The organism is Micromonospora sp. NPDC047756 (genome assembly GCF_055587245.1).
This window is the reverse complement of the sequence record NZ_JBVJGQ010000006.1, coordinates 126455-182989: the sequence shown is the minus strand read 5'-3', so window position 1 is coordinate 182989 and position 56535 is coordinate 126455. Positions and strand designations below refer to the sequence as shown.

At 70.6% G+C, this 56535-nt stretch carries 56 protein-coding genes (2 of these 56 only partly in view); 25 read left to right on the top strand and 31 right to left on the bottom strand.

Annotated features, from left to right (window positions below; genetic code table 11):
• Window positions 1–975, top strand: the 3' portion of a protein-coding gene (locus ACZ6NZ_RS20845; RefSeq protein ID WP_465859645.1) for a glycosyltransferase family 2 protein. It extends 54 nt beyond the left edge of the window; 975 of the gene's 1029 nt are visible here — the last part of the coding sequence; its start codon lies beyond the left edge, outside the window; the stop codon is at window positions 973–975.
• 51 nt (window positions 976–1026) lie between these two features.
• On the opposite strand, the gene prcA is transcribed toward ACZ6NZ_RS20845, so the two are convergent.
• The 7 genes from prcA to ACZ6NZ_RS20810 all read right to left on the bottom strand — a co-directional run bounded on the left by prcA (window position 1027) and on the right by ACZ6NZ_RS20810 (window position 8203).
• A complete protein-coding gene (gene prcA / locus ACZ6NZ_RS20840; RefSeq protein ID WP_465859643.1) occupies window positions 1027–1866 on the bottom strand; it encodes a proteasome subunit alpha in 840 nt (279 codons plus the stop codon).
• Between the two features lie 58 nt (window positions 1867–1924).
• The gene (prcB, locus tag ACZ6NZ_RS20835) at window positions 1925–2764 is read right to left on the bottom strand and encodes a proteasome subunit beta (RefSeq protein ID WP_238660971.1); all 840 of its coding nucleotides are present in this window, start codon (window positions 2762–2764) and stop codon (window positions 1925–1927) included.
• Window positions 2683–2973: an endonuclease VII domain-containing protein gene (locus ACZ6NZ_RS20830; protein WP_244220615.1), complete on the bottom strand. Its 291-nt coding sequence runs from the start codon at window positions 2971–2973 to the stop codon at window positions 2683–2685. The genes prcB and ACZ6NZ_RS20830 overlap by 82 nt, the downstream gene beginning before the upstream one ends.
• Before the next feature lie 386 nt (window positions 2974–3359).
• Window positions 3360–3575 carry a ubiquitin-like protein Pup gene (locus tag ACZ6NZ_RS20825; protein WP_030332902.1) on the bottom strand — a complete coding sequence of 72 codons (216 nt, stop codon included), beginning with the start codon at window positions 3573–3575 and terminating at the stop codon, window positions 3360–3362.
• 107 nt (window positions 3576–3682) lie between these two features.
• Window positions 3683–4909: an acyltransferase family protein gene (locus ACZ6NZ_RS20820; protein WP_465859640.1), complete on the bottom strand. Its 1227-nt coding sequence runs from the start codon at window positions 4907–4909 to the stop codon at window positions 3683–3685.
• A gap of 113 nt (window positions 4910–5022) precedes the next feature.
• Complete coding sequence (gene dop, locus ACZ6NZ_RS20815; RefSeq protein WP_366611276.1) at window positions 5023–6540, bottom strand: depupylase/deamidase Dop; 1518 nt, start codon at window positions 6538–6540, stop codon at window positions 5023–5025.
• A 37-nt stretch (window positions 6541–6577) separates the two neighbouring features.
• Window positions 6578–8203, bottom strand: a complete 1626-nt coding sequence (locus ACZ6NZ_RS20810) for a DUF2142 domain-containing protein (RefSeq protein ID WP_465859638.1) — start codon at window positions 8201–8203, stop codon at window positions 6578–6580.
• Between the two features lie 102 nt (window positions 8204–8305).
• Here ACZ6NZ_RS20810 and ACZ6NZ_RS20805 point away from each other — a divergent pair, with 102 nt between their 5' ends.
• Window positions 8306–8710: a GtrA family protein gene (locus ACZ6NZ_RS20805; RefSeq protein WP_355007942.1), complete on the top strand. Its 405-nt coding sequence runs from the start codon at window positions 8306–8308 to the stop codon at window positions 8708–8710.
• A 64-nt stretch (window positions 8711–8774) separates the two neighbouring features.
• Here the strand turns inward: ACZ6NZ_RS20805 and arc are convergent, their stop codons facing one another.
• Complete coding sequence (gene arc / locus ACZ6NZ_RS20800; protein WP_366611274.1) at window positions 8775–10559, bottom strand: proteasome ATPase; 1785 nt, start codon at window positions 10557–10559, stop codon at window positions 8775–8777.
• A gap of 178 nt (window positions 10560–10737) precedes the next feature.
• Here arc and ACZ6NZ_RS20795 point away from each other — a divergent pair, with 178 nt between their 5' ends.
• Complete coding sequence (locus ACZ6NZ_RS20795) at window positions 10738–11031, top strand: ferredoxin (protein WP_091408893.1); 294 nt, start codon at window positions 10738–10740, stop codon at window positions 11029–11031.
• A gap of 49 nt (window positions 11032–11080) precedes the next feature.
• On the opposite strand, the gene ACZ6NZ_RS20790 is transcribed toward ACZ6NZ_RS20795, so the two are convergent.
• The 3 genes from ACZ6NZ_RS20790 to ACZ6NZ_RS20780 are packed head-to-tail and all read right to left on the bottom strand — an operon-like array spanning window position 11081 to window position 13789.
• On the bottom strand, window positions 11081–11653 hold the full coding sequence (locus ACZ6NZ_RS20790) for a hypothetical protein (RefSeq protein ID WP_366611273.1): 573 nt from the start codon (window positions 11651–11653) through the stop codon (window positions 11081–11083).
• Window positions 11654–11699: 46 nt separating this feature from the next.
• The gene (locus ACZ6NZ_RS20785; RefSeq protein ID WP_465859635.1) at window positions 11700–12701 is read right to left on the bottom strand and encodes a tRNA (adenine-N1)-methyltransferase; all 1002 of its coding nucleotides are present in this window, start codon (window positions 12699–12701) and stop codon (window positions 11700–11702) included.
• Window positions 12698–13789 carry a site-2 protease family protein gene (locus ACZ6NZ_RS20780; protein WP_465860109.1) on the bottom strand — a complete coding sequence of 364 codons (1092 nt, stop codon included), beginning with the start codon at window positions 13787–13789 and terminating at the stop codon, window positions 12698–12700. Before ACZ6NZ_RS20780 ends, ACZ6NZ_RS20785 begins: the two co-directional genes overlap by 4 nt.
• 140 nt (window positions 13790–13929) lie before the next feature.
• Between ACZ6NZ_RS20780 and ACZ6NZ_RS20775 the strand changes: the two genes are divergently transcribed.
• The 4 genes from ACZ6NZ_RS20775 (at window position 13930) to ACZ6NZ_RS20760 (ending at window position 19414) form a co-directional block, all read left to right on the top strand.
• Window positions 13930–14847, top strand: a complete 918-nt coding sequence (locus tag ACZ6NZ_RS20775; RefSeq protein WP_465859633.1) for a RecB family exonuclease — start codon at window positions 13930–13932, stop codon at window positions 14845–14847.
• Window positions 14848–15053: 206 nt separating this feature from the next.
• Window positions 15054–15740 carry a response regulator transcription factor gene (locus ACZ6NZ_RS20770; RefSeq protein ID WP_366611269.1) on the top strand — a complete coding sequence of 229 codons (687 nt, stop codon included), beginning with the start codon at window positions 15054–15056 and terminating at the stop codon, window positions 15738–15740.
• A gap of 351 nt (window positions 15741–16091) precedes the next feature.
• Window positions 16092–16859 carry an ABC transporter ATP-binding protein gene (locus ACZ6NZ_RS20765; RefSeq protein ID WP_465859631.1) on the top strand — a complete coding sequence of 256 codons (768 nt, stop codon included), beginning with the start codon at window positions 16092–16094 and terminating at the stop codon, window positions 16857–16859.
• Entirely contained in the window at window positions 16859–19414 is a 2556-nt protein-coding gene (locus ACZ6NZ_RS20760; RefSeq protein ID WP_366611267.1) for an ABC transporter permease, read from the top strand. The genes ACZ6NZ_RS20765 and ACZ6NZ_RS20760 overlap by 1 nt, the downstream gene beginning before the upstream one ends.
• Window positions 19415–19466: 52 nt before the next feature.
• Here ACZ6NZ_RS20760 and ACZ6NZ_RS20755 read toward each other — a convergent pair whose 3' ends face one another.
• Complete coding sequence (locus ACZ6NZ_RS20755) at window positions 19467–20117, bottom strand: HAD family hydrolase (protein WP_465860108.1); 651 nt, start codon at window positions 20115–20117, stop codon at window positions 19467–19469.
• A gap of 121 nt (window positions 20118–20238) precedes the next feature.
• Complete coding sequence (locus ACZ6NZ_RS20750) at window positions 20239–20982, bottom strand: neutral zinc metallopeptidase (protein WP_465859629.1); 744 nt, start codon at window positions 20980–20982, stop codon at window positions 20239–20241.
• A gap of 249 nt (window positions 20983–21231) precedes the next feature.
• Between ACZ6NZ_RS20750 and ACZ6NZ_RS20745 the strand changes: the two genes are divergently transcribed.
• A complete protein-coding gene (locus ACZ6NZ_RS20745; protein WP_465859627.1) occupies window positions 21232–21597 on the top strand; it encodes a hypothetical protein in 366 nt (121 codons plus the stop codon).
• 6 nt (window positions 21598–21603) lie between these two features.
• On the opposite strand, the gene ACZ6NZ_RS20740 is transcribed toward ACZ6NZ_RS20745, so the two are convergent.
• Window positions 21604–21807 carry a hypothetical protein gene (locus tag ACZ6NZ_RS20740; protein WP_465859626.1) on the bottom strand — a complete coding sequence of 68 codons (204 nt, stop codon included), beginning with the start codon at window positions 21805–21807 and terminating at the stop codon, window positions 21604–21606.
• A 201-nt stretch (window positions 21808–22008) separates the two neighbouring features.
• On the opposite strand from ACZ6NZ_RS20740, the gene ACZ6NZ_RS20735 reads away from it, so the two are divergent.
• The gene (locus tag ACZ6NZ_RS20735) at window positions 22009–22401 is read left to right on the top strand and encodes a YciI family protein (RefSeq protein ID WP_366611328.1); all 393 of its coding nucleotides are present in this window, start codon (window positions 22009–22011) and stop codon (window positions 22399–22401) included.
• A gap of 3 nt (window positions 22402–22404) precedes the next feature.
• Entirely contained in the window at window positions 22405–23661 is a 1257-nt protein-coding gene (locus ACZ6NZ_RS20730) for an RNA polymerase sigma factor (RefSeq protein ID WP_465859624.1), read from the top strand.
• Window positions 23662–23748: 87 nt separating this feature from the next.
• On the opposite strand, the gene ACZ6NZ_RS20725 is transcribed toward ACZ6NZ_RS20730, so the two are convergent.
• The gene (locus ACZ6NZ_RS20725; protein ID WP_112673580.1) at window positions 23749–24849 is read right to left on the bottom strand and encodes a calcium:cation antiporter; all 1101 of its coding nucleotides are present in this window, start codon (window positions 24847–24849) and stop codon (window positions 23749–23751) included.
• 112 nt (window positions 24850–24961) lie between these two features.
• On the opposite strand from ACZ6NZ_RS20725, the gene ACZ6NZ_RS20720 reads away from it, so the two are divergent.
• Together ACZ6NZ_RS20720 and ACZ6NZ_RS20715 are read left to right on the top strand one after the other, a co-directional pair.
• Window positions 24962–25324 (top strand): metalloregulator ArsR/SmtB family transcription factor, encoded by a 363-nt coding sequence (locus tag ACZ6NZ_RS20720; RefSeq protein ID WP_357186605.1) that lies wholly within the window; start codon window positions 24962–24964, stop codon window positions 25322–25324.
• Window positions 25321–25824 carry an SRPBCC family protein gene (locus ACZ6NZ_RS20715; protein ID WP_465859621.1) on the top strand — a complete coding sequence of 168 codons (504 nt, stop codon included), beginning with the start codon at window positions 25321–25323 and terminating at the stop codon, window positions 25822–25824. Before ACZ6NZ_RS20720 ends, ACZ6NZ_RS20715 begins: the two co-directional genes overlap by 4 nt.
• Here the strand turns inward: ACZ6NZ_RS20715 and mug are convergent.
• Window positions 25821–26342 (bottom strand): G/U mismatch-specific DNA glycosylase, encoded by a 522-nt coding sequence (gene mug / locus ACZ6NZ_RS20710; protein WP_465859619.1) that lies wholly within the window; start codon window positions 26340–26342, stop codon window positions 25821–25823. The genes ACZ6NZ_RS20715 and mug overlap by 4 nt on opposite strands.
• A gap of 111 nt (window positions 26343–26453) precedes the next feature.
• Between mug and ACZ6NZ_RS20705 the strand changes: the two genes are divergently transcribed.
• The 4 genes from ACZ6NZ_RS20705 to ACZ6NZ_RS20690 all read left to right on the top strand — a co-directional run bounded on the left by ACZ6NZ_RS20705 (window position 26454) and on the right by ACZ6NZ_RS20690 (window position 32629).
• Window positions 26454–27197: an SAM-dependent methyltransferase gene (locus ACZ6NZ_RS20705; RefSeq protein WP_465859618.1), complete on the top strand. Its 744-nt coding sequence runs from the start codon at window positions 26454–26456 to the stop codon at window positions 27195–27197.
• Between the two features lie 37 nt (window positions 27198–27234).
• On the top strand, window positions 27235–28053 hold the full coding sequence (locus ACZ6NZ_RS20700; RefSeq protein ID WP_465859616.1) for a lysostaphin resistance A-like protein: 819 nt from the start codon (window positions 27235–27237) through the stop codon (window positions 28051–28053).
• Window positions 28054–28516: 463 nt separating this feature from the next.
• A complete protein-coding gene (locus ACZ6NZ_RS20695) occupies window positions 28517–29704 on the top strand; it encodes a ThuA domain-containing protein (protein WP_465859615.1) in 1188 nt (395 codons plus the stop codon).
• 87 nt (window positions 29705–29791) lie between these two features.
• Window positions 29792–32629, top strand: a complete 2838-nt coding sequence (locus tag ACZ6NZ_RS20690) for a PQQ-dependent sugar dehydrogenase (RefSeq protein WP_465859614.1) — start codon at window positions 29792–29794, stop codon at window positions 32627–32629.
• Window positions 32630–32681: 52 nt separating this feature from the next.
• Here the strand turns inward: ACZ6NZ_RS20690 and ACZ6NZ_RS20685 are convergent, their stop codons facing one another.
• A complete protein-coding gene (locus tag ACZ6NZ_RS20685) occupies window positions 32682–33449 on the bottom strand; it encodes a helix-turn-helix domain-containing protein (RefSeq protein ID WP_465859613.1) in 768 nt (255 codons plus the stop codon).
• A gap of 79 nt (window positions 33450–33528) precedes the next feature.
• Here ACZ6NZ_RS20685 and ACZ6NZ_RS20680 point away from each other — a divergent pair, with 79 nt between their 5' ends.
• Window positions 33529–33915 (top strand): nuclear transport factor 2 family protein, encoded by a 387-nt coding sequence (locus ACZ6NZ_RS20680; protein ID WP_465859612.1) that lies wholly within the window; start codon window positions 33529–33531, stop codon window positions 33913–33915.
• Here ACZ6NZ_RS20680 and ACZ6NZ_RS20675 read toward each other — a convergent pair.
• A complete protein-coding gene (locus tag ACZ6NZ_RS20675; RefSeq protein ID WP_465859611.1) occupies window positions 33912–34856 on the bottom strand; it encodes an acyltransferase domain-containing protein in 945 nt (314 codons plus the stop codon). The genes ACZ6NZ_RS20680 and ACZ6NZ_RS20675 overlap by 4 nt on opposite strands.
• A gap of 29 nt (window positions 34857–34885) precedes the next feature.
• On the bottom strand, window positions 34886–35470 hold the full coding sequence (locus tag ACZ6NZ_RS20670) for a hypothetical protein (RefSeq protein WP_465859610.1): 585 nt from the start codon (window positions 35468–35470) through the stop codon (window positions 34886–34888).
• Between the two features lie 171 nt (window positions 35471–35641).
• Here ACZ6NZ_RS20670 and ACZ6NZ_RS20665 point away from each other — a divergent pair, with 171 nt between their 5' ends.
• Together ACZ6NZ_RS20665 and ACZ6NZ_RS20660 are read left to right on the top strand one after the other, a co-directional pair.
• A complete protein-coding gene (locus ACZ6NZ_RS20665) occupies window positions 35642–36670 on the top strand; it encodes a trypsin-like serine peptidase (RefSeq protein WP_465859609.1) in 1029 nt (342 codons plus the stop codon).
• A gap of 58 nt (window positions 36671–36728) precedes the next feature.
• Window positions 36729–37646: an NAD-dependent epimerase/dehydratase family protein gene (locus ACZ6NZ_RS20660; protein ID WP_465859608.1), complete on the top strand. Its 918-nt coding sequence runs from the start codon at window positions 36729–36731 to the stop codon at window positions 37644–37646.
• Here ACZ6NZ_RS20660 and ACZ6NZ_RS20655 read toward each other — a convergent pair.
• Entirely contained in the window at window positions 37614–38555 is a 942-nt protein-coding gene (locus tag ACZ6NZ_RS20655) for a LysR family transcriptional regulator (protein WP_465859607.1), read from the bottom strand. The two genes, ACZ6NZ_RS20660 and ACZ6NZ_RS20655, sit on opposite strands and share 33 nt — an antisense overlap.
• A gap of 132 nt (window positions 38556–38687) precedes the next feature.
• Here ACZ6NZ_RS20655 and ACZ6NZ_RS20650 point away from each other — a divergent pair, with 132 nt between their 5' ends.
• On the top strand, window positions 38688–39407 hold the full coding sequence (locus ACZ6NZ_RS20650; RefSeq protein WP_465859606.1) for an SDR family oxidoreductase: 720 nt from the start codon (window positions 38688–38690) through the stop codon (window positions 39405–39407).
• 14 nt (window positions 39408–39421) lie between these two features.
• Here the strand turns inward: ACZ6NZ_RS20650 and ACZ6NZ_RS20645 are convergent, their stop codons facing one another.
• Entirely contained in the window at window positions 39422–39862 is a 441-nt protein-coding gene (locus ACZ6NZ_RS20645; protein ID WP_465859605.1) for a VOC family protein, read from the bottom strand.
• A gap of 138 nt (window positions 39863–40000) precedes the next feature.
• On the opposite strand from ACZ6NZ_RS20645, the gene ACZ6NZ_RS20640 reads away from it, so the two are divergent.
• Window positions 40001–40897 carry an aminoglycoside phosphotransferase family protein gene (locus ACZ6NZ_RS20640; RefSeq protein WP_465859603.1) on the top strand — a complete coding sequence of 299 codons (897 nt, stop codon included), beginning with the start codon at window positions 40001–40003 and terminating at the stop codon, window positions 40895–40897.
• 5 nt (window positions 40898–40902) lie between these two features.
• Here the strand turns inward: ACZ6NZ_RS20640 and ACZ6NZ_RS20635 are convergent, their stop codons facing one another.
• The 4 genes from ACZ6NZ_RS20635 to metH all read right to left on the bottom strand — a co-directional run bounded on the left by ACZ6NZ_RS20635 (window position 40903) and on the right by metH (window position 46498).
• Window positions 40903–41655, bottom strand: a complete 753-nt coding sequence (locus ACZ6NZ_RS20635; RefSeq protein ID WP_465859602.1) for an MBL fold metallo-hydrolase — start codon at window positions 41653–41655, stop codon at window positions 40903–40905.
• A 136-nt stretch (window positions 41656–41791) separates the two neighbouring features.
• Window positions 41792–42136: a zinc finger domain-containing protein gene (locus ACZ6NZ_RS20630; protein ID WP_465859601.1), complete on the bottom strand. Its 345-nt coding sequence runs from the start codon at window positions 42134–42136 to the stop codon at window positions 41792–41794.
• A gap of 292 nt (window positions 42137–42428) precedes the next feature.
• Window positions 42429–42773 carry a hypothetical protein gene (locus ACZ6NZ_RS20625; RefSeq protein WP_465859600.1) on the bottom strand — a complete coding sequence of 115 codons (345 nt, stop codon included), beginning with the start codon at window positions 42771–42773 and terminating at the stop codon, window positions 42429–42431.
• 224 nt (window positions 42774–42997) lie between these two features.
• Window positions 42998–46498 (bottom strand): methionine synthase, encoded by a 3501-nt coding sequence (gene metH / locus ACZ6NZ_RS20620; protein ID WP_465860107.1) that lies wholly within the window; start codon window positions 46496–46498, stop codon window positions 42998–43000.
• A gap of 276 nt (window positions 46499–46774) precedes the next feature.
• On the opposite strand from metH, the gene ACZ6NZ_RS20615 reads away from it, so the two are divergent.
• The 3 genes from ACZ6NZ_RS20615 to ACZ6NZ_RS20605 all read left to right on the top strand — a co-directional run bounded on the left by ACZ6NZ_RS20615 (window position 46775) and on the right by ACZ6NZ_RS20605 (window position 50110).
• Entirely contained in the window at window positions 46775–47644 is an 870-nt protein-coding gene (locus ACZ6NZ_RS20615; protein ID WP_030332815.1) for a PAC2 family protein, read from the top strand.
• Window positions 47645–47787: 143 nt separating this feature from the next.
• A complete protein-coding gene (locus tag ACZ6NZ_RS20610) occupies window positions 47788–48579 on the top strand; it encodes a GntR family transcriptional regulator (RefSeq protein WP_465859599.1) in 792 nt (263 codons plus the stop codon).
• A 325-nt stretch (window positions 48580–48904) separates the two neighbouring features.
• Entirely contained in the window at window positions 48905–50110 is a 1206-nt protein-coding gene (locus tag ACZ6NZ_RS20605; protein WP_465859598.1) for an alpha/beta hydrolase family protein, read from the top strand.
• A 189-nt stretch (window positions 50111–50299) separates the two neighbouring features.
• Here the strand turns inward: ACZ6NZ_RS20605 and mshC are convergent, their stop codons facing one another.
• From mshC to ACZ6NZ_RS20575, 6 genes are all read right to left on the bottom strand, one after another.
• Window positions 50300–51538, bottom strand: a complete 1239-nt coding sequence (gene mshC, locus ACZ6NZ_RS20600; protein ID WP_465859597.1) for a cysteine--1-D-myo-inosityl 2-amino-2-deoxy-alpha-D-glucopyranoside ligase — start codon at window positions 51536–51538, stop codon at window positions 50300–50302.
• Between the two features lie 66 nt (window positions 51539–51604).
• Window positions 51605–52423: an SCO1664 family protein gene (locus tag ACZ6NZ_RS20595; RefSeq protein ID WP_465859595.1), complete on the bottom strand. Its 819-nt coding sequence runs from the start codon at window positions 52421–52423 to the stop codon at window positions 51605–51607.
• Window positions 52420–53004, bottom strand: a complete 585-nt coding sequence (locus ACZ6NZ_RS20590; RefSeq protein ID WP_465859593.1) for a DUF3090 domain-containing protein — start codon at window positions 53002–53004, stop codon at window positions 52420–52422. The genes ACZ6NZ_RS20595 and ACZ6NZ_RS20590 overlap by 4 nt, the downstream gene beginning before the upstream one ends.
• 157 nt (window positions 53005–53161) lie before the next feature.
• Entirely contained in the window at window positions 53162–53875 is a 714-nt protein-coding gene (locus ACZ6NZ_RS20585) for an MSMEG_4193 family putative phosphomutase (RefSeq protein WP_465859592.1), read from the bottom strand.
• A gap of 297 nt (window positions 53876–54172) precedes the next feature.
• Window positions 54173–55009: an undecaprenyl-diphosphate phosphatase gene (locus tag ACZ6NZ_RS20580; protein WP_366611222.1), complete on the bottom strand. Its 837-nt coding sequence runs from the start codon at window positions 55007–55009 to the stop codon at window positions 54173–54175.
• Window positions 55006–56058 carry an LLM class F420-dependent oxidoreductase gene (locus ACZ6NZ_RS20575; RefSeq protein ID WP_465859590.1) on the bottom strand — a complete coding sequence of 351 codons (1053 nt, stop codon included), beginning with the start codon at window positions 56056–56058 and terminating at the stop codon, window positions 55006–55008. Before ACZ6NZ_RS20575 ends, ACZ6NZ_RS20580 begins: the two co-directional genes overlap by 4 nt.
• 186 nt (window positions 56059–56244) lie before the next feature.
• Here ACZ6NZ_RS20575 and ACZ6NZ_RS20570 point away from each other — a divergent pair, with 186 nt between their 5' ends.
• Window positions 56245–56535 carry the start of an aldo/keto reductase gene (locus tag ACZ6NZ_RS20570; RefSeq protein WP_112587412.1) on the top strand. The gene runs 681 nt beyond the window's last position, so 291 of the gene's 972 nt are visible here — the first part of the coding sequence; it begins with the start codon at window positions 56245–56247; its stop codon lies beyond the right edge, outside the window.

Below are 56535 nucleotides of genomic sequence, written 5' to 3'. Positions count from 1 at the left end.
CTCGTCGACGCCGCCCAGGCGGTGCTGGCCAGCACCGACGTCGAGATCGACCTCATCGTCGTCGACAACGGCTGCACCGGCGACGGCATCGACATCGTCAAGGGCCTCCCCGGGGTACGGGTGATCCGACCGGAGGAGAACACCGGCTACTCCGGCGGCTGCCGCGTCGGCGCCGCCGAAGCCACCGGTGACTGGCTCGCGTTCGTCAACTCCGATGCCGTCGTCGCACCCGACGCCCTGGTCAAGACCACCGCCGTAGCCGCCGAAGCGGGCGTAGGCGCGGCCATGGCATCCATCCGGCTGGCCGACACCCCCGAGCTGATCAACACCAGCGGCAACCCGCTGCACTTCACCGGCCTCTCCTGGGCCGGCGGCAACGGCGAACCGGCCAGCAACCACGCCGTACGGCGGGCCGTACCCTCCCTCAGCGGCTGCTGCTTCGTGATCAGCCGACAGCTCTGGCGCGAACTCGACGGCTTCGCCGCCGAATACTTCGCCTACCACGAGGACACCGAACTCAGCCTGCGACTGTGGCAGCGCGGACTACGACTGGAGTACGTGCCGGACGCCGTCGTGCGCCACCACTACGAGTTCTCCCGCAACACCCTGAAGCTCTACCTGGTCGAGCGGAACCGACTGGTCACCCTGCTGACCGCCTACGAGGCGCGGACACTCGTGGTGCTGGCCCCGGCGCTGCTGCTCACCGAGGCCGCCATGCTCACCGCCTCGATCGCCGGCGGCTGGTCCCGGCAGAAGCTGCGGGGATGGGGCTGGTTGTGGCGCAACCGCGACTGGGTTCGCGGCCGTCGACGGCAGCTACAGGCTGAACGCCGGGTGCCGGACGGGGCCATCGCGACGCTGATGACCGGTCGGGTCACGCCCTCCGGTGTGCCCACCACACCCGGCCTGGGAGCGTTCAACGCCATCGCCGGCGGTTACTGGGCCCTGGCCCGGCCCCTGCTGCGCCGAGAATGACCTCTGGTGCCGGGCCCCGGAACACGGGGCCCGGCACCAGCAGGCAGAACCCTAGCGCTCGCCGCCCTCCGCGGGCCGGTCCTCCAGATCCGCGGAACCGGCCGACGACGTCGGCTTGTGCCCCTCCGTGGTCGGCACGACCGGCTCAGCGGGACCGCCCGCCGCGTCCGCCGCCTGCCTCTCGGCCGCCGCGTCCCCGTCCAACAGAGCCGTCAGCGCGGCACCGGTGATCCGCCGGAACGTCCGTCCGATCCGCTGACGGTCCAGGACCGCCACCTCGAGCTGGTTCGCGGCGATCGTCCGGGCGGCACCACCCTCACCACCGGCGCTGCTCAACGCCTGCACCGCCACCCGGACCGCCTCGGCCAGGGACATGTCCGCCCGATGCTGCGACTTCAACACACCGGTGATCGCCTCGGCCTGACCACCCATGGCCATCCGCCCCGGCTCGTCGTTCACCGAACCGTCATAGGTCAGCCGGTACAACTCGTCCGCCTCCGGGGTGGCACCGACCTCCGCCACGCAGATCTCCACCTCGAACGGCTTCGACTGCTCGGTGAAGATGGCCCCCAGGGTCTGCGCGAACGCGTTGGCCAGGGCCCGACCAGTGACGTCACGCCGGTCGTAGCTGAGCCCGTTCAGGTCGGCCATCCGCACTCCGGCGCGGCGCAGGTTCTCGAACTCGTTGTACCGGCCGACCGCGGCGAACCCGATCCTGTCGTAGATCTCGCTGACCTTGTGCAGCGCGCTGGAGAGGTTCTCCGCGACGAAGAGGACCCCGCCGGAGTAGCTCAGGACCACCGCGCTGCGACCCCGAGCGATGCCCTTGCGGGCCAACTCGGAGCGGTCGCGCATGATCTGTTCGGGGGAGGCGTAGAACTGCATGGCCACGTCGGCGGTTCTCCTTACGGCGCTGTGCTGACGACTGCTGACTGATCAGGTGCGGGTCTCAACCGCCCGGGTTCTCCATCCGGCCGGCGACCACACCCTCGGCGATTGCCGCCGTCTCGGGGTCGGTCAACCGGCGGGTGCCCTCGGCGGTCGCGGTCATCACCACGGGGTAGATCCGGCGGGTCAGATCCGGCCCACCGGTCGCGGTGTCGTCGTCCGCGGCGTCGTAGAGCGCCTCGACCGCCAGCCGCGTCGCGTCCTCGACGGACAACCCGGCCCGGAACCGCTTCTTCAACGCGGACTTCGCGAACAGCGACCCGGACCCGATCGCGTCGTAGCCGGTCTCCTCGTACGGGCCACCGGTCACGTCGAAGCTGAAGATCCGACCGGCTCGCGCCGGGTCGGCGGCAGCCAGGTCGAACCCGGCGAAGAGCGGCACCACGGCCAACCCCTGCATTGCCGCCCCCAGATTGCCCCGGATCATCGAGGCCAGCCGGTTCGCCTTACCGTCCAACGAGAGCATCGCGCCCTCGATCTTCTCGTAGTGCTCCAGCTCCACCTGGAACAGTCGCATCAGCTCGATGCCGATGCCGGCGGTGCCCGCGATGCCGACCAGCGAGTACGCGTCGGCGGGGTGCACCTTCTCGATGTCGCGCTGGGCGATCAGGTTGCCCATGGTGGCCCGTCGGTCGCCCGCCATCACCACACCCTCGGCCGCCGCGATGGCCACGATGGTGGTCGCGTGCGGCGCCAGGTCGGCGGCCATGCCCGGCGGCAACGGTCGCCGACCGGGCAGCATCTCGGGGGCCACCCGACTCAGAAACGTCGTGAAGGAGGACGTCCCCGCGTTGGTGAACACATCTGGAAGACGCCCGGATGGATCAAAGCCCGCTGCCACGTGGTTCCTCTCAGGTACGTGATCGCCCTGGCCAGCCTCATGGGACTGTCACGGAACTGGCCAAGACCACCGTTGCAGTTGAAGCAGAGTATCCCGCGCACCCATCCGGTGCGATGATCGTGGTCCAGATGTTGCGGGTCGGCGCCGCCACAGATCGCGCAGACCCCGCCCTGCTCGGCCAGGAGCTCCTGAAACTCCTTCTCACCCACGCCGTATCGGCGCCGCAGGTGGTACTCGCGCGTCCCGCCGTAGAGCCGCTGCGCGGTCTCCTTGCCACGGGCATTATGGCAGGGTTTGCAGTAGCTGTGCCGGCCGCTGGCCTTGGTAGTGGTGGTGGGAAAATCGTCCAGAGCCTTGATCTGTTCGCAGTCCGGACACCACTTGAGACCTTCACCGACGGGCGTGGGCGACCGTCGCTGTGGGGCAATGCCGCGCTTACGCCGGCTCGCCTCGGACCGGACGGCAGCACAGGCTTGCAGTAGAAGGCGAGGCCATCTACCCGCCGGCGGTCACGGTGGAATTCTGTACCGGCGAGCGTTCTCTTGCACTGCGGACACATCTTGTCCGGGCGGTCCGGTGAATCGGACATAAGCCTCTATTGGCCCCCTTTCTGGACATATCCCCTCACGAACTCCTCTGCGTTCTCTTCGAGGACGGAGTCGATCTCGTCGAGGAGGTCGTCGACGTCCTCGGTGATCTCGGCGTGCCGCTCGGCCACCTCGGGGTTGGCCTCGGTGGTGACGTCCTCGATTTCCTCGCCCTGACGGGACTTGCCGGACTGCGACTGGCCGCCGCTGTCATGAGTGGCCATGGCTGTCTCCTCCACGATCGTCTGGGATGAAATCTACCCCGTGCAGACGACAGAAAGCCCTCACGTCCGCCGTGTTCGCGTCGGGGCGTTCGACTGCCGCGCGGCGGTCAGCTCCGAGGAGCCGGGGCGTCTGCCGGCGCCGGGCCCGACACCGGCACCGGGACCCGCTCCGGCTCGCGCCGCCCCGGGGCCGACGCCTCCGCCGCAGGTGCCCCGCGCCGCAGGCGGGGTGTCCAGTCCTTGAACCGCAACGCCTGCTTCTCCACCAGATGCCAGGACAGGAACGCCAGGACGACGGTGAAGACCATGACCACCGCGAAGTAGCCGACGAACCCCCAGGCGGCCGCCCCCAGCCAGGCCAGCATCTGCTGCACGACGAAGGAGTAGATGTAGATGCCGTACGAGTAGTCGTTCTTCTGGCCCACACGGTGCAGCAGCCGTGGCAACCGGACCGCGAGGTAGAGGATGGCGTACTCGTAGGCGAGCAACGCCGGGCCGAACAGGTGGCCCTCCAGGGTCTGCCAGCCGGTCACCACGATGGCGAGCACGCCGAGGACGTCGCTGATGGGCAGCTTGTCGCTGTAGAGGTCCGCCACGGCGCCCACCAGGAACATGAAGCCGAACCGCAGGAACCAGATCTTGCTGAGTGCGCCGAGCAGCGGCAAGGTGCCGATGGAGCCGCTGGTGAAGTACGTCGATCCGCCGAAGCGCAACGCCTCGTACTGGTTCCACAGCAGCAGACCGAAGACGAGTACGGCGGCCGTGAGCACCAGCCAACGGGCCCGGCGCAGCACCGCCACCACGGCCAGCGAGGCCACGATCAGGTAGCAGAAGATCTCGTAACTGAGCGTCCAGAGTGAGCCGTCGAGGACGCTCTTACGCACCAGGTCGCCGTACGGCGTGTCCCGGAAGACGTCCATGATCCCCTGTTGGCGGTAGCCACCCCACCAGTTGGCCTGCAGGAAGTTCACCACGCCGGCCGGGTGTCGCCACAGGCCGTCCAGGTTGCCGCGATCGGCGTACCAGACGATCGGGGCCACCACGAAGCCGATGAACAGCAGGCACACCCAGAGGCCCGGCCAGATCCGCAGGGCGCGGTGCCACAGGTAGCGGGGCAGGCTGGCCCGCCGGGCGCTGCGGGTGATGAGGAAGCCGGAGATGCCGAAGAAGCCGGCCACTCCCAGACCAGCCACGTCGACGACCTCGGTCAACGGCCGGGCATACCCGATCACCGCGGTGTGCGCGAGGACGACCGCGACGGCAAAGCAGAGCCGCAGGAAGCCGAAGCTGTTGGCACGCCCGGCGTACGCGTTCGACAGCGGTACAACGGTCATCGCACGCAGGCCAGCCTGCCGCGCAGAGGGGAGCATCGCATCACCGTGTGGGTCGACGGATCGGGGGACGGCCTAGCATGCCACAGAGTGATCCCCGGCGGAGGCACCGGATCTCAGCCGCCGGTCAACGTCTCCAACAGGTCCTTGGCGCTGGCGCAGCGATCGAACAACGCCCCTACGTGCGCGCGGGTGCCCCGCTCGGGCTCCATCATCGGCACCCGGACCAACGACTCCCGACCGACGTCGAAGATCACCGAGTCCCAGCTCGCGGCGACCACCTCGGAGGCGTACTGGGCGAGGCAGCGACCGCGGAAGTAGGCCCGGGTGTCCTCCGGTGGTTCGGTCATCGCGCTACGCGTCTCGTCGTCGGTGAGCAGCGTCTTCATCGATCCCCGACTGACCAGGCGGTGGTAGAGGCCCTTCTCCGGCCGGACGTCGGAGTATTGAAGGTCGACGAGCTGGAGCTTGTGCGAGCCCCAGCCGAGCTTCTCCCGTTCCCGGTAGCCCTCCAGCAGCCGCAGCTTGGCCACCCAGTCCAGCTCGTCGGCGCAGAGCATCGGATCGCGGCCGAGCCGGTCCAGGACGCTCTCCCAGCGGTCGAGCACGTCGATGGTCTGCTCGTCGGCGTCGGTGCCGTACCGGTCGTCGACAAAGGACCGGACCCGCTCCAGGTACGCCCATTGCAGGTCGAGTGCGGTGAGCCGGCGGCCGTCGCGCAGTCGCATGCGGTGCGCCAGGGTGGGGTCGTGGCTGACGGCGCGCAGTTCGCTGACCGGGTCGGCGATGCCGAGGTCGGCGCCGAGGGCCTTCTCCTCGATCATGGTGAGGATCAGCGCGGTGGTGCCGACCTTCAGGTAGGTGGAGATCTCGGAGAGGTTGGCGTCGCCGATGATGACGTGCAGCCGGCGGTACTTGTCGGCGTCGGCGTGCGGCTCGTCGCGGGTGTTGATGATCGGCCGCTTGAGGGTGGTCTCCAGGCCGACTTCGACCTCGAAGAAGTCGGCACGCTGGGAGATCTGGAAGCCGCTCTGGCCGCCGTCCTGGCCGATGCCGACCCGGCCGGCGCCGCAGACGATCTGTCGGGTGACGAAGAACGGCGTCAGGTACGCCACGATGTCGGCGAACGGCGTCTGCCGGCGCATCAGGTAGTTCTCGTGGGCGCCGTAGCTGGCGCCCTTGTTGTCGGTGTTGTTCTTGTAGAGGTGGATCGGCTGGGTGCCCGGGATGGTGGCGGCCCGGCGGGACGCCTCGGCCATCACCCGCTCGCCGGCCTTGTCCCAGCGCACGATGTCCCTGGGGGTGGTGACCTCGGGGGTGGAGTATTCGGGGTGCGCGTGGTCGACGTAGAGCCGCGCGCCGTTGGTGAGTATCACGTTGGCCAGGCCGAGGTCTTCGTCCGCGAGGGCCTCGGCGGGGTCGTACGCGGCGCCGGAGTAGGTGAAGCCGCGGGCGTCACGCAGCGGCGACTCTTCCTCGTAGTCCCACCGGGCCCGGCCACCCCGGTTGAGTTCCGGGCGTGCCCCGTAGGCGTTGACCACCTGCGACGAGGTGACCATCGGGTTGGCTCCGGCCTGTCCGGGCACGGAGATGCCGTACTCGACCTCGGTGCCCATGATCCGTCTTACGCTCATCGACCTACCCGCTTCGCTCGCCCGACCCGCTCCACCGTCAGGTCGAGCGTAGTCCGCCCTGGGCGCCTGCACTCTGTAGGTGAGTGCCGGCGGGCCGCGACAGTTCGGTGGATTCGGTGTCGGAATGCTCAGCCGGCGGCGTCGGGTCGTCGGTCGCGGCGGGGCGGGTGGTCCAGACGAGCCACCCGAACAGCACCAGGCCGACGCTGGCGCTGAGCAGCGGGATCATCGAGCCGACCACCGGGTGCCAGTCGCCGGCGAGGGGGTTGAGGCTGCTCAGCCCGATGTTGGCGGGCAGGCCGTTCTGCCAGCGGACCATCGTGTACGCCAGGCAGAACAGCTGGATCGGCAGGAGGAGCAGCACGGCGATTCGGGTGAACGAGCGGGCCCGGGCGGCCTCGAAGCCGCGTTGTTCGGCGATCCACGCGGCGTAGAGCAGAACACCGACCAGCATGGGCAGCATGTAGCGGCCCTGGGTGACGAAGCCGCTCTCGTTGACCAGGGCGATCTGCATGAGGGAGGGGACGGCCACACCGCCGCCGAGCAGCACGAGCAGGCGCCACCGGTCGAGCGTGCTGCCCCAGACGAGCCCGATGAGCAGCAGCGCTCCGGCGACGAGCTGCCAGATCAGGTATGGCGGGGCGGGCATCCGGGTGTCCAGCCAGGAGGTGACGCCGACGATCTGGTCGAGGTATCCCCGCCACCGGTCGGCCTCGCGCAGGGCCGCCTGCCCGTAGGTGAGCCGGTCGGCGGAGTAGTTGCCGAGGTCGGAGGTCTGCTGGCGGACGGACCAGGCGAGCACGGCGAGGGTGGACAGGACGATGCCACCTGCCCAGAGCTGCGCGGCCCGGTCGCGCAGGAGGCCGAGGAGGTTGCCGCGGCGCAGCGGGAAGGCGAACGCGATGAAGGCGGTCGCCAGCCAGAGCGGACCGGTCTGGCGCAGGACCGCGAGGAGTAGCGCGCTGATCCCGACGAGGGCGATGAGGCCGCGCCGTGGGCCGGGTGGGCCGAGGAGCAACGGGATGACCGCGCTGAAGAAGGCGATGCCGGCGGCGATCTCCAGGCCGTTCGGGTTGACCGCGCTGGCCATGTGCACGGCCATCGGGGTGGTGACGACGAGTAGGGCGCCCATCATGAGGCCGCGGCGGGACCGGTTGCGGATCACGACGTACGCGCAGGCGAGCAGCGCGGCACAGCACAGGGCGCTGATCATGCGGGCGAGCAGGACGCCGGACCAGCCGGGCCAGAGCACCGTGGGTGCGCCGACGAGGGCGTAGTAGGCGGGGAAGTAACGACCGGCCCCGGTGCCGGCGCGGGTCGGTGTGTCGTCGCTGCCGGGGGGCTGGGCGCAGGCCGCCGAGACTTCCTTCTTGAACTGCCAGCACTGCTCGCGGACGAGACCGCCGGGAACGGTCTGGAAGGCGCCGGTGCCCTTCTTCGCGTCGGCGGGCGGGGGCGCGATCTGCCCGGCGGCGACGCCGGCCGCTCGGACGATGTGCTCCCGCTCGTCCGGGGTGCCGTCGTAGGGCGCGGCCATCGACCAGGCGAAGATGATCAGGAAGAAGGCGGCGAAGGCGAGGGCCCAACGTCGTCGACCTGTGCTGATGGTGGCCGCCGGGCTCGCGCTGGTGGCCGGCAGCGTCACTCTTGCGGGATCAGGCACGTCAACCTCGCGGCTCGCGCGGGCAGGCCCCGCTGGGTGGATGGACAGACGATAGACTCCCTCGTCGTCCTCACCGCTCCGGGTCCCCCCTTGGAGAACTCTTTGCTGTCACCTGTTGCCGAGTCCGTCCGCCACCTGTCCCGACACAGCGCTGTGCGGTTCCTGGTCGTCGGGGGTCTGAGCGTCGCCGTGGACACGGGATCACTCTTCGTGTACCACGGAGTTCTCCGGATCGTCCTGCCGGTTGCGGCCGGGATGTCGTTCCTGACCTCGTTCTGGGTCAACTTCGGGCTGAACCGGGCGTGGTCGTTCGGCTCGTCCGCCCAGATGGTGCCGCAGGTGGGGCGCTACTTCGCGCTGGTCCTGGCGAACCTGACCGCCAACGTGGTGCTGGTGTCCGCGTTGACCTGGGCGGGCACGCCGTACCTGCTGGCGAAGCTGTTGGTGACGGCGTCGCTGTCGGCGGCGAACTACGTGGTGTCGAAGCGGTGGATCTTCGCTGCCTGACCGACGCCCTGGCACACCCGCAGCGAGGGTGCCCACCGGATGGTGGGCACCCTCGCTGCTGGGGTCAGAGGTACTGGCCGGTGTTGCTGGCGGTCTCGATGGACCGGCCGGCCTCGGCGCCCTTGCCGCCGGAGACGAGCGTGCGGATGTAGACGATCCGCTCGCCCTTCTTACCGGAGATGCGCGCCCAGTCGTCGGGGTTGGTGGTGTTGGGGAGGTCCTCGTTCTCGCGGAACTCGTCGACGCAGGCGTCGAGCAGGTGCTGGAGGCGCAGCCCCTTGCGACCCGAGGTGAGGAACTCCTTGATGGCCATCTTCTTGCTCCGGTCGACGATGTTCTGGATCATCGCGCCGGAGTTGAAGTCCTTGAAGTAGAGGACTTCCTTGTCACCGTTGGCGTAGGTGACCTCGAGGAATCGGTTGTCCTCGGTCTCCGAGTACATCCGCAGCACCACGGCGTCGATCATCGCCGCGACGGTGGCCTGGGGGTCGGTGCCGTGTTCGGCCAGGTCGTCCGGGTGCAGAGGCAGCCCGGAGAGGATGTACTTGGAGAAGATGTCCTTGGCCGCCTCGGCGTCCGGTCGCTCGATCTTGATTTTCACGTCGAGACGACCGGGGCGCAGGATCGCCGGGTCGATCATGTCTTCCCGGTTGGAGGCGCCGATGACGATGACGTTCTCCAGCCCCTCCACGCCGTCGATCTCGCTGAGCAGCTGCGGAACGATGGTGTTCTCCACGTCGGAGGAGACACCGGAGCCGCGGGTTCGGAAGATCGAGTCCATCTCGTCGAAGAACACGATCACCGGCGTGCCCTCGCCGGCCTTCTCCCGGGCGCGTTGGAAGATCAGCCGGATGTGCCGCTCGGTCTCACCGACGTACTTGTTGAGCAGCTCCGGGCCCTTGATGTTGAGGAAGAAGCTGGTGTGCTTCTCCTTGCCCTGCCGCTCGGCGATCTTCTTGGCCAGCGAGTTGGCCACCGCCTTGGCGATGAGCGTCTTGCCACAGCCGGGCGGGCCGTAGAGCAGGATGCCCTTGGGTGGGCGGAGCTGGTGCTCACGGAACAGGTCCGCGTGCAGGAACGGCAACTCCACCGCGTCGCGGATCTGCTCGATCTGCGACTGGAGGCCACCGATGTCGCCGTAGCCGACGTCGGGCACCTCCTCCAGGACCAGCTCCTCGACCTCGCTCTTCGGGATCCGCTCGTACGCGTACGCCGAACGGGGCTCGATCATGAGCGAGTCGCCGGCCCGGATCGCCGAGCCGATGAGCGTCTCGGCGAGGTGCACGATGCGCTCCTCGTCGGAGTGGGAGACCACCAGCGCCCGGTCGCCCGGCCCGCCGTTCGGCCCCTCCAGGATCTCCTTGAGCATCACCACTTCGCCAACCCGCTCGTAACCGAACGCGTCGACGATGTTGAGCGCGTCGTTGAGCAGGACCTCCTGGCCGCGCCGCAGGTCACCCACGTCGAGCGAGGGTGAGACCGCGACCCGTAGTTTGCGGCCACCGGTGAAGACGTCCACCGAGCCGTCCTCGTGCTTGGCCAGGAAGACTCCGTAACCGCTCGGCGGTTGCGCGAGCCGGTCGATCTCCTCCTTGAGCGTCACGATCTGCGTGCGAGCCTCCTTGAGGGTGCTCACCAGCCGGTCGTTGTTCTCGGTCAGCCGCGCCAACTGTGCCTGGGTGGCCGCCAGCCGCTCTTCGAGCTGCCGGACGTGTCGGGGGCTTTCGGTCAACTTGCGCCGCACCAGGGCGAGTTCCTCTTGCAGGAACGCGACCTGCGTGGAGAGATCGTGGGCTTCCTTCTCCCACCGTGCGGCGCGCGAGTCCGCGTCGTCGCTACGTGCTGCCACGTCCCACCTCCCCGGGGGGCTTGAACGTTCTGCCCTAACACTAGCCGCTATGAGGCCGATTCGGTCCCATGCAACACCCTCGTCACCGAACCTTGATCGCCAAGGGTGGCCTGACGGGCCGTTACCGGCGTTCGGGTACCGTCGGAGCGTGGCACGGGAGAACATGGGGGGTGCACCGGTGGCCGAGGTCGCGACCGACGAACTGCAGGTCTGGGTCGACCAGGATCTCTGCACGGGCGACGGGCTCTGCGTGCAGTACGCGCCGGAGGTGTTCGAGTTCGACATCGACGGCCTGGCCTACGTCAAGGGCGTCGACGGTGAGCTGCGGATGGCGCCGGGCAGCCGGGTCGACGTCCCCGCGCACCTGCGACTCGAGGTGATCGACTCCGCGAAGGAGTGCCCGGGCGACTGCATCCACGTGGTGCGCGGCGACGGCGTCGAGGTCGCCGGCCCGGACGCCGAGGAAGACTGACCCACCGGCCGGGCCGCGCGGCCCGGCCGGTGATGAAACGGGGTACGCCTCAGAGCATCGGACGGCCGACCACCGAGGCGACCAGCCGCGCGAACTCCTCCAACCGGGCGATCTGCCCGGCCCCGCCGTCGTCGAGGGTCTTGCCGAAGCGCAACGCGTCGTGCCGGGGCGTGCCGGGCATCTCCTCACTCGGCGGCGCCTCGTCCAGCGAGGTGAGCAGCAGGTAGACGTCGATGCTGTCGACCCGGATCTCGCCGCTCTCGGCCCGGTTGAGTCGCCGCCGGCAGCCCACCTCGGTGACGGTGGAGACCGGCACCACCCGCAGCGACGAGGTCATCGAGCCCGGCGGGCCCTCCTCCGGCGGTACGTCCTCGCCGTGCCAGAGGATGAGCCGGCTGCCGTCGCAGACCACGACCTCCTGCCACACCCCGTTGACCTCGTTGACGAAGCGTTCCAGCGTGAAGCCGAGCACCGACGCGCCGCGCAGCACGCCGCCGAGCGCCTCCAGGGCGACGTCCGGGTCGCGCAGATAGGCCCTCGCCGCCGACTCCAGGTCCTGGTAGGGCGACCAGTCGGGAAAGACCGCGGGGAGCTCTCCACCGCCGTAGCCCGGTCGGCTCATGCCAGCGTCTCCCCCTGCTCGGCGCTGCCGACACCCCGCTCGATGGTCACGGCCTGTCCATCTCCCCCGCACCGTTGGACTGCGCGCCCGCCGCCTGCGCGGCGGCGGCCTGTCGGGCCGCCTCGGCCTCACGCAGGTCCTGACGGCGCTGCGCGTACGCCTCGGTGCCCTTGCTGGGCTTGCGGCGGCGCGGCGGCGCGGTTACCCCCGGCGCCAGCTTGCGGGCGGACACCAGGAAGGCGGTGTGCGCGATCATCCGGTGGTCCGGACGGACGGCGAGGCCCTCGGCGTGCCAGTCGCGCACCAGGGACTCCCAGGCCCGCGGCTCGGTCCAGCCGCCGCGCTCGCGCAGCGCCTCCACCAGCTCGGAGAGCTGGGGTGTGGTGGCGACGTAGCCGATGAACACCCCACCGGGCACCAGCGCCCGCTCGACCATGTCGAGGGTCTCCCAGGGGGTCAGCATGTCCAGGATGATCCGGTCGAAGCCGGTCTCCCGGCACTGCGCGACGTCGCCGACGTGCAGGTTCCACGAGGGGTGCGGCCCGTTGAAGAACGCCTCGACGTTGCGCTTGGCGATCTGGGCGAAGTCGTCGCGCAGCTCGAACGAGTGCAGCTCCCCCTCCGTGCCGACGGCTCGCAGCAGGGAGCAGCTCAGCGCGCCGGAGCCGGCGCCGGCCTCGAGGACCTTCGCGCCGGGGAAGATGTCACCCATCGCCACGATCTGCGCCGAGTCCTTGGGATAGATCACCTGGGCGCCGCGCGGCATGGACAGCACGTAGTCCGACAGGAGCGGCCGCAGGGCCAGGAAGGCGGTGCCCCCACCGGAGGTGGTCACCACGCTGCCGTCGGGGAGCCCGATCAGCGCGTCGTGGGCCAGGATGCCGCGGTGGGTGTGGAACTCCTTGCCGGGCTCCAGCGTCACGGTGTGCATCCGCCCCTTGGGGTCGGTCAGCTGGACCCGGTCGCCGGGCCGGAACGGCCCACGGTGCACGGGTGTCAGCGCCGGGTTGGCGGGGTCGGCGGCGACGGTGGAGGGAGTTGCGGTCACGGTGTCATCTTCCGGTTGGGTTCGAGGAGCTGTGCCAGGTCCGCGATGTGCAGGATGCCGACGACATCTTCGCCTGACGTCACCACGTACTGTGCGCCCGGGTAGGTCTGTACGGCCTCCATCACCCGCTCGCCGTCCCACCCGAGTGACACGGTGGGGAGAGTGCCCAGCGACCGGGCGACGGCGTCGACCGCCAGCCACGGTCGGCGCTCGACCGGCACCGCGTCGGCGGCGGCCGGGTCGACCAGCGCCACGGGTAGCCCGGTGGAGTCGGTGACCACCAGCGCGGCGCCGGGCTGCCCGCTCTCGGCGCGGCGGCGCTGGGCCTCGGCCAGTGGCGTACCGGTGGACACCGGCCAGACCGGGCGGGCCAGCCGGGCGAGGTCGATCAGCGGGAACCGGCGGCTGACCCGGGCGGCCCGGATCGACTGCCCGGCGCCACGCCAGAGGGTGACGGCGACCAGGAGCATGAGCGGCAGCGCCAGCGGCGCCAGCCGCCGCTCGACGGTGAGCAGCACGACCAGGGCCGCGGTGCCGACGGCGACGACCCGCCCGGCCCACCCGGCGACCTCGGTGCCGAGGTGCCGGTCGCGGGTCAGCCCCCACACCGCGGCGCGCAGCGCCCGGCCGCCGTCGAGCGGAAGCCCGGGCAGGCTGTTGAACAGGGCCACGATGACGTTGCTGACCGCGAGCTGGAACGCGAGCTGGTGCGCCACCGTCCCCTCGGGCAAAGCGAGCGTGGCGGCGACCGCCAGGACGCCGAGCACGGCGGAGACCGCCGGGCCGGCCAACGAGACCAGCAGGTCGACGCGGGGCGACGGGGCGTCGCGGTCCATCTCGGTGTAACCGCCGAGCAGCTCCAGGGTGATCCCGCGCACACCGATGCCGTACCGCCGGGCGGTGAGGGCGTGGCCCAGCTCGTGCAGCAGCACCGAGCCGAGCAGCGACACGACGAACCCGAAGCCGATCAGATAGCCGCTGAGCTGCGGCAGGTCCAGTTGTCGGCGGGCGAACTCGCCGTACAGCACCGCGATGAGCACCGCCAGCAGGACCATGGAGCCGTTGAGGTACAGCGGCACCCCGAACACCGTGCCGACGTTCAGGCCGGAACGTCGGTCCGGTCGGCGCGGCGGCCTGGTTGTCTGCTCCATCGCCACGATGCTACGGACCGTTGTTGTGCGGGGCGGCCGGCGGTCGGTGTCACACCGGTGCCCTAACCTTTGCCGACATGACGGCGGAATCGGTCACCACCCCCCACCCCTCCCCCGCGGCGCAGGCGCCGCCGACGGTGCGGGCGTCGCTGTCCCCGTCGCGGGCGGCGGATTTCAAGACCTGCCCGCTGCTCTACCGGTTCCGCAGCATCGACCGGCTCCCCGAGCGCACCACGATCGAGCAGGCCCGGGGCACCCTGGTGCACGCGGTGCTGGAGCGCCTGTTCGACCTGCCGGCCACCGGCCGCACACCGGAGGCGGCCGGTGACCTGGTGGCCCCTCAGTGGGACCGGCTGGTCACCGAGCAGCCGGAGCTGGCCGGGATCTTCGACGGCGCGGAGCCGGCGGGCCCGGTGGAGTTCCTCCGCTCCGCCGCCGGGCTGTTGCAGGGCTACTTCGCGGTAGAGGACCCGACCCGGCTGGAGCCGGCCGAACGCGAGAGCCTGATCTCCGCGGTCGTCGACGAGGAGCTGCTGATCCGCGGCTACCTCGACCGGCTCGACGTCGCTCCGGACGGCGCGCTGCGGGTGGTCGACTACAAGACCGGGGGTGCCCCGCGGGAGGCGTTCGAGGCGCGGGCGCTGTTCCAGCTGAAGTTCTACGCCCTCGTGCTGTGGCGCACCCGGGGGGTGGTGCCCCGGGTGCTGCGGTTGCTCTATCTGCGCGACGCCGAGGTGTTGGACTACACCCCGGACGCCGACGAGCTGGTCCGCTTCGAGCGCACCGTGGTGGCGCTGTGGCGGGCGATCGAGCAGGCCACCGCCCGGCAGGACTTCCGGCCCCGGCCGAGCCGGCTCTGCGACTGGTGCAGCCACCAGGCGCTCTGCCCCAGCTTCGGCGGCACCCCACCGCCGTTCCCGGTCGCCGCGGCGGGCGCCGACCCGCTGCGCGACTCCCGGGCGGCCGCTCCGGTGGCGCCGGGCGCCGACGAGTGACGGCCTCCTGAGCGACGCGTACGCCCGGCGCGGCGATTCGGGCCGCCGGGATCGCCCGCCGCACGCCGGAGACCCGACCGCGGCGGTGCCGCCGCGGTCGGGACAGGACGACCGGCTGGCTTCTACGGTGATCCGCGACGCACCGGCTCCGGTGCGCGAGGATGACCGGTGCGCGCCACGACGTCGGCGGGACGGGAGAGCAGCAGATGAGCGATCAGGCGCCCTCGGCGCGGCCGGTGCGGATCCTGCTCGCCGACGACCAGCCGCTGCTGCGGACCGGGTTCCGGATGGTGCTGGGCGCCGAGAGCGACCTGGACGTGGTGGCGGAGGCCGGTGACGGCGTGGAGGCGGTGGAGTTGTCCCGCCGGCTGCTGCCCGACGTCGTGCTGATGGACATCCGGATGCCCCGGATGGACGGGGTGGCGGCGACCCGGGCCATCGTCGACGCCCGGCTGCCGGTGCGGGTGCTGGTGCTCACCACCTTCGACCTGGACGAGTACGTGGTGGGCGCGTTGCGGGCCGGCGCCAGCGGGTTCCTGGCCAAGGACGTGCCGGCCGAGGATCTGATCGCGGCGATCCGCACTGTCGCCGGCGGGGACGCGGTGGTGTCACCTCGGATCCTGCGGCGGCTGCTGGACCGCTTCGCCGAACTGCTGCCCGACCCGGCGGCGACGCCCGCGGCGGCGCTCAACGCGCTCACCGACCGGGAGCGCGAGGTGCTCGTGCAGGTCGCCCGAGGGTTGTCCAACGGCGAGATCGCGACGGTCCTGTCGGTGAGCGAGACCACCATCAAGACGCACGTCGGGCATGTGCTGACCAAGCTGCGGCTGCGCGACCGGGTGCAGGCGGTGGTGCTGGCGTACGAGTCGGGGCTGGTCCGTCCCCGGGCGTAGTCGCGTCGGCTGAGGTACCTCACCCGGCGTACTCGAAGATCCCTCCTTGGGGGGACGGCTGGCGTTGCGGTCCTCACCTACCGTGACCGGAGACGGCTCGGTTCGGTTGACCTTGCTGTGGCGTCAGGTGCGGGTGTCGGTGCTGCCGCCGCTGTGTGGAAAAACGGTCGACCGGCCGTCGACTCAGGGGCAACCCTGATGCGATATGGGGGTGCACCCGCAGCGGGAAATCCGCCCTGGGTCCCCCCAGGGTCGGACGGGGCGGGCGTATTCGGCACCGATGATGGAACAGTCGCGCCGGACCATCGGGGGGCGGCGTGCATTTTCGGACAGACGGAAGAGGTAGATGACGTGACCGCGACGGTAGGCCAGCAGGCGCAGGCCGCGGCCCGGGCGAACGACGTGTGGAAGGTGTACGGCAGCGGCGAGGCTCAGGTCATCGCGCTGCGGGGGGTCAGCGCGGAGTTCGAACGTGGCCGCTTCACCGCGATCATGGGCCCGTCGGGTTCCGGTAAGTCGACGCTGATGCACTGCCTCGCCGGTCTGGACTCGGTGACCAAGGGGACGGTGTCGATCGGTGAGACGACCGTCACCGGGCTGGGCGACGCGGGGTTGACGAAGCTGCGGCGCGACAAGGTGGGCTTCATCTTCCAGCAGTTCAACCTGCTGCCGACGCTGACCGCCAAGGAAAACATCCTGCTGCCGCTGTCGATCGCCGGGCGCAAGCCGGACCCGGCCTGGTACGACACGGTGATCGACACGGTGGGCCTGAAGAATCGGCTGGACCACCGGCCGGCGCAGCTCTCCGGTGGGCAGCAGCAGCGGGTGGCGTGCGCGCGGGCGCTGGTCTCCCGTCCTGAGGTGATCTTCGCGGACGAGCCGACGGGCAACCTGGACTCGCGCTCCGGCGCGGAGGTGCTCAACTTCCTGCGGTCGTCGGTCCGGGAGCACGGTCAGACCATCGTGATGGTCACCCACGACCCGACGGCCGCCGCGTACGCCGATCGAGTGGTCTTCCTCGCCGACGGTGAGATCGTCTCGGAGCTGATCGAGCCGACCGCCGAGACGGTGCTGGACACCATGAAGAAGCTGGACACTCCGGCCGAGGTGGGCAACTGATGTTCCGCGCGACGCTGAAGAGTCTGCTGGCCCGTAAGGTCCGGCTGATCCTGTCCGGCCTGGCGGTGGTGCTCGGGGTGATGTTCGTCTCCGGCGCGTTCGTGCTCACCGACACGCTGGGCCGCTCCTTCGACTCGGTCTTCGCCGACGGTTTCTCCGAGATCGACGTGAACGTCGCGGCGAAGCCGAAGGTCGAGCTCAGCGAGCTGGAGGGCGAGCAGACCGCCGCTCCGCTGCCGGCCGCCCTGGTGGACCGGGTGAAGCAGGTGCCGGGGGCGGCCTCGGCGACCGGTGTGGTCAACGCCGACGGCGCCCGGGTGATCGGCAGCAACGGCAAGGTCGTCACCTCGTTCGGCCCGCCGCAGTTGGGCGAGAACTGGATCGGCGAGAGCGACCTGCTGCAACTGCGTGAGGGGCGCGCGCCGCAGGCCGAGGACGAGATCGTCATCAACAAGGGTCTGGCCACCGCGGCGAAGCTTCAGGTCGGCCAGAAGGTCGGTGTGCTGACCGCGTTCGAGTCGAAGAAGCGGGATTTCACCCTGGTCGGCGTCTTCGGTTACAGCGGTGACCGGGACTCGATCGGCGGGGTCAACGAGGTCTTCTTCACCACGCCGGTGGCGCAGCGGCTGATGCTGGGCGAGCCGGACGTGTTCAGCAGCATCACCGTGACCGCCGCCGACGGGGTCTCCGACGAGAAGCTTCGCGACGACGTGGCCCGCACCCTCGGCGCGGACTTCGAGGTGAAGACGGGCGAGCAGGTCGCCGCGGACGCGGCGGCCAGCCTCAAGGAGGGCCTGTCGTTCTTCAACAAGATCCTGCTCGGATTCGCCGCGGTGGCCCTGCTGGTCGGCACCTTCCTGATCCTCAACACCTTCTCGATCATCGTGGCCCAGCGCACCCGTGAGTTGGCATTGATGCGCGCCATCGGGGCCAGCGGCCGGCAGATCATCGGGTCGGTGGTGCTGGAGGCCATCGCGGTCGGGTTGATCGCCTCGGTGCTCGGCCTGGCGGCCGGCATCGGCGTGGGCGCGTTGCTGGCGTACCTGTTCGGCAATCTGGCCGGTGGGCTCACCCTCGCCGGGATCGGCGTGCCGGCGGCGGCGGTGATCGGGTCGTTCGCTGTCGGGCTGGTCATCACGGTGGTGGCGGCGCTGTTGCCGGCGTTGCGGGCGTCGCGGATCCCGCCGATCGCCGCGATGCAGGACGTGGCCACCCCGGACCGGCCGTTGACCAAGGTCACGGTGGCCGGGTCGTTGGTCACCGGCATCGGCGCGGTGCTGCTGTTCCTCGGGCTCAGCGGCAACGCCGGTGGTCAGACGCTGTCCACCATCCTCGGTGGGGTGCTGTTCGCGTTCATCGGCGTGGCGCTGCTGACCCCGCTGATCAGCCGGCCGGTGGTGGCTCTGCTCGGTGGGATCTTCTCCTGGTCGCTGCCGGGCAAGCTGGGCCGGCTCAACTCGGGGCGCAACCCGCGCCGGACCGCGATCACCGCGGCCGCGCTGATGGTCGGCATCGCGCTGGTCACCGGCGTCACGGTGATCCTCGACTCGGCCAAAGGCAGCATCAGCGCCCTGGCCCAGGACAGCGTCAAGGCCGAGCTGGTGATCGCCGGGGCGCAGGGCGGGCCGCGCCCGCCGAGCTTCGACCCGGCCGTCCTGGACCAGGCCAAGACCCTGCCCGGCGTGCGGATGGTCGACGGCGAGTACGGCGACATGAGCCAGATCGACGGCAAGGTCACCTGGGTCGGGGCGAGCAGCGACATCTCGTCGCTGCGGCAGATCTTCAGTGCCAAGCCCGTGGCGGGTGACATCGACCGGCTCGGGCCGACGCAGATGCTGGCCAGTTCGGACACCGCCAACTCGCGTGGCTGGTCGGTGGGCTCGACGGTGAACGTGCAGTTGACCCGCGGCGAGACGCGGACGTACACGATCAGTGGCATCTACGAGTCCGGGCAGCTGTTGAACCCGGTGATGCTGCCGGTGACGGCGGCGAAGGACTTCGCGATCCCGCAGCCCTTCCAGGGGTTCATCCAGTTGGCCCCCGGTGCGCGGGTGAACGACGTGCTGCCGCAGGTGGAGACGCTGCTCGCGGACAGCCCTGAGGTGTCGGTGGCCGACCGGGACGCGTTCATCAAGCAGCAGACCGGTCAGCTCGACGGGCTGCTCACGATGATCCAGATCCTGTTGGCGCTGGCCATCGTCATCGCCGTGCTGGGCATCATCAACACCCTGGCGCTGTCGATCCTGGAACGGACCCGCGAGCTGGGGCTGCTACGGGCGATCGGGCTGCGCCGGTCGCAGACCATGGCCATGATCACCGTGGAGGCGGTGGTGATCTCCGTCTTCGGCGCGTTGCTGGGCGTGGCGGTCGGTACCGGCCTCGGTGCCGCGGTGGTCGAGGCCCTCAAGGACGAGGGCATCACCGACCTGATCCTGCCGTGGGGCCAGATGGGTGTCTTCCTCGGTCTCGCCGCGATCATCGGTGTGGTGGCGGCGGTGCTCCCGGCCATCCGGGCGGCCCGGATCAACGTCCTGGGCGCCATCGCCCACGACTGACGCCGCGACGCGCGACAGGGGCCCCCGTCGACGGGGGCCCCTGTCGCGTCCGTCAGGCCGCGGCCCGGTCGGTCAGCAGCGCCGCGAGCAGCGCCAGGTCCACGCCGGTCAGGCTCTCCACCTGGCGTACGCCGACGGTGCTCGGCAACGCCACCTCCGCCGGTACGGCCAGCACGGCCGCGCCCGAGGCGAGTGCACTGGCCACCCCGGTCGGCGAGTCCTCGATCGCCACGCACCGCTCGATCGGCACACCCAGCAGCCGGGCTGCGGTCAGGTACGGCTCGGGGTGCGGCTTGGCCGCCACCACCTCGTCGCCGGCGACCACCGTGTCGAAGTTGTCCCGACCGAGGGTGTCCAGGGCGATCTCGACGAGCGCCCGAGGGCTGGAGGTGACCAGCGCGGTGGGGATGCCCGCCGCGCGGACCGCGCGCAGCAGCTCGAACGCGCCGGGCCGCCAGGGCAGACCACCGCGGAACAGCTCCAGGATCCGGGCGTTGATCCACGCCGCGCTGATCTCCGGATCCCGTTCGGGCTGCCCCAGGTCGTCGTGCAGGATGCGCATCGACTCGGCCATGGCGGTACCGATGATCGACTGGCGGGCGTCGACGGAGAGTTCCCCGCCGTACTCCTTCGCGAGTTCCTGCAACGCGACGTCCCACAGCTTCTCGCTGTCGACCAACGTGCCGTCCATGTCGAAGAGCACAGCGGCGGGGTGATGGCTGCTCAGCGGAACCTCCAGGGTCGTGACCGACACCGGCGATCCTGCCAGCAGCCGCAGGGCCCGGTGGCGGCAACGGGCGTCAGGGTGATCCGGGCAACCCCGTTCAGCCCAGGTCGCACTCCTTCAGGGAACCCTCGTAACCCCGGAAGAAGTTGTCGGTGCGCTGCTCGGCGGTGCCGTGCGCCCCTTCCGCGAACCACGGCTGGTCCGGGTCGTCGCCGACCGCCGCCACCCCCTCCCGGAACTCGTCCAGGTCGCCCTCGGCGAGGGTCAGGACCCCCGAGCGCACCGAGTCGCCGAGGTACGCCCCGGCCATGCAGTCGGCCTGCAACTCCTGCTGGATGGTGAAGCTGTAGTTGATGCCGAGGCGCACCTGGATGGCGTGCGCGTACTCGTGCCCGAGCAGGTAGAACACGAACGCGTCGCCGACCTGGCGGAACGCCGCCACCGACCAGGCGACGTCGTACGCGATGAAGTCGCCCTGCGAGCAGTAGACGGCGTTGTTGCGGGGCAACGCCTGGCCACCGCAGGACACCTCGCCGTCGCGCTGGTACGGGATGATCCGCCGGACCGGCCGGAAACCCTGCCCGGACTCCTTGAACTGGGCCGCCCAGTAGCGCTCGGCGATCGCCTGCGCGTCGGCGACGTCCTGCTCGAACTCGGCCACGCTGGTGGTGCTGTCGGCCCGGGTGGTGCCCGGTTCCGGTGACGTCGCGGGCGGGTTCGCCCCGGGGCGTTCGGCCTCCGGCTCGGCCAGCCCACCGCCGGCGCAGGCGACGGAGAGCAGGGCGGCGATCAACAGACCCGCCACCGGGCCCCGCGCGTCGCGTCCGAACCGTGCCCCCACTGTGCCTCCCCAGACATCGGTGCTCGCGCTGCGATGTACCCCGACGATACGACCGCCACGCCCATCACCGGTTCTACGCAGGGTGGGGACGGACGGTTCACGCCGATCAGCCCGGTGCTGTTCTGGCGGCGCACGGGCGGCGGATTTGCGCGGCGCACGGGCAGCGGGGTGCCGCTCAGGGGCGGTGCCGGGCCGGCACAATGCCAACGGACGGGTGCCTCCGTCCGTCAGTGGAGGGAGGGATCGGTCGTGCTGCACGAGTTGGGCAGTCGCAGCCGACGTCAACCGGCGCCGGCGCACGTCCTGTGGAGGTCGCTGCGCGACCCGTACGAGGCCGGCAGCCGGCCGTGGCTGGAGTTGCGCGACGACGAGGTGCCGCCCCGGGTGGTGGCCGGCTACGCGCCCGTGCTGCTCGTGTGGTCGTCGCTGTGGCCGCACCGACCGTTGGACCGGATCCGCTTCGACCTGACGGCCGGGCAGCCCGGCGCGGACTGCGCGCTGCGCTGGACGCTCACCACCGACGGCGACCTACCGGGCGAGAGCACCCTCGGGCACCTACGCCACCGCCTCAACTACCTGATCAACGACCGGCTCCGCCGCTCGTACGGCCAGTAGCGTCGCTCACCCGCTCGACTCTCGACCGCGATGCCAGGTGTCACCCTGGTCACCGTGCCGCTCGGCCTCGTACCGGTGCTGGCGACCCCGAGCCTCCCGCCCAGCCGCCGGATCGTCCCCGGCGTCCGCTCGCCCCCGCCGAGCGACAACGCCGTACGCCACCCCCGCCGCGACGACGAAACCCCCCACCACCACCCACACCACAGTCATGCCGCCCAACCTAAGCCCCACCCACCACCCCCACCTCCGGTGATCATGAAGTTAGCGTCATCCCGCTCGGCGTGTCGTGACGCCAACTTCATGATCACCGATTCGGGTTGGGTGGTGTGTCCGGAGGGCGGGGTTGGGTTCGACGTTTCGTCGGGTGCCGGGGTGGTGCCTTGCGGAGGAGGGGAAGAGACCGTGAAGTACATGATTTTGCTCTACGGGTCGCAGCAGGACTACGACGTGCTGTCGGGACGGGCTACGGACCGGCCGGCGATGTCGGCCGAACAGATCGCGGCGATGCACCAGCACATGGAGACCTTCCACCAGGCGCTGGCCGAGTCCGGGGAGTTGGTCGACGCCCGGGGCCTGAGCGAGCCGGTGCACGCCCGCCGGGTGCAGGTGCGCGAGGGGGCGCCCGTGGTCACCGACGGCCCGTACCCGGAGACGCAGGAGGTCCTCGCCGGTTACACCATCGTGGAGTGCGCCAGCTTCGACCGGGCCACCGAGATCGCCGCCGGGCTGGTCGACCCGGACGCCCCCGGTGGGTACGTGGACGTGCGGCCGGTGCTCGACGGTGTCGAGGACCTGGCCGGCTGACCGGTGTCGGAGACTCCCGCCGAGGACCTGCTGCGCGAGCTGGCGCCGCAGGTCCTCGGCGCGCTAGTCCGCCGCTACGGGCACTTCGACACGGCCGAGGACGCGGTGCAGGAGGCGTTGATCGCCGCCGCGCACGGGTGGCCGCGCGACGGCGTACCGGAGAACCCGCGTGGCTGGCTGATCACCGTGGCGTCCCGTCGGCTGACCGACCTGCTGCGTCGCGAACAGGCCCGGATGCGACGGGAGGACACGGTGGCCCGGTGGAGGCTGCCGGAGCAGTGGAGCGCCCCCGCCGCCGACCGACCGCGGGCCGACGCCGACGACAGGCTCATCCTGCTGTTCCTGTGCTGCCACCCGGCGCTGTCGGCGGCGTCGCAGATCGCGCTCACCCTGCGGGCGGTCGGCGGGCTCAGCACCGCCGAGGTGGCGCGCGCCTTCCTGGTGCCGGAGGCGACGATGACCCGGCGGATCAGTCGGGGTAAGCAGCGGATCCGGGACAGCGGGCTGCGGTTCGCGCCGCCCACCGGCCCGGAACGCGCCGACCGGCTCGCCGCCGTGCTGCACGTGCTCTACCTGATCTTCACGGAGGGGTACGCCCGCACCGCCGGGCCCGGGTTGTTGCGCGCCGACCTGACCGCCGAGGCGATCCGGCTGACCCGGCTGGTGCGCCGGCTGGTGCCCGAGGACCCCGAGGTCACCGGGCTGCTCGCGTTGATGCTGCTCACCGATGCCCGCGCGCCGGCGCGGATCGGCCCGCACGGTGAGCTGGTGCCGATGGCCGAGCAGGACCGCTCCCGGTGGCGGGCGGACCAGATCGCCGAGGGGGTCGAGCTGATCACCGGGGCGTTGCCGCGCGGGGTGGTCGGGGCGTACCAGCTCCAGGCGGCCATCGCGGCCGTACACGACGAGGCGCCCAGCGCGGCGGCCACCGACTGGGCGCAGATCACCGCGCTGTACGAGGTGCTCCTCGGGATGTCCGACAACCCGGTGGTGGCGCTCAACCACGCGGTGGCGGTGGCCATGAGCCGGGGTGCCGCGGCCGGGTTGGCGCTGCTCGCCGACCTGGCCGACGATCCCCGTCTCGCCGACGACCCTCGACTGCCGGCCGCCCGCGCCCACCTGTGGGAACTGGAGGGTGAGCGGCTCGCCGCGCGGGAGGCGTACCGGATGGCGGCGGCGCGCTCGACGAACCTGGCGCAGCAGCGCTACCTGAACACCCGCGCGGAGCGCCTCACGGGCGACCCGCCGCCCGCCGGCTGAGCCGCACGGGCCGTGCGGGCCGTGCGGGTCACGGAACGGGCCGGCGCGGCCGTGCGGGTCACGGGCTGAGCCGGCCGACCGTGCGGGTCACGGGCTGGCGGCCAGGAAGACGAAGGCGGCCATCAGCACCAGGTGTACGCCGCCCTGCAACACGTTGGCCCGGCCGGGCACCACAGTGAGGACGGCGGTCACGGCGGTGAGCGCGAGCAGCGTGAGCTGGGTGCCGCCGAGGCCGAGCAGCAGCGGGCCGTCCAGCCAGATCGAGGCGATCGCGATGGCCGGGATGGTCAGGCCGATGCTGGCCATCGCGGAGCCGAGCGCGAGGTTCAGGCTGGTCTGGACGCGGTCTCGGCGGGCGGCGCGGGCGGCGGCCAGGGTCTCCGGCAGAAGCACCAGCAGGGCGATGATCACGCCGACGAACGCGTGCGGCAGGTTCGCCGCCGCGACCCCGGCCTCGATGGTCGGCGAGACCGTCTTGGCGTCGCCGACCACCGCGACCAGCGCCACCAGCAGCAGGCCCAGGCTGACCATCGCCGCGCGGGTGGTGGGCGGCTTGGCGTGCTCCTCCGTCTCGATGACCTTGCCCCGGCTGTCGACCGGCAGGAAGTAGTCGCGGTGCCGGCCGGTCTGCACGAGCACGAACAGCCCGTACAGGGCCAGCGACGCGACGGCGGCGAAGACGAGTTGGGCCGGGCTGAACTCCGGGCCGGGGCGGGCCGTGGTGAAGCTGGGGATGACCAGACTCAGGGTGGCCAGGGTGATCACGGTGGCCAGGGCTCCGCCGGTGCCCTCCGGGTTGAACACCGCGACGCGGCGGCGCAGCGCCCCGAGCAGCAGGGACAGACCCAGTATTCCGTTGCAGGTGATCATGACGGCGGCGAAGACGGTGTCCCGGGCGAGTGACTGGGTCTTCTCCGGACCGCTGATCATGAGCGTGACGATCAGGGCCACCTCGATCACGGTGACCGCGACGGCGAGCACGAGGGACCCGTACGGCTCTCCCACCCGGTGAGCGACCACCTCGGCGTGGTGCACCGCCGCAAGCACCGCGCCGCCCAGCAGCACCGCGACAACCACGATGACGGGCCCAGGCAGGCTCCTCCCCCAGGTGACCATCAATATCAGGACGGCGAGCACAGGTACGACGAACGTCCAGTCGGTCAGGCGGGAGCGAAGGAGGGCGGCCATGCCATACAGAGTGCCAGGTCAAGTGATCATGTGCCCACCATCGACGCGGCGACATGCGGCCGTCCGTGGCCTTCGCCACGCCAACGCGTAACTCATAGGTTACGCTTCTCAGGTGAACGAGGTGGCCACCGCGATCGCGGACCCGGTACGGCGGCACATCCTGACCCTGCTGCGCGACGAGCCGCTGTCCGCTGGTGACATCGCGCAGCGATTCGTGATCAGCCGACCCGCGATCAGCCGCCACCTGCGGCTGCTGCGCGAGAGCGGTCTGGTGCACGACGAGATGGTCGGCCGCCAGAGGATCTACCGCCTCGATCCGCGCCCGCTCGCCCCACTGGTCGACTGGCTCGCCGCGCTCGCGGCCACCGACCGGTGGGAGCGGCACCTCGACGCGTTGGAGACCGAGGTCTATCGCACCCGCCGAGAGCGCCGCAGCCGCGGCCCGGCGGAGCACCGAAGGGAGCACACGGCATGACCCGCACACCCGCCGGACGCCTGTTCCACACCGACACCGGCCACGATCTCGTCCTCACCCGAACCTTCCGCGCTCCGGCGGCGGACGTCTGGGCCAGCCTGACCGAGCCCGAGCGTACGGCTCGCTGGTTCGGCCCGTGGGAGGGCGACGCCGGCCCCGGCCGGACCATCCGGGTCCAGATGGCGTACGAGGAGGAGCAGCCCTGGTGCGAGATGCGCATCGACGCGTGCGAACCGCGGCAGCGCCTCGCCGTGTCGATGGTCGACGACTACGGCAGCTGGCTGCTGGAGCTGTCACTGACCGAGACCGACGGCACTACCGAGCTGCGGTTCGTGCAGCACCTGACCAGCGTGGAGGGCATCGCCGAGGTGGGCGCCGGTTGGGAGTACTACCTGGACATGCTGGTCGCCTCCCGGGACGGTTCACCCCGCCCCGAGTTCGACGACTACCACCCGGCGATGCAGCCCTACTACCAGGGGCTGGTCGCCGCGGCCGGCTAGCGGTCGAGAGCCCGCCGCAGCCTGGCGAACTCGGCGGTCAACGCCGGCAGCGGGAAGTGCGCGTTCAGACCGCTGGGGTTCGGCAGCACCCAGACCTGGGCCGGCCCCAGCCGTTCCGCTCGCGGGCCCAGCCCGGCCTTCGGTCGGGCGAAGGCGATGCGGTACGCGCTCACCCCGAGGATCGCCACCCAGCGCGGCCGGTGGCGCTCGGCCTTCACCGCCAGCCCGGTCACACCGGCTACCAACTCCTCCGGAGTCAGTTCGGCGGCGCGGGCGGTGGCCCGATTGCTCAGGCTGGTGATGCCCAGACCCTGACGCAGCAGCTCGTCGCGTTCCCAGGAGTGCAGCTGGCGGTCGGTGAAGCCGGCTCCGTGCAGGGCCGGCCAGAATCGGCTGCCCCGGCGGGCGAAGGGCTCCCCCACCGCGGCCGAGTAGAGGCCCGGATTGAAGCCGCAGAACAGCACGCGTAGCCCGGGGCCGATGATGTCCGGCAACCCCCGGCCAGCCGCCGCCGCCACCTCCTGCGGGGTCGGCCGCCGCGCCGGGCCCCGGGCTCTGCGCGTCCACCCCACCGATCCTGCCGTACGCCCCGGTGCCGGACCCGGGGCACGCCCTGACACCCTCAACGGATGCAGTCAACCGACCACCTCGCCGCCAGCCGTTACGCGCGGATGCGTTGGAACACCCCGCTCTCGCCGGAACACGCCGCGTTGCTGCTGCAACGGTTCGACGTCCGGCCCGGAGCGCGTGTGCTCGACCTCGGCTGTGGTTGGGGTGAGCTGTTGCTGCGGGCGGTCGCCGCCGGTGGTGTCTCCGGCCCGGTCGCGACGCGCGGCGTCGGCGTCGACACCGACGAGGCCGCGCTCGCCCGAGGGCGGCGGCTGGCCGCGGGACGCTCGCTGACCCGGCACGTCGCCTTCGTGATGGGGGAAGCAGCGGCCTGGCAGGAGCCGGCCGACCGGGTTCTCTGCATCGGCTCGGCACACGCCTTCGGTGGCACCGAGGCCGCCCTCGACGCCCTCGCCGACGTGGTCCGGCCCGGTGGGCGGCTGCTCTTCGGCGACGCGTACTGGGAGCGGCCCCCGACGGCGGAGATCGCCGAGATCTTCGGCCCGGAGGTCCCGACCCTGCCCGCTCTGGTCGAGGCCGCCCGCCAGCGAGGCTGGCGGTTGCTGCACGTGAGCACCGCCGACCAGCGGGAGTGGGACGATTTCGAGTCGACCTGGCTCGCCGGGCGGCAGGAGTGGCTGCTGGCGTACCCGGAGGATCCCCGTGCCGCCGAGGTCCGCGCGGAGCTCGACGACCGGTTGAGCCAGTACGTCGGCGGTTACCGGGGTGTCCTCGGCCTCGGCTACCTCGTCCTCGGCCGCTGACCGTCCGCGGTTGACGCCGCTGGCTACGCTGCGCGGGGTGAGCGCCGGATTTCGTCTCGCCCTGCCGTGGCGGATCCTCGTCGTGGCCAGCGCCGCCGTGCTGGTGTGGCTGGTCCTGGGCGCTCTGCTCGGCCCTGAATACGACCGACTGACCCATGCGATCGGGGCGGTGCTCACCACCGCTGTCGTCGTACCTCTGGTGGTCGTCGCCCGTCGCGTCCTGGACCGTCGGCCCTGGGCCGGCCTCGGGCTGCCGTCGCTGCGCGCCGGCTGGCGGCGTCTGCTGTTCGGGATGGCCTGCTGGCTCGTTCCCGCCGCGGCGGGGTTCGCGCTCTGTCTCGGTCTCGGCTGGGTCGAGATCAGTGTCCGGACCTCCGTCGGGGACGTGCTGCGGGTGGCGGCGCTGCTGGTCGTTCTGGTTTTCCTCAAGGAGGCGCTGCCGGAGGAGCTGGTCTTCCGTGGGTACCTGCAACACCACCTCGCCACCCGGCTGCCCGTCGGGCAGGCGGTCGCCGGGCAGGCGGTGCTGTTCACCGTCTTCGGGTTCCTCATCGGGGCGGCCAGATCGGTGGACCGGCTGGCGCTGTTCTTCGTCTTCGCGTTGCTGCTGGGCGCCTTCCGTGCGGCCACCGGCGACATCTGGGCCGGCATCGGCCTGCACGTCGCGTTCCAGACGGTCGCTCAGCTGTTCGGTGACGTCGGGGCGGTCTTCGACGTGGTCGGCGCGAACGTCCTGGGCGTGGTGGCCATGGGGGTCATTCCCTTCTCGGTCAGCTGGATCGTCCTGCGACACCGCTACCGCGAGCACCTGTTCGGGAACGCCCTCGCACCGGAGCCGGAGCGCCGGAGCGGCTGAAGCCTGGGCATTCGGCCACCGCGGCCGCCAACCGCGCCCTCGACCGGCAGGACGGGCCGACGGTGCTGGTGGGCCACTCCCGGGCCGGCACGATCATCAGCGAGGCCGGCAATCATCCGACGGTTACCGCCCTGGTGTCCGTGGCGGCCCGCGCGCCGTCGCGATCAGTCCAGGCGACCAGTTCGACCTGACGTGGGCCGTGCGCGGACGCACCCGGTGGGGTTGACGGGGCGCATACATCGGAGGTTTACTGCGTCAGCGATACCAATCGATGAATTTTGACCGTCCACTGTGGTTCGGCGAGGTCATCGGCTGTTGCACCCCACCACTCCTCCATCACCCCACCACCCCGCAGCACCTCAGCCGAGCATCGGCGGCCCGGCTCCCGCACCACCGCCACCATGGCCCCTGGCCTGCCCATGCGCACCGGCCCGAGGTCGACGCTCAGCAGAGGAGCAACACCATGCGTTCCCGTCCCCGCCTGTTGGCACTCGTCACCGGCCTGGCAGTCATGCTGGCCAGTCTGGTCGCCCTGCCGACACCCGCCTCGGCGGCACCACTGACCAAGGTCCTGGTGTTCAGCAAGACCGCCGGCTTCCGGCACTCGTCGATCCCCAACGGCATCGCCGCGATCCAGCAGCTCGGCTCGGCCAACGGCTTCACCGTGACCTCGACCGAGGACGCCGGCCAGTTCACCACCTCCAACCTGGCCCAGTACCAGGCGGTGGTGTTCATGTCGACGACCGGCGACGTCCTCAACGCCAGCCAGCAGACGGCCTTCGAGTCGTACATCGCCGCTGGTGGCGGCTACGTCGGCGTGCACGCCGCGGCCGACACCGAGTACAGCTGGCCGTGGTACGGCCAGTTGGTCGGCGCGTACTTCGACTCGCACCCGGCGATCCAGAACGCGACCGTCCGGATCGAGGACAACACCAACCCGTCGACGGCGCACCTCGGGGCCACCTGGGTCCGCTCCGACGAGTGGTACAACTACCGCACCAACCCCCGGTCCACCGCGCGGGTCCTGGCCAACCTCGACGAGTCGTCCTACAGCGGCGGCAACATGAGCGGCGACCACCCGATCACCTGGTGCAAGGCGTACGGCGGCGGGCGGGCCTGGTACACCGGCCTCGGGCACACCGAGGCGTCGTACACCGACCCGAACTTCACCCGGATGCTGCTCGGCGGCCTCCAGGTCGCCGCGGGTTCGGTGACCGCCGACTGCTCGCCGCGCACGACCACCCCGCCGCCCACGGTCAGCGGCTCCACCCTGCGGGCCCGTGCCAACAACCAGTACGTCAGCGCGCCCAACTCCACCACGGCGTTGATCGCCAACAAGACCTCGGTGAACACGAGCGAGCGGTTCGACCTGGTCAGCCTCGCCAACGGCAACGTGGCACTGCGGGCCAAGAGCAACTCGCAGTACGTCGCGGCGGAGAACTCCGGGTCGTCCGCGCTGATCGCCAACCGGGGCAGCGCCGGCTCCTGGGAGACGTTCCAGCTGGTCCGCAACTCCGACGGCACGGTGAGCCTGCGGGCCACGGTGAACAACCGGTACGTCTCCGCCGACAACGGGGGCGCCTCCCCGTTGATCGCCAACCGGACCTCCATCGGCCAGTGGGAGAAGTTCGACCTGGTCACCACCAGCTGACCTGCTCCCCACCGTTCTTCACCACCCCCACCTGGTCGTGGTGCGCCCCCGCGCGCCCGCACCCCCGGTCGTCGAGAAAGGACGATCATGCTCTCCTACCCCCGGCGCTGGTCCCGGGCCCTGGTCGCGGCGGTCACCACCGTCGCGAGCGTGGCCCTGGCCGTGGCCGCAGCCCCCACCGCCGCCCAGGCCGTGGTGATTCCCGCCAGCGACTATCAACAGGTCAAACTCGCCACCGGCTCGGCCGAGCTGGGTGAGGCCATGTCCCTGGCCGTCCTGCCCAACCGCTCGGTGCTGCACACCGCCCGCAACGGCGTGCTGCGGGTGACCGACGTGGCCGGCAACACCAAGACCTCCGGCACCCTGTCGGTCTACACCCACGACGAGGAGGGGTTGCAGGGCGTCGCCGTCGACCCCGCCTTCGCCACCAACCGGTGGATCTACCTGTACTACTCCCCCTCGTTGAGCACCCCGTCCGGGGACGCGCCGACCACCGGCTCGCAGTCGGACTGGGACCGGTGGAAGGGGCACCTGCGGCTGTCGCGGTTCACCCTCAACAGCGACGACACGCTCAACCTGGGCAGCGAAAAGATCGTGCTCCAGGTCGCCAACGACCGTGGCCAGTGCTGCCACGTCGGCGGCGACCTGGACTTCGACGCCGCCGGCAACCTGTACCTGACCACCGGCGACGACACCAACCCGTTCGAGTCGTCCGGCTACGCGCCGATCGACGAGCGGACCAACCGCAACCCGCAGTTCGACGCCCAGCGCACGGCGGGCAACACCAACGACCTGCGGGGCAAGCTGCTGCGGATCAAACCGCAGGCCGACGGCACGTACACCATCCCGTCGGGCAACCTGTTCGCACCCGGCACGGCCAACACCCGGCCGGAGATCTACGCGATGGGTCTGCGCAACCCGTTCCGGATGAGCGTCGACAAGGCCACCGGCGTCGTCTACCTCGGCGACTACGGCCCCGACGCCGGCTCCACGAACTCCAGTCGTGGCCCATCCGGTCAGGTCGAGTTCAACCGCATCGCCTCGCCCGGCAACTACGGTTGGCCGTACTGCACCGGCGCCAACACCAGCACCGAGACGTACAACGAATACACCTTCCCGTCCGGGCCGTCGCAGTCCAAGTACAACTGCTCGGGCGGGCCGACCAACAACTCGTTCCGCAACACCGGGCTCGGCACGCTGCCCGCGGCGAGGCCGGCGTGGATCAAGTACGCCGGCGACTCCGGTTCACCATCGGAGTTCGGCAGCGGCTCGGAGTCGCCGATGGGCGGGCCGGTCTACCGGTACGACGCGTCGCTGAACTCCAGCATCAAGTTCCCGCAGTCGCTCAACGGCCAGTTCTTCGCCGGTGAGTACGGCCGCCGCTGGATCAAGGCCATCGCGGTCAACTCCGACGGCTCCCGCGGGGAGATCTCCAACTTCCCGTGGTCCGGCACCCAGGTCATGGACATGGCCTTCGGACCGGACGGCGCACTGTACGTGCTGGACTACGGCACCGGCTCGAACAACCAGGCGTTGTTCCGGATCGAGTACATCGGCGGCGGCAACCGCAACCCGATCGCGGTCGCCTCGGCGAACCCGACCTCGGGGGCCAACCCGCTGACCGTCAACTTCTCGTCGGCCGGCAGCTCGGACCCCGAGGGTGGGGCGCTGAGCTACCTGTGGACGTTCGGTGACGGCACCACGTCGACGGCGGCGAACCCGACGAAGACGTACACCACCAACGGCACGTTCTCCCCCACGTTGAGGGTCACCGACCCGAATGGGTTGACCGGCACGGCGAGCCTGGTGATCACCGTGGGCAACACGGCCCCGACGGTGACGCTCACCTCGCCCGCCGACGGGCAGCTGTTCAGCTTCGGTGACACGGTGTCGTACCAGATCAGCGTGAGCGACCCGCAGGACGGCACGATCGACTGTTCCAAGGTGAGCCTGACGTACGCGCTGGGCCACGACAGCCACGCCCACCAGATCACCTCGAAGAACGGGTGCAGTGGCTCGATCACCGTGCCGACCGACGGCGAGCACGACTCGGCGGCGAACATCTACGGGGTCTTCGACGCCGCCTACACCGACAACGGCGGGCTGACCACGCACAGCATCAAGACGCTGCAACCCAAGCACCGTCAGGGTGAGCACTTCGGCGCTCAGTCCGGCGTCCAGGCCACCGACCACACCAACGCCGAGGGTGGCCGCACCGCCGGCTTCATCGAGAACAACGACTGGATCTCGTACCAGCCGTACAACCTGGCCAACGCCAACCGCATCACCGTGCGGGCGTCGTCGGCCGGCGCGGGCGGCACCATCGAGGTCCGGGCCGGGTCGGCCACCGGCTCCCTGCTGGGCACCGTCACGGTGCCGGTGACCGGCAACTGGGAGACGTTCGTCGAGGCGTCCGCCACGATCAGCAACCCGCCGAGCGCGTCCACGACGCTGTACCTGGTGTTCAAGGGCGGGTCCGGCTACCTGTTCGACGTCGACGCGTTCACCTTCGCCACCGGCACCGGTAGCACCACGCCGGTGAGCACGCTGCGGGCGCAGGTCAACAACCAGTACGTGTCGGCGGTCGGCACCACCGCGTTGATCGCCAACAAGGCCAGCGTCGGTGGCACGACCGAACAGTTCGACCGGGTGGACGCCGGCAACGGTGCCATCGCCCTGCGGTCACGCGCCAACGGGCTCTACGTCTCGGCCACGAACGCGGGCGCCGGGGCGTTGGTCGCCAACGCCAGCTCGATCGGATCGTGGGAGACGTTCCAGCTCATCACCAACTCGGATGGAACGGTGGGCCTGCGGGCCACGGTCAACAACCAGATCGTGTGCGCCGAGAACGCCGGGGCCGGATCCCTGATCGCCAACCGCAGCTCGGTCGGGGCCTGGGAGAAGTTCATCCTGACCACCGGCTGACCGCGGGTGAACGCACGGTAGGGCCCGGCCTGGTGACCAACCAGGTCGGGCCCTACCGCGTGAAGTACGCGGCGCTCTCCGCGTCCGCGGGGTAGTAGGACTCGACAGCGATCTCCTCGATGGTGATGTCCGTCGGGGTGCCGAACGTGGTGATGGTCGAGAAGAGCCGCAGCTCCCGATCGCCCACCCGAAGGATCATCGGGAGCACCACGTCGGCGTGGACGCGATCGCTCGTCGGCTCCTCGGTCTGCGGGCCGAGCAGCTCCTCGTAGAGCGCGGCCAGCGCCGCGTCCGGAGCTGCGGCGAGCTGGCGTGAGATCCGGCTGCGGAACACCGCTCGCACGTCCGCCAGGTTGACGACCAGCGAGGCGAGCCCGCGCGGGTCCAGGCCGAGCCGGACCAGGTTCACCGGTGGTCGCAACAGGTCGGGGGCCACGTACGCGAAGAACGGGTCGACCGCGCGGTTGGTCATCACGATGTTCCACCGGCGGTCGAAGACGAGCGCCGGGTACGGCTCGTGTGCCCGCAGCACCCTGCGGACCGCGCCGAGAGCACCCGACAGGGCGGCGTCGTCGAGCGGGCGCTGCGCGTACCGGGGCGCGAAGCCGGCGGCCAGCAACAGGTGGTTGCGGTCACGCAGCGGCACGTGGAGCTGCTCGGCCAGCCGGAGGATCATGTCGGCGCTCGGCGTGGACCTGCCGGTCTCGACCAGGCTGACGTGCCGAGCCGAGACGTCGGCGGCGATCGCCAGGTCGAGTTGGCTGAGCCCTCGGCGCTTGCGCCACTGCCGCAGGAGATCCCCGACCGCATACACGATCATGACCCTACTCATCCTCGCCCGGGACGCCATGAAGTGCGATGTCATCGACAACCATCCGGGCCGGGGAAACACTGGCCCCATGACCACCGAGAACAAGAACATTGTCGGGCGTGCGTTGGCGGGGCTCGTCGACACCGGCGACGTCGACACGCTCGCGTCGTACCTGAGCGAGGACTTCACCCATCACCGGTCGGATTCGACGACCTCGACCAGGGCGCAGTGGCTCGCCGCGGTCCGCGCCGCGCTCGGTCCGACCACCGGCATGCGGGTCGACATCCTGCACCTGCTGGCCGACGGTGACCACGTCGTGGTGCACTCGCGACGCCGACTCCCCGACGGAGGGCCGGAGATCGTGGTGGTCGACGTCCTGCGGATCGCCGACGGATTGATCGCGGAGGGTTGGGAGGTCATCGAACCGTCGGCCCAGGCCGCCGCCAACGACGCGTGGTGGGACGCGGCTGCCTAGATCGGAAACCGGCCGTGGCGCCAGTGCCAGTGGCCGCCGGCCCGCAGGTGGTCGATGATCGCCCGCTGGAGCAGCGTACGGCGTGGCAGTTCGTCGAGCGGCGTGGTCAGGGTCCGGAACCCGAACCGCAGGACCTCGATGTCGGCGTCCGGCCCTGCTGACTCCTCGTAGGGCTCCAACTCGAACCGGCGCTGGAACCGCACGATGTTGGAGTCCTCGGGGAGGTACTCCCGTAGCTGCGGGTCGAGCAGCCACGAGGCGCAGGAGAACGCGGTGTAGCGCTCGTCGGGGAAGTGCCGGGGAAAGAACGCGCGGGCCTCGTCGAGGGACGACGCCACCGCCTCCGGTGCCAACGGCCCCGAGTCGGGGACGTGCAGCCCGATCGCGCCGTCACCGCGCTGGTGCTGGAGCCGGCCCAGCTCGTAGACGCTGCCGCGCGAGTGCAGCGTCAGCCAGCTCTGCATGATCGGCCAGCCCTCGCCGCGCATCCGCCGGTCGATGGCGAGGTTGCGGCCCAGGTCAGCCAGGGTCACCCAGGTCACGGCGTCGGGGATGCCGTGGTCGCTGTGGTAGCCGCGCACGACGTCGACAAGAGCCAGGTACGCGTACACGTAGAGGTGCCGCCAGGCCGGCCCGCGTTCCCGGGGCAGCTCCGGGCCGGGCGGAAGCCAGTCGTGGCCCGCGAGGTCGGCGCGGACCAGGGCGATCGAGCGGTCGAGCAGCCAGCGCAGCTCCGGCGTCCACAGGGCGGAGTCGGGGTCGGGCCAGCCCGCCAGGATCTCGGCGGCGTCCTCCGGCGGCACGGTGAGCCGATCGAGGAGAGCGGGCGCGTCGGCCTTGGCCGGTACCGGAGCTGACGGCCCGTCACCGGCGAGCCGGTGCACGCGGTCGACGTCCTCGACGGGCACTCCGAGCCGGCCGGCGATCTCGGCGGAATCCACGCCGACGACCCTACCGGCGGGCGGGCGTTTCAGGAGTCCGCCGGAACTCCGGCGTCGAGCTGCCCGATCATCGGTGCGAGCAGGTCGTTGAGTTCCCGGGCCAGCACCACCACGGCTCGGCGCGCCGCCGCGGCGACCCCGTCGTCCGGGCCGTCGGGCGTGGGCGGCAGGTCGTCGAGCGGGACCGGCGCCTCCACCTGAAGCAGCGCGCGCAGGTGCGGGCGGCGTGTCTGGTCCTGCTCGGTGGGTGTGGTGAACTGGCCGAACAGCCGGGGCCAGTCCTGCCAGCCACGGTCGCGTTGCCACTGCTTGGTCCAGGTCAGCTCGGCCGGCCAGCGGGAGGCCACGGTCACCGCGCAGACCAGGCTGCCGTCCCACGGGCTGCGCTCGCAGGTCGCCGAGATGATCCGCCGGTGCCAGCGGACGAAGCCCGGCGACAGCTCGGTGGCAAGCCGCCAGGCGGTCACCGCGAACGCCACGGGTGCGAAGTCACCCCAGGTGTCGGCGAACTCGTCGATCCGGCGAAACACCTCGGCCTCGTACCGGCCGCGCCCGTCGGTGCCGTGTTCGCGGTCGAACTGCTCGTCCAGCCAGAAGGCGCGCGGTTCCGGCATCCCCAACCCCCGTTTGTGAGAAGTTCTCGGACACACGGTGACGCATCCCGCAGTCAGGCAACCGTCACTGACCGTATGCGACATGCCTACTGTGGACCCTTTCTCCGAGCCTAGCGTCTGTGCCAGGACGCCGGAACGCATCGGCCCCACCACCCCATCCCAGGAGGTCCCGTGCGAAGCAAGCTCGGATTCATCTCGGCCGGTGTCATGCTGCTCGCCGCCGTCACCGTCGCGCAGCCGCAGGCCCAGGCCGACGCGACAACCGCCGCAGGGTCCGCGACAGTGGCCGAAGCGCGCGCCACCATTCACGGGCAGGTGCCCACCGACGCCGACACCGCGGCGAGGCTGGTCACCGCCTACTGGACCCCGGAGCGCATCCGAGCGGCGAAACCCGCTCCCATGCCGGACGGAGTCGACGCGCCCGACGGGGAGGCCGCCGACCGACCCGGCCGCATCGGCGCAGCGCGCGACGTGGCAGCACCGGCGGCACCGCGGTCCTCGACCGCGACGGTGAGCGCGTCCCCGACGGGCAGCGGCCAGGCAACCCAGGCGGTGAACGCCTCGCCCGGCGTCGGCCGGGTCTTCTTCACCCACCACAACGAGGACTTCTTCTGCTCCGGTGCCACCATCAACAACCCTCAGGCGAACCTGGTCTCCACCGCCGGTCACTGCGTACACCCCGGAGACGGCGGGTCGGTCTGGTTCGACAACTGGGTGTACGCGCCGGAGTTCACCGAGGGCGAGCCACTGCACGGCCTCTGGTCGGCCAAGGAGTTCACCTCGGTGGAGGGCTGGGTCGACTGGGGCTACCTCTGGTGGGACTTCGCATTCGTCACCATGCACCCCCTCGGCGGCAACCGGCTCGTGCACGTCACCGGTGGGCAGGGGCTCAGCGTCAACAAGTCCAAGTCGTTCTCGGCGATGCTGCTCGGCTACCCGGGCGAGCCGCCGTTCGACGGGCAGTCGCAATTCTTCTCCTCCGGCACCACGAAGGTCGCCGGGGCGCAACGGATCAAGCTGAAGAACTGCCCGCTCAACAAGGGCGCCAGCGGCGGCCCCTTCCTGCGTGCCTGGGACAACGATCTCCGGTTCGGGTGGGTCAACTCGGTGATGTCGTACAAGTACTCCGGAAACATGTACGGGCCCTACTTCGACGACGACGTCATGGACATCTACAACGTCGCGAAGGACAAGCAGTGACCCGCCGGTTGGCGCTCGTGGGTTGACAAGACACCGGTTCCAGAGTGGACGATGCACCGTGCGAATTCTTGTGGTGGGTGGCAGCGGCCTGATCGGCGCACACGTCGTGGACGTCCTGCGGGAGCGTGGTCACGCCGCTACCACCGTGGCGCGTACCGCCCAGCCGGGCATCGACCACCTGCTCGACGTCGGGTCCGCCCCGGTTGACGAGCTGCGGCGGTTGCTCGCCGGTCACGACGGCGTCGTCTACGCCACCCGCACCGACGAGCAACGGCCGCTGCCCAAGCCGATCTATCCCGAGTTCCGCCGCGACAACGTCGACCCGGTGGTACGCCTGTTCACCGCCGCCCGCCTCGAAGGTCTCACCCGGGGCGTCGTGATGGGCTCCTACTACACGTACTTCGACCGGCTGCACCCCCAGTGGCGCCTCGCCGAACGGCACACGTACATCCGGTGCCGCCTGGAGCAGGCCCGGGAGGGGCGGGCGGCGGCCGGCGAGGGCCTGCCGGTGGCCGTACTCGAACTGCCCTTCGTCTTCGGTCGGGCCGGCGACCGGCTGCCCAACTGGGCCGGTCCGCTGGACCGGTGGGCCCGCTCGCGTACCCCGTTGGTCGCCCCGACCGGTGGCAGCGCCGCGGCCTCCGCGCGCAGCGTGGCCGACGTCGCGGTCGACGCCCTGGAGCAGGCCAGCGGCGCGGACCTCCCGGTCGCCGACGAGAACCTCACCTGGGCGGACATGATCGGGCGCATCGCCGCGGCGGTGGGCCGGCCCCGCCGGGTCGGCCGCCTGCCGGCCGGCGCGGCGCGGGCCGCGCTGCGACTCGGTGGCGCGGCGCAGGCCCTCGGCCGAAAGGAGTCGGGCATCAACCCCAGCCACCTCCCCGACCTGTTGCTCGCCGACCTGTTCATCGAGCCGACCACCGGCCGGCCGCTGGACCCGGCCCTACGAGAGACCTTCCCGATCCACGTCACCTGACCCCGCGTGGGGTCGATCGTGACCGGCCTGCTGGGCCGCGATCTCGACGAACTCCTGCACCAGCGGAGACCTGTTGCCCTCGGCCCAGGCCAGACACACCTGGTTGGGGCCGAGGTCGGCGACGGGCACGTGGCTGACGTCCGGTCTCGTGTAGAACGTCGCCGTCGACAGCGGCAGGATCACCATCCCGGCGTACGCGGCGACATGTTCCAGCTTCTCCTCGACGGATTTCAGCGCGGGCCGAGGTCGGGGATCGGGGTCGGTGGGACGGTTCGGCAGGTCCCGCCACTCCGGCACCGCGTCCGGGTCCTGCAACAACCGTTCCTCGAGCAGCTCGGCGAGGTCGACCGACTCCCTGCCGGCCAGCCGGTGATCGGTGGGTAGGACGACAACCCGGGGTTCGGTGAACAGTGGCCGCAGGCACAGCCCGCGCTGGTCGACCGGAAGCCGAACGTAACTGACGTCCGCGCGCCCCTCGCGGACGATGTCGGCCTGGTCGTCCCAGGACGTACGAACGACGTTGACGGCCAGGTCGGGGTGCCGCTGGCCGATGGCGCGGGCCTCGGCGGTGACGAGAAGGCCGGGCATGAACGCGATGGTGAACGTCGGCCGGTCGTGCGCGGCCCGCTGCACCCGGCGCCGCAGGGCGTCAGCCGAGGCCAGCAGCGGACGGGCGTCGGTCAGCAACTGTCGGCCGGCCTCGGTCAGCACCGTGGAGCGGCGGTCCCGAACGAAGAGCGTGGCACGCAGTTCGTGCTCGAAGGCCCGGATCTGACGCGACAGGACCGGCTGGGCGATGTGCAGCCGGGCGGCGGCCCGGCCGAAGTGCAGCTCCTCCGCGACCACCACGAAGTAGCGGAGCTTGCGCAGATCGACGTCCACCCCGCCCCCGTCCGGTTGCCGCTCCATGATACCCGCCGGGCATGAGTGGAGTGATACCCAACGGGCATTACAGGAGGTCAAAGAGGTCTTGGACGCGGGCGTTCCCGGCGGCGCACGGTGGTAACCGTCTCCACCACACCATCTCGGAAGGACACGATCATGACCCTCATCGACCAGCGCGTCGTCGTACTTGGCGGAACCTCGGGAATCGGCCTCGCCACCGCCGCCCGCGCCGCCCGCGAAGGCGCCCAGGTCGTGGTCGCCTCCAGCAACCAGCGCAGCGTGGACCGCGCCCTGACAACCCTGCCAACCACCACCCAGGGGTACGTCGCCAACCTCACCGACCCGGACGCCGTGTCCCGGCTGTTCCACGGTCTCGGCTCGTTCGACCACCTCGTCTACACCGCCGGCGAACCCCTCGCGCTGATGTCCGTTGACGCCCTCGACCTCGCCGCCGCCCGGGCCGCCTTCGACCTGCGCTACTTCGGCTCCCTGTCGGCAGTCAACGCGGCACTGCCGTACCTGCGCCCCGGCGGGTCGATCACCCTCACCACCGGCACCGCCAACCACCGGCCCAGCGCAGGCTGGTCCGTCGCGGCCAGCATCACCGGGGCGATCGACGCGCTGGTCCGCGCGCTCGCCGTCGAACTCGCCCCGATCCGGGTCAACGCCGTCTCCGCCGGCGTGATCCGCTCACCGCTCTGGGACTCCCTGCCCACCGAAACCCGGGAGCAGATGTACGCGCAGCTCAGCGAGGCGCTTCCGCTCGGCCGGGTGGGAGAACCCGAGGAGGTCGCCGAGGCATTCGTCTACCTCCTGCGGGCGACCTACGCCACCGGCACGGTGGTGACCGTGGACGGCGGCACCCTGGTCTCCTGAGCCCGCCGCACCTGTCAGCGGAGCTGTTCGGCCAGGCCGACGATGATGCCTTCGGGGCCGCGGACGTAGCAGAGCCGGAAGATGTCCTCGTACCGCTCCACCTCCCCGACGAGTTCCGCGCCGTGGCCCCGCAGCCGGGCGATCACGTCGTCGATGTCGTCGACGGCGAACATGATGCGTCGGATGCCGAGCGTGTTCGCCGGCGCGTTCCTCGGCTCCGCGCTGATCGCCGACGGTCGGTGGAACATCGCCAGCTCGACCTTGCCGTGGCCGTCCGGGGTCCGCAGCATCGCCACCTCCTGCTGGACGTCGTCGATCCCGATCACCCGCTCCACCCAGCGCCCCTCGACCAGCCCCCGACCCTCCATCTCCATGCCGAGCTCGACGAAAAACCCGATGACGGCGTCAAGGTCCTCGACAACGATGAGGACGTTGTCCATCCGCTGGATTGCCATGCTGGATCTCCCTGGTCTGGTGCGGTCACCGTTGCCGCATCCTCCCTGAGACGAAGCCACGTCAGCGTTCTCGACATCCGGGCTGGCCACCTGCGCGATGTGTGCCCGTCCCGCCGACCAGAATCGGAGATCTTCCGCATGGCCATGCACGACGATGAGTTGGCGATCACCGATGACGTCGTCCGCGAGCTGATAGCGGATCAGTTCCCTCGGTGGGAGACGGCACCGGTCCGGCGCGTCACGTCGAACGGCACCGTGAACGCCATCTTCCGCATCGGCGACGACGTGGCGGCCCGGTTCCTGCTGCGGCCACGCGATGTCACCGTGGCCGCCGAGCTCCTGCAACGGGAGGCTGAGGCCTCCCGACGCTTCGCCGACCACAGCCCATTCCCGGCGCCCTGGCCGATCGCGATCGGCAACCCCGGAAAGGACTATCCCCTGCCGTGGTCGCTGCAGTCGTGGGTACCGGGAAGCATCGCCCCCGTCGACATCGACGGGTCCGTGGAACTCGCCATTGACCTGGCCCACCTGATCGGCGCGCTTCGGGCCACCGACACCCAGGGCCGCCGGTTCCAGGGCGACAACCGTGGCGGCGACCTACCCGACCACGACGAGTGGGTCGAGGAATGTTTCGGAAAGAGCGAGGGTCTGCTCGAGGTCCCGACGCTTCGGCGTTTGTGGAGTCACTTCCGGGAACTGCCACACACGTCGGCCGACGTCATGTCCCATGGCGACCTGCAGCCGCTGAACGTCCTGGTGGCCGACGGCCGGCTGGTGGGCGTGCTCGACACCGGCGACTTCGCTCCAGCCGATCCCGCCCTGGACCCCATGTGTGGCTGGTACTTCTTCGACGATGCGTCCCGAGCGGTGTTCCGTGACAAGCTGGGTTGCGACGACCTGGAGTGGGAGCGCACCAAGGCATGGAGCTTCCAACAGGCTCTCGGTGCCATCTGGTACTACGTCGAGACCAACCCCGTCATGTACCACATGGGCCGCCTCGTCCTTGCCCGGGTCGTGGCGAACACAAAGGTCTGAGGCGGTCAGGTGGCTGGGGTCCCAAGCATCACTGTGAGCCCTTCCTGAGCCGCCAGTACGGCACCCTCGAAATCCGCCTGCGCCGCCGCCACTGCGGCTGCCCGGTCATTGCCGGGCCAGAAGTGGGTGAGCATCAGACGGCGGGCACCCGCCCGGCGAGCTGACCGACCGGCCTCGGCGGAGGTCATCAGGTTTCGGGTGGGACGGCTGGCCTCGCCGTCGTGGTCCGTAGCCTCGACGATGAACAGGTCGGCGTCGCGGCCCAGTTCGGCAAGCGCGGGAGTCGGCCCCGTATCCCCGGAGTAGGCCACCACGATTCCGTTGGCCTCGATCCGGATGCCGGCGTTGGGCACGAAGTGCGGCAGAGACACCCCGGTTAGGTCGAACGGCCCGACCCGGTAGCTGCCGGGTAGTGGGTGCAGGTCGAACACCGTGTGCAGGTCGACATCGGGCTCCAGGCCGCTGAGCCGGTCGAGCACGCCGGGCGGGCAGTACAACGGCAGCCGTGGGCCGCCGGGCTGACCGTAGAACCGCATCCTGAACAGACCGTGCAGGTCGACGCAGTGATCCGGGTGCTCGTGGGTGATGACGACGACGTCCACCACACCATCGGGCCAGTGCCTGAGCAACCGCGGCAGCGTGGCATAGCCCAGGTCGAGCACCAGGCGGTAGCCGTCCCAGTCCACAGCGAAGCCGCTACAGGCACAGCCTGGCTGGGGAAAGGCACCGGAACTGCCGAGCACGGTGACCTGTCGCATCCGCACAGCGTGCCAGAGCGCCAACAACCTGTCCGTCCGCGACCCAGCGCGAGGCGGCGAGGCGGCGAGGCACCCGGAGATCAAGTGATGAAAAGTAGCTCAGAACGGCTCCTGGCAGCTACTTTTCATCACTTGATCAAGCGGATCGATGGACTTTCCCGAGCGGCGCCGGAAGAGGGACCTCACCTCTGATGGCTTTTTCACTCAACTCGACGCGTTCCGGGTGAAGGTTGTTCTCCTGTAGAGGGTGGCCGGGCGCGTTGAGACAGCGCTGCCCCGACTGCGCGCTACAGACCGGGCACTGAAGAAAGAAACCGCAGGAGGGCACCAGTTCGACGCCCTGCGCAAGCGCCGCCCTACCGATCTTCACGATGGCGTTGTACAGGGCGGAGTCCTGGTGTCGGGCAGCGGCAGCGGCGGCCTCCCGCATCCCGTTCCAGAACTCTTCGACCGCGTTTGGTTCGTCGACGTCAACCCACATGGCCCGGGGCTGCCCGGCTCGGAGCGGGCTAAACCTGACCATTCGCCGCGCTCCGATGACGTGGCATCCGCACCCGACACGCGTGGCGTCGCATTGATCAAGGACGGGGCGTAGCGATCAAGCCGGAGACTTACTTTGTGAGCTGCTGATTCACCTGACGGCGACGGTCGGCAGTGGACCGTGCCGACCCCGTGGACGACCTCCAAACCGCATGCCCTTGGCCCGTTGCTCGACGTCGGGAGGTCGCGACAATCACCCGAAAGGCTTACTCCGCAGCCTGCTCGTCACCCAGTTAGTCACTCGGGGGAAGAACACCGTTCACCGTGTGCCGCTCGCCGTCGTCGCCTTGGAGATTGGCCTGCAAATCCTCGGCGAAAGCCCCGAACTCGCGGTAGGGGTCGCCATCGAAATGACCCTTGATGTCGATCGCACCTTCGAACCAGGTCAGCGAAACCGGACTTCCGTCCGCGCAGGTGTATTCATAGATGGGCTGGCGGTCCTCGTCCCAACCAAGCCAACCGCCTACGCTGAGCGCCGTATTGCCATCCGCGTAGGACTGCCATTCGGGCAGGGTTATCGGCAGCCTCTCGCTCTCGTAGTACTCCTCGGCTCGGCTGATGTGAATCTCGTATCCCACGCTTCCTCCACGTAGTCAGCTCTCTTGCCAGGGGGACCCAGGAATACAGGGCACACGGATGTTGGCCGGCGGTCATCAGTAATGCGCTGGCGGGAGTCCGAAGCGTCGACGAAGGCCAAACGTCGAGGACGGCTCAGAAGCCGGTGAGAGCCCCGAGCCGGCATGATCATGGTTTCATCGGCCCTGCGGGTGACCTCAGGTGCAGGTCAGGGCACCTGCGCCCGTTACTTGGCGTTGAAGTAGTTGGCCTCCGGGTGGTGGACCACGATCGCGTCGGTGGCCTGCTCCGGCATGAGCTGGAACTCCTCGGACAGCTCGACCCCGATCCGGTCCGCGCCGAGCAGATCCATGATCTTCGCCCGGTCTTCCAGGTCGGGGCAGGCCGGGTAGCCGAACGCGTACCGGCAGCCCCGGTAGTCGTTGTGCAGGATGCCGGCCAGGTCCGCCGGGTCGTCGTGCCCCAACGGGCGGCCGTCCGGCAGGGTCATCTCGGCGCGGATGCGCTGGTGCCAGTATTCGGCGAGGGCCTCGGTGAGCTGCACGGAGAGGCCGTGCACCTCCAGGTAGTCGCGGTACTCGTTGCGGGCGAACAGCTTCGCCGCGTACTCGCTGACCGGCTGGCCGACGGTGACCAGTTGCAACGCGACCACATCGAGTTGGTCACCCTGGGGTCGGAAGAAGTCGGCCAGACAGAGCCGCCGCTCCTGCCGCTGCCGCGGGAAGGAGAACCGGGCGCGCTCTGCGTGCCCGTTCTCGTCGAGCACCACCAGGTCATTGCCTTCGGAGTACGCGGGGAAGTAGCCGTACACCACGGCTGCCTCAAGGACCTGGTCGGCGATCAGCCGGTCCAGCCAGTACCGCAGCCGAGGTCGGCCCTCGGTCTCGACCAACTCGTCGTAGGAGGGTCCGCTGCCGCCCCGGGCGCCGCGCAGCCCCCACTGCCCGGAGAAGGTGGCCCGTTCGTCGAGCAGCGCCGCGTAGTCGGCCATCGGCACGCCCTTGACGACGCGGGTGCCGAAGAACGGCGGGGTGGGCACCGACACGTCGACGGCCACGTCGGAGCGGACCGAGGAGTCGTGCAGCTCCGGCAGCGACGTGGTGACCATCGAGCGCTGCCGTTCCCGGCGGGCCCGCCGGGCCGCGAGAGCCGCCTCGCGCTCCGGGTCGATCACCGGGGCGCCGCCGCGCTTGGCCGTCATCACCCGGTCCATCAGGGACAGACCCTCGAACGCGTCCCGCGCGTAGTGCACCTGCCCGGGGAACGTCGACCGGAGGTCGTCCTCGACGTACGCGCGGGTCAGCGCCGCCCCACCCAGCAGGACCGGCCAGCGTTCCGCGACCCCGCGGGTGGCCATCTCGGCCAGGTTCTCCTTCATGATGACGGTGCTCTTGACCAGCAGCCCGGACATGCCGATCGCGTCGGCGCGGTGCTCCTCGGCGGCGTCCAGGATGGCGCTGATCGGCTGCTTGATGCCGATGTTCACCACCTCGTAGCCGTTGTTGGACAGGATGATGTCGACCAGGTTCTTGCCGATGTCGTGCACGTCGCCGCGCACGGTGGCGAGCACGATGCGGCCCTTGCCGCCGTCCTCGATGGTCTCCATGTGCGGTTCGAGGTAGGCCACCGCGGTCTTCATCACCTCGGCGGACTGGAGCACGAACGGCAGCTGCATCTGACCGGAGCCGAACAGCTCGCCGACCACCTTCATGCCGTCCAGCAGGATGTCGTTGATGATCGACAACGGGGACCGGCCGCCGGCCATCGCCTCGTCCAGGTCGGCCTCCAGGCCGTTGCGCTCACCGTCGATGATCCGCCGCTTGAGCCGCTCGTCGAGCGGCAACGCCGCCAACTCCTGAGCTCGGCTGGCCCGGGCACTCGTCACGTCGACACCCTCGAAGAGTTCGAGGAAGCGCTGCAACGGGTCGTACCCCTCGCGGCGTCGGTCGTAGACCATGTCCAGCGCGACCTCGCGCTGCTCGTCGGGGATCTTCGACATCGGCAGGATCTTGCTGGCGTGCACGATCGCCGAGGTCAGGCCGGCCTGCACGCACTCGTGCAGGAACACCGAGTTGAGCACCTGCCGGGCCGCCGGGTTGAGCCCGAACGAGATGTTCGAGATGCCCAGGGTGAAGTTGATCCCCGGGTAACGGCGGGCGATCTCCCGGATCGCGTCGATCGTCTCGATGCCGTCGCGGCGGGTCTCCTCCTGCCCGGTGGCGATCGGGAAGGTCAGTGTGTCGATCAGGATGTCGGACAGGTCCATGCCCCATCGGCCGGTCAGGTCGTCGATGGTGCGCGAGGCGATGCGGACCTTGTCCGCCGCGGTGCGCGCCTGCCCTTCCTCGTCGATGCACATCACCACCACGGCGGCGCCGTGCTCCCGGATCACCGGCATCACCCGCCCGTAGCGGGACTCCGGGCCGTCCCCGTCCTCGAAGTTCACCGAGTTGACCACGCAGCGGCCACCGAGCATCTCCAACCCGGCCTCGATGACCGCCGGCTCGGTGGAGTCCAACATGATCGGCAGGGTGGACGCGGTGGCGAACCGACCGGCCAGCTCCCGCATGTCCTGCGTGCCGTCGCGGCCGACGTAGTCCACGCACAGGTCGAGCAGGTGCGAGCCGTCCCGTGCCTGGCTGCGGGCGATCTCCACGCAGGCCCGCCAGTCGCCGGCGAGCATCGCCTCCCGGAACGCCTTCGAGCCGTTGGCGTTGGTCCGCTCCCCCACCATCAGCACCGACGCGTCCTGGGCGAACGGCACCGGGTGGTAGACCGAGGAGACGCCCGCCTCGTGCCGGGGCTCACGGGCCGGGGCGGTGACGCCGTGCAGCCGCTCGGCCAGCACCCGGATGTGCTCCGGGGTGGTGCCGCAGCAGCCACCGATGAGCCCCACGCCGTACTCGGTGATGAACCGCTCCAGGGCCTCGGCCAGCTCCACGGGAGTCAGCGGGAAGTACGCCCCGTCGGCGGTCAGCACCGGCAGGCCGGCGTTCGGCATCACCGACAGCGGGATCCGGGAGTGCTGCGACAGGTAGCGCAGGTGCTCGCTCATCTCGGCCGGGCCGGTCGAGCAGTTGAGCCCGATCAGGTCCACGCCGAGCGGCTCGATCGCGGCGAGGGCAGCCCCGATCTCGCTGCCGACCAGCATGGTGCCGGTGGTCTCCACCGCCACGTGACAGATGATCGGAACGGTCTGACCCAGCTCGGCCATCGCCCGCTTCGACCCGACGACTGCCGCCTTGACCTGGAGCAGGTCCTGACAGGTCTCAATGATCAACGCGTCCGCGCCACCGACGATCAGACCCGCGGCGTTCTCCTGGTAGGCGACGCGCAGGGTCGAGTAGGCGGCGTGCCCGAGGGTGGGCAGCTTGGTGCCCGGCCCGATCGAGCCGAGCACGAACCGGGGCCGCTGCGGGGTGCTGGCCGCGTCGGCGGCCTCCCGGGCGATCCGGGCGCCGGCCTCGGACAGCTCGCGGATGCGGTGCGGGATGTCGTACTCGGCGAGGTTGGCGAGGTTGGCCCCGAAGGTGTTGGTCTCCACGCAGTCGGCGCCGACGGCCAGGTAGGCGTCGTGGACCCCGCGCACCACGTCCGGGCGGGTGACGTTGAGGATCTCGTTGCACCCCTCGAGCCCGTCGAAGTCGTCGAGCGTGAGGTCCGCGGCCTGAAGCATCGTGCCCATCGCGCCGTCGGCGATGAGAATACGATCAGCCAGCACATCCATCAATGAAGTCCGCACCCGTTCAGGTTAGTGCGATTCGGCCCGACTCCACGCCCGTCCTCGTGCGATCCCCTATTGTGTCACCGGGATCACGCTGTCTGGTTCGTTCGGGTATGACCTGCTGCCGGAGCGGCCGACCGGCGCGGCCGACGGGCCGCGCCCTCGCCCTGCACGTAGGCTGACGGACGTGAAGGACAACAGGGACGCCACCGTGCCACACGGTATGACGACCGGGCGCGGTCCCGGCGCCAGCCGCGACGAGCAGGGTGAGGTGACGGCGTGACCGAGTTCGACGGACTGCCGGTGCTGCGGTCCCCGGTGGCGATCGCCGCGTTCGAGGGCTGGAATGACGCCGCCGACGCGTCCACCGCCGCTGTCGAGCACCTGGAGCAGGTCTGGAACGCCCGGCAGATCGCCGAGCTGGATCCGGAGGACTTCTACGACTTCCAGGTCAGCCGGCCCACCATCACCATGGCCGACGGGGAGACCCGGCGGGTGGAGTGGCCGACGACCCGGTTCATGGTGGCCAGCCCGGAGGGCACCGACCGGGACGTGGTGCTGATCCGCGGCATCGAGCCGAGCATGCGCTGGCGGACGTTCTGCGAGCAGGTGCTGGAGATCTGCCACAGCCTGGAGGTGGAACGGGTGGTGCTGCTCGGCGCGTTGCTGGCCGACGTGCCGTACACCCGGCCGCTGCCGATCAGCGGCAGCGCCTCCGACGCGCAGGCCGCCGAGCGTTACCAGCTCACCCCCACCCGGTACGACGGGCCGACGGGCATCGTCGGCGTGCTGCACGACGCCTGCACCCGCGCCGAGGTGGACGCCGTCTCGTTCTGGGTGCACGTGCCGCACTACGCCAACAACCCGCCCTGCCCGAAGGCCACGCTTGCCCTGCTGCACCGGGTCGAGGAGGTCGTCGACCTGCCGGTGCCGATGGCCGACCTGGCCGAGGAGTCGGCCGAGTGGGAGCAGCGGGTGCGCAGCGCCGCCGAGCAGGACGCCGAGCTGGGCGAGTATGTCCGTGAGCTGGAAGAGCGGGTCGGCGACGAGGGGATCACCCCGTTGACCGGTGACGAGATCGCCCAGGAGTTCGAGAAGTACCTGCGCCGTCGGGGTGGTTCGGCCGGCCCCACCGCCGGCTCCTGGTAGCACTGTTTTCGCTGCGGGCCTTCGGACCTTCTGCGGGCCTTCGGGCCTTCTGTGGTCCGGAGGCCCGTTTTCGCGTGTCCGGGGTAGCGCCGTCACACCCGCTAGGGCATCCTAGGAACCTAGATGTGATCACGGAGGCGAGTGTGCAGATCAATCCCGGGGCAGCCGAGTTCCCGCACCGACAGATCGCCGCGCAGCTCAAGGCCCAGGTCCGGCGCGGCGACTGGGGGCCGGGCGAGCGGCTGCCGTCCATCCCGGCCATCGCCGAGATGTTCGGCGTCGCCAAGCAGACCGTGCAACGCGCCGTCGACCAGCTGCGGGTCGAGGGCATCCTGATCACCAAACCCGGCTCCGGTACGTACGTCCGGGGCACCCGCCGCCGCCTCAACCGCCTCTCCCGCGGCCGGTATGGCGGCTTCCGCGGCTACCACACCGACCTGGCCGCCCGATACCGTCAGCAGCTCGTCTCCGTGGGGCACGCCCCCGCCCCCGCCGAGGTGGCCGACGCGTTCGGCGTCTCCGACGGCACCAACCTGCTCTGCCGCCGGCACCTCGTCCGCACCGACGACTCCCCCGTCGAGGTGGGCGCCTCCTGGTTCCTGCCCCGCGACACCGCCGGGACCTCACTGGAGCGCACCGAGGCGTTCGGCCGGCCTCTCTACCAGGAGGCCGAAGAAGCCACCGGACGACGGTACGTCTCAGCCACCGACACGATCAGCGCCCGCCAGCCGAGCCGGGAGGAGGCCGAGACCCTCCAGATCCGGCCGGACACCCCGGTGCTGCACCTGCTGCACGTCGCGTACGACGCGCAGCGCAAGCCGATCGAGGTCTCCCAGGCGACCTGGCCCGGCCCGATGACCACCCTCACCGAGGAGTACAAGATCCCCGGCCCGACCCCCGACCCGGAACCCGACCCCGGCCTGGTCCTGGGCTAGCCAGCCCCGCCGCCACCCCCGACCCACCCCACCCCGGGCCCGCCCGGCCCGGCGACGCCCGCCCCGCCCCCGCCCCGCCCCCGCTCCGCCCCCGCTCCGCCCCGCGATCTTGCGCTTTCGGTCGCCTTTTTGCCTGTTCTGCACCTTTCGCTGGGACAGAAACTGCAAGATCGGCGCGATGGGGGCGCGCGTGGGTGCCCCTGAGTAGCTCACCCTTGTCGAGACGCGTCGTCGTCGCTGCATCTATACACTCGGTATATATACTGCGGTTATATAGACGGCCGGGCGGGCCGGTTCCGGCGTCGGGCGACCCAGGGGAGGATCAATGCCAACCGCGAAACCTGTTGGTGCACGGGGGATCACGCGCCGTGGCCTTGTCGGAGCCGCGCTGGCGGTCGGGGCCGGCGTACCGTCGGGCGTCGCTGGCCGCGTCACGGCGGCGACCGCCGATGCGGGCCCGGCCCGGCTCACTCTCCCCCGGCCGACCGGGCCGTTCCGCGTGGGTGTGGTGCCGTTGCATCTGCTCGACCGGTCGCGGCCGGAACCGCTGGCGGGGCCGGGGCGGTATCGGGAACTGATGATCAGCATCTGGTACCCCGCCCGGAACGAGCGGCACTACCCGCGCTCCCCGTGGATGACGGCCGCCTCGATGCGCGTGCTGCTGGAATCCGCAGGCTTCGACCCCCACGCCGCCCTGGCGCCGTTGACGGCCGGGCACGAGGGTGCCCCGGTGCGGCACTCGGGCCGGCGGTTGCCGGTGGTGCTGTACTCGCACGGCGCCGGCAGCCACCGTTCGGACACCACCATCGTGGTGCAGGAACTCGCCAGCCACGGGTACGCGGTGGTCACCGTGGACCACACGTACGACGGATTCAGCGAATTCCCCGACGGCCGGGTCACCGTCCAGGAGGAAGACGTCGACTCCACCCCGTGGACCTACACCAGGGACGTCCGATTCGTCCTCGATCAGATCTGCGACCTCGCCGCCGGGGGCAACCCCGACGTCAACCACGCGCCACTGCCGACCGGGCTGGGCGCCGCCCTCGACCTGAGTCGGATCGGCATGTTCGGCTGGTCGAAGGGCGGCACCGCGACGGCCCTGACCATGGGCACCGACCGACGGGTCCGGGCCGGGCTGAGCCTGGACGCCCCGATGGTGTCGCAGCCGATGCCCACCACTGACCTGTACCGGCCGTTCATGCTGATGACTGTGGACGAAACCCGGGCCGCGGAGCCCGCCGTCGCCGAGTTCTTCACGCACCTACGGGGATGGCGACTCAACATCCAGACCGCCGAAGCGATCCACTCGTCCCACACCGACAACCAGTGGCTCGTGCCGCAACTGGCGAAGCTCATCGGCATGAGCGACGAAGACCTCGTGACCTGGGTCGGAACGCTCGACCCCGCCCGCGCGGTCCGCATCGGGCAGGCGTACCCGCTGGCATTCTTCGACCTGCACCTGCGGCACCGGGGCGGCCACCTACTGGACGGCCCGAGCCGGTCCTTCCCCGAGGTGGCGTTCATTCCGTGACCCGATCGTCCACGCCGTGCGGGGGTGCCCCGACCCCGGCCCCGGCTCCGGCCCCGGCTCCGGCCCCGGCCCCGGCCTGGTCCTGAGCCGAGCCGTTCAATCGACTCGGCTTCCTGGAAGTCGGGGCGTCGCACCGCCCCTTCCCCGGAACCGAGTCGATCAACGGGCGCGCGAACCGACGCGCACGGGCTAGAGGCGGATGCCCAGGAGGGCGTCGACCGTGGTCGCGAAGAGAGCAGGCGCTTCGGGGTCGTCGGTGGCACCGGCGAGGGTCGCCTCGGCCCAGCGATCGGCCGCGGCCAGGGCTCCGGGGGTGTCCAGGTCGTCGGCCAGACGTGCGCGTACCTCGGCCAGCAGCTCGGCCCCGGACGGCCCGGCGGGCGCGGCGGCGGCCCGCCGCCAACGGTCCAGGCGCTCGTGCGCGGCGGTGAGCAGGTCGTCGGTCCAGGTGCGGTCGCTGCGGTAGTGCCCGGAGATCAACGCCAGCCGGATCGCCATCGGGTCGACCTTGTCGGCGCGCAGCCGGGACACGAAGACCAGGTTGCCGCGGGACTTGGACATCTTCTCGCCGTCCAGACCGATCATGCCGGCGTGGACGTAGTGCTCGGCGAACGGCGCCTGGCCGGTGAGCCGCTCGGCGTGCGCGGCGGAGGCCTCGTGGTGCGGGAACAGCAGGTCGTTGCCGCCGCCCTGCACGTCGATCCGGTCACCGAGCAGGTTGAGCGCGATCACCGCGCACTCGATGTGCCAGCCGGGGCGGCCCGGGCCCAGCTCGCCGCCCGGCCAGGACGGCTCGCCCTCGCGGGCGCCGCGCCACAGCAGCGGGTCCAGTGGGTCGCGCTTGCCGGCCCGGTCGGGGTCGCCACCGCGCTCGGGGAAGATCTCCAGCATCTGCTCGCGGCTCAGGTTCGACTCGTAGCCGAAGCGGGGCGTCGCGGAGATGTCGAAGTAGACGTCGCCGGTACCGTCGTCGAGCCGGTACGCGGCACCGTCCTTGAGCAGCACCTCGACCTTGTCGGCGATGTCCGGAATCGACTCGACGGCACCCACGTAGTGCGCCGGCGGGATGATCCGGAGCGCCTCCATGTCCTCCCGGAACAGCGCCGTCTCGCGCATCGCCAGGACCACCCAGTCCTCGCCGTCGCGGGCGGCCCGCTCCAGCAGCGGGTCGTCGATGTCGGTGACGTTCTGCACGTAGCGCACCGGGCGGCCGGCGTCGCGCCACATCCGCTGCACCAGATCAAACGTGATCATGGTGGCGGCGTGGCCGAGGTGGGTGGCGTCGTACGGGGTGATGCCGCAGACGTACATGCTGCCCGCGTCGGCCGGCTCACTCGGGTGGACACCCTGCCGCGCCGAGTCGTACAACGCCAGTGGCTCGCCCCTGCCCGGCAGCCGTGGCACCTCGTGTCCCGCCCAAGACTCCATGGGATCAGCCTAGCCAGGCCGGCGGCAACGCCGGAGCGCCCCACGGGTGATCAAGATGACAGCGGGTCACATGGGTGGCCAGGGCATCGCCGGCCAGTCCTCCGGGGGCTGCGGGAAGCAGCCGGTCTCGCGCAACCGGTCGACCCGGGCGGCCACCTCGGTCACCTCGCTGATCGTCAGATGGTCGGCCAACTCCGCCCCGAGCGCGCCGCCGACCTGATCGGCCAGCGCGTCGAGCATCTCCACGGCGTCCGTGGGCAGCCGCTTACCGGCCCAACCCCACAGCACCGTGCGCAGCTTGTCCTCCACGTGGAAGCTCACCCCGTGGTCCACGCCGTAGATCCGGTCGTCGGCCCCGACGAGCACGTGACCGCCCTTACGGTCGGCGTTGTTGAGCACCGCGTCGAGCACCGCGAGCCGGGCCAGCCGTGGGTCGTCGGCGTGGGCGAGGGCGTACGCGGCGCCGTCGTCGTCCCGGGCCGCGGCGATCGGGATCCAGCGTGGCGGCAGTTCCCCGGCGGGCAGGAAACCGACAAGTGGTTCGGCGTCCTCCGGCTCGTCGATCCACAGCTGGCAGGAGCCGGGGCCGAACGGGCCGTCCCGCAACACCGTGGGGGGTACCAGATCCCATCCGGTGGCTCGGGAGACCAGGTACGCCGAGACCTCCCGGCCGGCCAGGGTGCCGTCGGGGAAGTCCCAGAGGGGGCGCTCGCCACGGACCGGCTTGTAGACGCAGCGGGCGGTCAACCCGTCCAGGGTCAGGATGCCTCGCAGCGTCGTGTTCGACGCGTCGACCAGCCGACCTTCCAGGTCGAGGACGCCGTCACGCAGCAGCCGCAGCGCGGCGTCGCCGTCCTGGCGAGGCTGGAGGCCGGACGAGGTCACCGGTGATAGCCGTTGTGCCGCGGGCAGAGGTGCCCGGCGGGGTCCAACGGTTGGCCGCAGAGCGGGCACGGTGGCCGGCCCGCGTTGACCACTCGCCGGGCCCGCTCGATGAACTGGCGGGTCGCCTGGGGAGTGAGCCGGACCCGGAGCCGATCCAGGTCCTCGTCCGGCTCGTCGTCCTCGTCGTCGTCCTCGTCGTCGTCGTCCTCGTCGCCGAGCTCGACCTCGGGCTCCACCTCGCCCGCCGCGATCGCCTCGATCACCACGGTCGCGGTGTCGACGTCGAAGGCCAGCCCGAGCGTCCCGACCCGGAACTCCTCGTCGACCGGAGTGTCCAGTGGCTCGTTGTCGCCGATCACCGGCGCCAGCTCGGGCAGGTCCACCCCGAAGCGACGCTGCGCCTCGGTGAGCAGCTCCTCGAGCTTCTCGGCGAGCAGGGACACCTGGACCTTCTCCAGCGCGACGCTGACCAGCCTGCCGCCGCCGCGGGCCTGCAGGAAGAACGTGCGCTCCCCCGGCGGTCCGACAGTCCCGGCGACGAACCGCTCCGGCGGTTCGAAGGCGTGCACCTGGTGGGTCATACCCACGACCCTATCCGGCCCGCCCTGGCGTCGCGCACCCCACCGACGCGAATCGCCGCGTCGGCGGCGCGCCCGGTGTACCAGGGGTTACACCCGGGCGTGGCGGGCCTTGTGGCCTGCGTCGACGCCCGGGCCGGGGACGCTGTCGTGACGGGCCTCACCGGGACGCACCCGCTCCGCCGCCGACGGCCGCGTCCGAGTCGGCCATGCGGCTCGCGCGCCGACGCCGCTTGGCCGGCGGCGGCACCAGCGCCGCCAGGTCGCCACCGGTGTCGTTGAGCCGCACCAGAAACGGACGCAGCGGCGTGAACCGGATCGCCGTCACCGACGCCGGGTCGGCCACGATCCGCTGAAAGGCATCCAGGTGTACGCCGAGCGCGTCCGCCACGATGGCCTTGATCACATCGCCGTGGCTGCAGGCCAACCAGACCGCCTCGGGCCCGTGCTCGGCGTTCACCCGGGCGTCCCAGGAACGCACCGCCGCCACGGCACGGGCCGCCATCGCCGCCATCGCCTCGCCATCCGGAAAGACCGCCGCGCTGGGGTGCTGCTGGACCACCGGCCAGAGCGGCTCCTTGGCGAGTTTCTTCAGCGGCTGCCCCTCCCAACTGCCGTAGTCGCACTCGATCAGCCCGTCCTCGACGATCGGGGCGGCCTGCGGGAGCGCCAACTCCAGGGTCTGCCGGCAGCGGATGAGCGGACTGGTCACCACGGCGGCCAACGGCACCGCCCGCAGGCGCTCGCCGACCGCGGTGGCCTGCGCGCGCCCGGTGTCGTCCAACTCGACCGGTTGCCGACCGGCCAGGCCGCCATCGGCGTTCGCCGTGGTACGGCCGTGTCGCAGAAGCAGAAGGGTCGCCACGGTGACCACCCTATGACCTGGGCCCGACGGCGGGCCGTCGCGGGCTCCGCGCACACCGTGATCAACTCGACTTCCCGGATGTCGGGGTGTCGGGCCGCTGCGGATGCCGCGACTCCCGGAAACCCGAGTGGATCATGCCGGGCCGGCAGGCGAGCCGCCTGCCGGCTGCGGGCCAGCCAGCAGGCTGCGGGCCAGCCAGCAGGCTGCGGGCCAGCCAGCAGGCTGCGGGCCAGCCAGCAGGCTGCGGGCAGCAGACGGCCCCCGGTTCCGCTCGCGGGCGGGGCCGGGGGCCGTCGACAGGGCCGGTCAGGTGGCGTCGATCGTGCCGGTCATTAGCAGGGCCAGGACCAGGGTGCCCAGCGCGACCCGGTACAGCACGAAGACGTACAGGGTGTGGTGGGCGACGTAGCGCAGCAGCCAGGCGATGGCCGCGTAGCCGACGCCGAACGCGATCAGGGTGGCCACGATCGTCTGGGCCACGGTCGGCACGGACGTGCCCGGGGCGGACGGTTCGAAGACGTCCCCGAGGCTGAACACCCCGGACATCACCACCGCCGGGATGGCCAGCAGGAACGAGTACCGGGCCGCCGCCTCCCGGGTCAGGTTGAGCAGGAGTCCGGCGGTGAGCGTGCCGCCGGAGCGGGACACACCGGGGACCAGCGCCATCGCCTGGGCGAAGCCCATCACGATGCCGTCCTTCATCCGGAAGTTCTCCAGGGTGCGGGTCTGCCGCCCCCAGTACTCGGCGAACGCCAACACGAACGCGAACACGATCAGCGTGGTCGCCACCACCCACAGATTGCGCCCGGCGGTCTTGATCTGGTCCTTGAACACGAAACCGAACAGTCCGATCGGGATCGAGCCGACGATGACGTACCAGCCCATCCGGTAGTCGAGGCTGGAGCGGACCGACTTGTCCCGGATGCCCACCAGCCAGGTCCGGGTGATCCGCCAGATGTCCTTGGCGAAGTAGATCAGCACTGCCGCTTCGGTGCCGAGCTGGGTGACCGCGGTGAACGACGCGCCGGCGTCACGGTCGAAGAAAATCGCCGAGGTGATCCGCAGATGCCCCGACGAGCTGACCGGAAGGAACTCGGTCAGTCCCTGGACGATGCCCAGGACGATGGCCTCGACCCAGGTCACTCGCCGACTCCCGAAAGGTCGAGAGCCTCGGCGACGGTACGCAGGGTCTGCACACCGCTGTCCCGGTCGGCCACGAAGAGGGTCACCGACAGCGTGGTCACCCCGGCCGCCGCGTACTCCCGCATCCGTTCGGCGATGCGCTCCTTCGGGCCGAGCAGCGAGGTGCGGTCGATGAACTCCATGGGCACGGCCGCGGCGGCGTCACGCTGCCGCTTGGCCAGGTACAGGTCCTGCACCTCGCGGGCGGCGTCGCCGTAGCCCATCCGGGTGGCGAGCTGGTTGTAGAAGTTCTGCTGCCGGCTGCCCATACCGCCCACGTAGAGCGCGGCGTACCAGCGGACGAGTTCGGCGCAGGAGGCCACGTCGTCGCCGATCACCACGGGCACCGACGGCACCACGTCGAACCCGGCCAGCTCCTTGCCAACCTTGGCCCGCCCGGCGTGCACCGAGGCGAGCTGCTCCTCGGCGAACTCCGGAGCGTAGAACACCGCCAGCCAGCCGTCGGCGATCTCGCCGGCCAGCTCCAGGTTCTTCGGGCCGACCGCGGCCAGGTAGATCGGTATGTGCTCGCGCGGTGGGTGGAAGCCCAGTCGCAGGGCCTTGCCCGGGCCGTCCGGCAGCGGCAGCGTGTAGTGCTCGCCGTCGTACGCCACCTCCTTGCGGGCGATGGCCAGCTTGACGATGTCGACGAACTCGCGGGTCCGGGCCAGCGGCTTGGCGAAGCGCACACCGTGCCAGCCCTCGGAGACCTGCGGGCCGGAGACACCCAGGCCGAGGCGGAACCGGCCGCCGGAGAGCGCGTCGATGGTGGCGGCGGTCATGGCGGTGGCCGCCGGCGTACGGGCGGGGATCTGCATCACCGCCGCGCCGACGTCGATCCGTTCGGTCTGGCCGGCCATCCAGGCGAGCATGCTGGGCGAGTCGGAGCCGTACGCCTCCGCCGCCCACACCACCGAGTAGCCCAGCCGGTCCGCCTCCTGGGCCAGCGCCAGGTGGTCGGCCGGTGTGCTCCACGCCGTCTGGTATCCGAGACTGAGCCCGAGTCGCACTGGTCCTCCCCCATCCGTGGCACAGGTCGCCCCAGGTTACGCAATGCCGATAACGGACTCGATCACCGGCTCGACACCTTTGATCCCCCCTCCATCAAGGCAGCTCGGGGCGGCGGAACCGGCAGAACCGGCAGAGATACGGGAGCGAGGATATCGGTGGCGGCAGGTTCGAAATAAGGTTCACCCATGCAACAGCGACCGCTCGGCCGAAGCGGGCTGGCGGTTTCGCGGCTCGCGCTCGGCACCATGACCTGGGGCCGGGACACCGACGCCGACGATGCGGCCGCTCAGCTCAAGAGTTACCTCGACGCGGGTGGCAACCTGATCGACACCGCCGACGTGTACGGCGACGGCGACGCCGAGTCGGTGATCGGCTCGCTGCTGGGCTCCCTCGTCCCGCGCGAGGAGCTGCTGATCGCCACCAAGGCGGGATTGCGCCCCGGCAGCGGGCGACGCCGGGACGGTTCCCGGGGGCAC

Coding starts and splice junctions, on each gene's coding strand:
- ACZ6NZ_RS20825 (WP_030332902.1), bottom strand. CDS start 3,575: ATGGCCACTCATGACAGCGGCGGCCAGTCGCAGTCCGGCAAGTCCCGT.
- ACZ6NZ_RS20820 (WP_465859640.1), bottom strand. CDS start 4,909: ATGACCGTTGTACCGCTGTCGAACGCGTACGCCGGGCGTGCCAACAGC.
- dop (WP_366611276.1), bottom strand. CDS start 6,540: ATGAGCGTAAGACGGATCATGGGCACCGAGGTCGAGTACGGCATCTCC.
- ACZ6NZ_RS20790 (WP_366611273.1), bottom strand. CDS start 11,653: ATGAGCCGACCGGGCTACGGCGGTGGAGAGCTCCCCGCGGTCTTTCCC.
- ACZ6NZ_RS20775 (WP_465859633.1), top strand. CDS start 13,930: ATGACGGCGGAATCGGTCACCACCCCCCACCCCTCCCCCGCGGCGCAG.
- ACZ6NZ_RS20770 (WP_366611269.1), top strand. CDS start 15,054: ATGAGCGATCAGGCGCCCTCGGCGCGGCCGGTGCGGATCCTGCTCGCC.
- ACZ6NZ_RS20760 (WP_366611267.1), top strand. CDS start 16,859: ATGTTCCGCGCGACGCTGAAGAGTCTGCTGGCCCGTAAGGTCCGGCTG.
- ACZ6NZ_RS20740 (WP_465859626.1), bottom strand. CDS start 21,807: ATGACTGTGGTGTGGGTGGTGGTGGGGGGTTTCGTCGTCGCGGCGGGG.
- ACZ6NZ_RS20735 (WP_366611328.1), top strand. CDS start 22,009: ATGATTTTGCTCTACGGGTCGCAGCAGGACTACGACGTGCTGTCGGGA.
- ACZ6NZ_RS20725 (WP_112673580.1), bottom strand. CDS start 24,849: ATGGCCGCCCTCCTTCGCTCCCGCCTGACCGACTGGACGTTCGTCGTA.
- ACZ6NZ_RS20715 (WP_465859621.1), top strand. CDS start 25,321: ATGACCCGCACACCCGCCGGACGCCTGTTCCACACCGACACCGGCCAC.
- ACZ6NZ_RS20705 (WP_465859618.1), top strand. CDS start 26,454: ATGCAGTCAACCGACCACCTCGCCGCCAGCCGTTACGCGCGGATGCGT.
- ACZ6NZ_RS20695 (WP_465859615.1), top strand. CDS start 28,517: ATGCGTTCCCGTCCCCGCCTGTTGGCACTCGTCACCGGCCTGGCAGTC.
- ACZ6NZ_RS20690 (WP_465859614.1), top strand. CDS start 29,792: ATGCTCTCCTACCCCCGGCGCTGGTCCCGGGCCCTGGTCGCGGCGGTC.
- ACZ6NZ_RS20685 (WP_465859613.1), bottom strand. CDS start 33,449: ATGATCGTGTATGCGGTCGGGGATCTCCTGCGGCAGTGGCGCAAGCGC.
- ACZ6NZ_RS20680 (WP_465859612.1), top strand. CDS start 33,529: ATGACCACCGAGAACAAGAACATTGTCGGGCGTGCGTTGGCGGGGCTC.
- ACZ6NZ_RS20670 (WP_465859610.1), bottom strand. CDS start 35,470: ATGCCGGAACCGCGCGCCTTCTGGCTGGACGAGCAGTTCGACCGCGAA.
- ACZ6NZ_RS20655 (WP_465859607.1), bottom strand. CDS start 38,555: ATGGAGCGGCAACCGGACGGGGGCGGGGTGGACGTCGATCTGCGCAAG.
- ACZ6NZ_RS20650 (WP_465859606.1), top strand. CDS start 38,688: ATGACCCTCATCGACCAGCGCGTCGTCGTACTTGGCGGAACCTCGGGA.
- ACZ6NZ_RS20645 (WP_465859605.1), bottom strand. CDS start 39,862: ATGGCAATCCAGCGGATGGACAACGTCCTCATCGTTGTCGAGGACCTT.
- ACZ6NZ_RS20640 (WP_465859603.1), top strand. CDS start 40,001: ATGGCCATGCACGACGATGAGTTGGCGATCACCGATGACGTCGTCCGC.
- ACZ6NZ_RS20635 (WP_465859602.1), bottom strand. CDS start 41,655: ATGCGACAGGTCACCGTGCTCGGCAGTTCCGGTGCCTTTCCCCAGCCA.
- ACZ6NZ_RS20630 (WP_465859601.1), bottom strand. CDS start 42,136: ATGTGGGTTGACGTCGACGAACCAAACGCGGTCGAAGAGTTCTGGAAC.
- metH (WP_465860107.1), bottom strand. CDS start 46,498: ATGGATGTGCTGGCTGATCGTATTCTCATCGCCGACGGCGCGATGGGC.
- ACZ6NZ_RS20605 (WP_465859598.1), top strand. CDS start 48,905: ATGCCAACCGCGAAACCTGTTGGTGCACGGGGGATCACGCGCCGTGGC.
- mshC (WP_465859597.1), bottom strand. CDS start 51,538: ATGGAGTCTTGGGCGGGACACGAGGTGCCACGGCTGCCGGGCAGGGGC.
- ACZ6NZ_RS20590 (WP_465859593.1), bottom strand. CDS start 53,004: ATGACCCACCAGGTGCACGCCTTCGAACCGCCGGAGCGGTTCGTCGCC.